At 54.5% G+C, this 45813-nt stretch carries 37 protein-coding genes and 2 pseudogenes (1 of these 39 only partly in view); 17 read left to right on the top strand and 22 right to left on the bottom strand.

The features are described from left to right. Positions 1-16 precede the first annotated feature (16 nt). Positions 17-256, bottom strand: coding sequence for a hypothetical protein (locus tag AC2TDJ_RS13865; protein ID WP_480843022.1), 240 nt, complete (start codon positions 254-256; stop codon positions 17-19). 157 nt (positions 257-413) lie between these two features. Between AC2TDJ_RS13865 and AC2TDJ_RS13860 the strand changes: the two genes are divergently transcribed. Both AC2TDJ_RS13860 and AC2TDJ_RS13855 read left to right on the top strand, forming a co-directional pair. Then, positions 414-593 (top strand): hypothetical protein, encoded by a 180-nt coding sequence (locus AC2TDJ_RS13860; RefSeq protein ID WP_171168733.1) that lies wholly within the window; start codon positions 414-416, stop codon positions 591-593. 15 nt (positions 594-608) lie between these two features. Then, complete coding sequence (locus tag AC2TDJ_RS13855) at positions 609-2243, top strand: sulfatase-like hydrolase/transferase (protein WP_480843021.1); 1635 nt, start codon at positions 609-611, stop codon at positions 2241-2243. Positions 2244-2642: 399 nt separating this feature from the next. Here AC2TDJ_RS13855 and AC2TDJ_RS13850 read toward each other — a convergent pair whose 3' ends face one another. Continuing rightward, the gene (locus AC2TDJ_RS13850) at positions 2643-2915 is read right to left on the bottom strand and encodes a DUF3303 domain-containing protein (RefSeq protein WP_480843020.1); all 273 of its coding nucleotides are present in this window, start codon (positions 2913-2915) and stop codon (positions 2643-2645) included. Between the two features lie 380 nt (positions 2916-3295). Between AC2TDJ_RS13850 and AC2TDJ_RS13845 the strand changes: the two genes are divergently transcribed. After that, entirely contained in the window at positions 3296-3799 is a 504-nt protein-coding gene (locus AC2TDJ_RS13845; RefSeq protein WP_480843019.1) for a nuclear transport factor 2 family protein, read from the top strand. A 461-nt stretch (positions 3800-4260) separates the two neighbouring features. Here AC2TDJ_RS13845 and AC2TDJ_RS13840 read toward each other — a convergent pair whose 3' ends face one another. From AC2TDJ_RS13840 to AC2TDJ_RS13820, 5 genes and pseudogenes are all read right to left on the bottom strand, one after another. Continuing rightward, the gene (locus tag AC2TDJ_RS13840) at positions 4261-4947 is read right to left on the bottom strand and encodes a c-type cytochrome (RefSeq protein ID WP_480843018.1); all 687 of its coding nucleotides are present in this window, start codon (positions 4945-4947) and stop codon (positions 4261-4263) included. Then, positions 4934-6265, bottom strand: a complete 1332-nt coding sequence (gene soxC / locus AC2TDJ_RS13835) for a sulfite dehydrogenase (protein WP_480843017.1) — start codon at positions 6263-6265, stop codon at positions 4934-4936. The genes AC2TDJ_RS13840 and soxC overlap by 14 nt, the downstream gene beginning before the upstream one ends. 37 nt (positions 6266-6302) lie before the next feature. Further along, entirely contained in the window at positions 6303-7565 is a 1263-nt protein-coding gene (locus tag AC2TDJ_RS13830; protein WP_480843016.1) for a cytochrome c, read from the bottom strand. 467 nt (positions 7566-8032) lie between these two features. Then, positions 8033-8500, bottom strand: a pseudogene (locus tag AC2TDJ_RS13825) (IS6 family transposase); the annotation flags it as partial. A gap of 34 nt (positions 8501-8534) precedes the next feature. Further along, complete coding sequence (locus tag AC2TDJ_RS13820) at positions 8535-8639, bottom strand: helix-turn-helix domain-containing protein (protein WP_480843015.1); 105 nt, start codon at positions 8637-8639, stop codon at positions 8535-8537. Between the two features lie 24 nt (positions 8640-8663). On the opposite strand from AC2TDJ_RS13820, the pseudogene AC2TDJ_RS13815 reads away from it, so the two are divergent. The 4 genes and pseudogenes from AC2TDJ_RS13815 to AC2TDJ_RS13800 all read left to right on the top strand — a co-directional run bounded on the left by AC2TDJ_RS13815 (position 8664) and on the right by AC2TDJ_RS13800 (position 14607). Continuing rightward, positions 8664-11546, top strand: a pseudogene (locus tag AC2TDJ_RS13815) (Tn3 family transposase). Between the two features lie 88 nt (positions 11547-11634). Next, positions 11635-11853, top strand: coding sequence for a replication initiation protein RepC (gene repC / locus AC2TDJ_RS13810; RefSeq protein ID WP_480843014.1), 219 nt, complete (start codon positions 11635-11637; stop codon positions 11851-11853). Between the two features lie 154 nt (positions 11854-12007). Further along, a complete protein-coding gene (locus AC2TDJ_RS13805; protein WP_480843013.1) occupies positions 12008-13117 on the top strand; it encodes a DUF4172 domain-containing protein in 1110 nt (369 codons plus the stop codon). 104 nt (positions 13118-13221) lie between these two features. Then, positions 13222-14607, top strand: coding sequence for a transposase (locus AC2TDJ_RS13800; RefSeq protein ID WP_480843012.1), 1386 nt, complete (start codon positions 13222-13224; stop codon positions 14605-14607). A gap of 188 nt (positions 14608-14795) precedes the next feature. Here AC2TDJ_RS13800 and AC2TDJ_RS13795 read toward each other — a convergent pair whose 3' ends face one another. Continuing rightward, complete coding sequence (locus AC2TDJ_RS13795; RefSeq protein ID WP_480843011.1) at positions 14796-16592, bottom strand: tetratricopeptide repeat protein; 1797 nt, start codon at positions 16590-16592, stop codon at positions 14796-14798. A 218-nt stretch (positions 16593-16810) separates the two neighbouring features. Between AC2TDJ_RS13795 and AC2TDJ_RS13790 the strand changes: the two genes are divergently transcribed. The 6 genes from AC2TDJ_RS13790 (at position 16811) to AC2TDJ_RS13765 (ending at position 23073) form a co-directional block, all read left to right on the top strand. Continuing rightward, positions 16811-17089 (top strand): hypothetical protein, encoded by a 279-nt coding sequence (locus AC2TDJ_RS13790; RefSeq protein ID WP_480843010.1) that lies wholly within the window; start codon positions 16811-16813, stop codon positions 17087-17089. Positions 17090-17164: 75 nt separating this feature from the next. Further along, on the top strand, positions 17165-17758 hold the full coding sequence (locus tag AC2TDJ_RS13785) for a hypothetical protein (protein ID WP_480843009.1): 594 nt from the start codon (positions 17165-17167) through the stop codon (positions 17756-17758). Positions 17759-17843: 85 nt separating this feature from the next. After that, positions 17844-18992, top strand: coding sequence for a guanitoxin biosynthesis MBL fold metallo-hydrolase GntH (gntH, locus tag AC2TDJ_RS13780; protein ID WP_480843008.1), 1149 nt, complete (start codon positions 17844-17846; stop codon positions 18990-18992). A gap of 173 nt (positions 18993-19165) precedes the next feature. After that, on the top strand, positions 19166-19978 hold the full coding sequence (locus AC2TDJ_RS13775; protein WP_480843040.1) for a transporter family protein: 813 nt from the start codon (positions 19166-19168) through the stop codon (positions 19976-19978). Positions 19979-20009: 31 nt separating this feature from the next. Further along, on the top strand, positions 20010-21797 hold the full coding sequence (locus tag AC2TDJ_RS13770) for a hypothetical protein (protein ID WP_480843007.1): 1788 nt from the start codon (positions 20010-20012) through the stop codon (positions 21795-21797). Then, positions 21790-23073, top strand: coding sequence for a HupE/UreJ family protein (locus AC2TDJ_RS13765; RefSeq protein WP_480843006.1), 1284 nt, complete (start codon positions 21790-21792; stop codon positions 23071-23073). The genes AC2TDJ_RS13770 and AC2TDJ_RS13765 overlap by 8 nt, the downstream gene beginning before the upstream one ends. A 346-nt stretch (positions 23074-23419) precedes the next feature. Here the strand turns inward: AC2TDJ_RS13765 and AC2TDJ_RS13760 are convergent, their stop codons facing one another. The 7 genes from AC2TDJ_RS13760 to aptA all read right to left on the bottom strand — a co-directional run bounded on the left by AC2TDJ_RS13760 (position 23420) and on the right by aptA (position 31028). Then, positions 23420-23830, bottom strand: a complete 411-nt coding sequence (locus AC2TDJ_RS13760; protein ID WP_480843005.1) for a universal stress protein — start codon at positions 23828-23830, stop codon at positions 23420-23422. Positions 23831-23966: 136 nt separating this feature from the next. After that, a complete protein-coding gene (locus AC2TDJ_RS13755; RefSeq protein ID WP_480843004.1) occupies positions 23967-25259 on the bottom strand; it encodes a TRAP transporter large permease in 1293 nt (430 codons plus the stop codon). Beyond that, entirely contained in the window at positions 25256-25870 is a 615-nt protein-coding gene (locus tag AC2TDJ_RS13750) for a TRAP transporter small permease (protein WP_480843003.1), read from the bottom strand. The genes AC2TDJ_RS13755 and AC2TDJ_RS13750 overlap by 4 nt, the downstream gene beginning before the upstream one ends. Positions 25871-25942: 72 nt before the next feature. Further along, on the bottom strand, positions 25943-26953 hold the full coding sequence (gene dctP / locus AC2TDJ_RS13745) for a TRAP transporter substrate-binding protein DctP (protein WP_480843002.1): 1011 nt from the start codon (positions 26951-26953) through the stop codon (positions 25943-25945). Between the two features lie 71 nt (positions 26954-27024). Next, on the bottom strand, positions 27025-28134 hold the full coding sequence (gene ald, locus AC2TDJ_RS13740; RefSeq protein WP_480843001.1) for an alanine dehydrogenase: 1110 nt from the start codon (positions 28132-28134) through the stop codon (positions 27025-27027). A gap of 25 nt (positions 28135-28159) precedes the next feature. After that, the gene (locus AC2TDJ_RS13735; RefSeq protein WP_480843000.1) at positions 28160-29671 is read right to left on the bottom strand and encodes a CoA-acylating methylmalonate-semialdehyde dehydrogenase; all 1512 of its coding nucleotides are present in this window, start codon (positions 29669-29671) and stop codon (positions 28160-28162) included. 34 nt (positions 29672-29705) lie between these two features. Beyond that, the gene (gene aptA, locus AC2TDJ_RS13730; RefSeq protein WP_480842999.1) at positions 29706-31028 is read right to left on the bottom strand and encodes an omega-aminotransferase AptA; all 1323 of its coding nucleotides are present in this window, start codon (positions 31026-31028) and stop codon (positions 29706-29708) included. A gap of 155 nt (positions 31029-31183) precedes the next feature. On the opposite strand from aptA, the gene AC2TDJ_RS13725 reads away from it, so the two are divergent. Continuing rightward, on the top strand, positions 31184-31738 hold the full coding sequence (locus tag AC2TDJ_RS13725; RefSeq protein WP_480842998.1) for a cupin domain-containing protein: 555 nt from the start codon (positions 31184-31186) through the stop codon (positions 31736-31738). A gap of 329 nt (positions 31739-32067) precedes the next feature. On the opposite strand, the gene AC2TDJ_RS13720 is transcribed toward AC2TDJ_RS13725, so the two are convergent. The 6 genes from AC2TDJ_RS13720 to AC2TDJ_RS13695 form a co-directional block, all read right to left on the bottom strand. Continuing rightward, positions 32068-33966 carry an adenylate/guanylate cyclase domain-containing protein gene (locus AC2TDJ_RS13720; protein WP_480842997.1) on the bottom strand — a complete coding sequence of 633 codons (1899 nt, stop codon included), beginning with the start codon at positions 33964-33966 and terminating at the stop codon, positions 32068-32070. Between the two features lie 559 nt (positions 33967-34525). Continuing rightward, positions 34526-37051 carry a cation:proton antiporter gene (locus AC2TDJ_RS13715; RefSeq protein ID WP_480842996.1) on the bottom strand — a complete coding sequence of 842 codons (2526 nt, stop codon included), beginning with the start codon at positions 37049-37051 and terminating at the stop codon, positions 34526-34528. A gap of 198 nt (positions 37052-37249) precedes the next feature. Next, positions 37250-37882: a tyrosine-type recombinase/integrase gene (locus AC2TDJ_RS13710; protein WP_480842995.1), complete on the bottom strand. Its 633-nt coding sequence runs from the start codon at positions 37880-37882 to the stop codon at positions 37250-37252. 580 nt (positions 37883-38462) lie between these two features. Beyond that, on the bottom strand, positions 38463-38651 hold the full coding sequence (locus AC2TDJ_RS13705) for a hypothetical protein (protein WP_480842994.1): 189 nt from the start codon (positions 38649-38651) through the stop codon (positions 38463-38465). 244 nt (positions 38652-38895) lie between these two features. After that, positions 38896-39483 (bottom strand): hypothetical protein, encoded by a 588-nt coding sequence (locus AC2TDJ_RS13700; RefSeq protein ID WP_480842993.1) that lies wholly within the window; start codon positions 39481-39483, stop codon positions 38896-38898. Continuing rightward, positions 39473-41170, bottom strand: a complete 1698-nt coding sequence (locus AC2TDJ_RS13695) for an amidohydrolase (protein WP_480842992.1) — start codon at positions 41168-41170, stop codon at positions 39473-39475. Before AC2TDJ_RS13695 ends, AC2TDJ_RS13700 begins: the two co-directional genes overlap by 11 nt. Positions 41171-41642: 472 nt before the next feature. Here AC2TDJ_RS13695 and AC2TDJ_RS13690 point away from each other — a divergent pair, with 472 nt between their 5' ends. The 3 genes from AC2TDJ_RS13690 to AC2TDJ_RS13680 all read left to right on the top strand — a co-directional run bounded on the left by AC2TDJ_RS13690 (position 41643) and on the right by AC2TDJ_RS13680 (position 44969). Then, positions 41643-42041: a hypothetical protein gene (locus AC2TDJ_RS13690; RefSeq protein ID WP_480842991.1), complete on the top strand. Its 399-nt coding sequence runs from the start codon at positions 41643-41645 to the stop codon at positions 42039-42041. A gap of 13 nt (positions 42042-42054) precedes the next feature. Continuing rightward, positions 42055-43875 (top strand): mechanosensitive ion channel family protein, encoded by a 1821-nt coding sequence (locus AC2TDJ_RS13685; protein ID WP_480842990.1) that lies wholly within the window; start codon positions 42055-42057, stop codon positions 43873-43875. Positions 43876-44285: 410 nt separating this feature from the next. Continuing rightward, positions 44286-44969 carry an IS6 family transposase gene (locus AC2TDJ_RS13680; protein ID WP_480843039.1) on the top strand — a complete coding sequence of 228 codons (684 nt, stop codon included), beginning with the start codon at positions 44286-44288 and terminating at the stop codon, positions 44967-44969. Between the two features lie 435 nt (positions 44970-45404). Here AC2TDJ_RS13680 and AC2TDJ_RS13675 read toward each other — a convergent pair whose 3' ends face one another. Further along, positions 45405-45813 carry the end of a LacI family DNA-binding transcriptional regulator gene (locus AC2TDJ_RS13675; RefSeq protein WP_480842989.1) on the bottom strand. 794 nt of this gene lie beyond the right edge of the window, so 409 of the gene's 1203 nt are visible here — the last part of the coding sequence; its start codon lies beyond the right edge, outside the window; the stop codon is at positions 45405-45407.

The raw sequence follows: 45813 nt of genomic DNA, 5'->3' as shown, positions 1-45813 counted from the left end.
CAGACCCTCTCTTAGCTCACGCCGCTATCTGTCCCAAAATCCCTGACGACGGACACCCTATGGACTTGGCGCTGAGGTCCGCCCCCTCCTCGGACAGAGATTTCTCCGTCACGTAAATCAGGAATTCCTTGAGACGCGGCGAGTTCGCGAATATCCGACTTTCCACCACCGAAGCCACAGCAGCACGTTTTTCTTCGACACTGAGGTCGTTTCCGCTCTTGTCGCGGCAGGTGCTGTTTCCTTCGGTTTCGGTCATATTTTCAAACAGATAGTGCGTGAGCTTACTGGCGATTTTAGGGTAAGTTACTTCCCTGACGGATATTTTACCCGCAAGTCTGAGCGTGTCCAACCAGACGATTTGGAGGCACGTGACCTTTCTTGAACGATATAACCCAGGACTTTTTGTAAAGTATGTGAAGAGCCGTCAGTTCGACAGTCGCATTGGTGAAGTCTTCGACGATTTGGAAGAGATTGCCGGATCGTACGGGTTTGACGAAGTTTCAAAAGACGAACCCGCCACCTCCATCGTTTCGGAATTGATCGAAGAACTCCAGCGGCGAATAGAGGCCGTTGAAATACGAGACAACGATTGAAGGAGAGATTGCACGATGTGGATCATACGAAACAGAACCCAGACTGCTTTGGGCTTGTCGATAGCGATAAGTGGCGCGGCCTTTGCAGCGATGGCGGCAGATCAAATCGTCCATGACGCAGAGTTTGTCCGGATGGAGCAGGAATTCGGTCTCGCCTGGGCTGACGATGACGCCACTGTGCGCGAAAAGCTGGTGGCTCTCGAAGCGCGGTTCGGAAAGAAACCCAACATTGTCTACATCATGGCCGACGACGTCGGGTACACAGAACTTGGCGTGTATGGCGGCGGCAAAATTCGTGGAGCGCCAACAGCTAGCCTGGACCGTATGGCGGAAGAGGGCATGAAGTTTCTGTCCTTCTATTCGGAGGTCGAATGCTCGCCGTCGCGTGGCGCGGTTCTGACCGGGCGTCATCCCATCCGAAACGGCGTCTATAACATCACGCTACCGGGCGAGAGCGGAACTGGTTTGCATAGTGATGAGGTGACAATCGCCGAGTTGCTGTCGGACGCGGGTTACTACACTGGTTTTTTCGGTAAGTGGCATCTGGGCGACGACGACGGCAACCATCCGACAGAACAGGGTTTCGACGAGGCGGAATGGTCGGAAGGAAATCCTCCTTGGTGGGTTAACAACAAGAACGCTTCCAAAGATGACGATATTGGCGGATTCACACAGCGCGCTTTGATGCACTCGCCCGGCCCTGAGGGATTTCCCTATGACACCGGCGGCGTCATGCGGGCAAAGAAAGGCGAGGAGCCGGAACCTGTCTATGAATACTCAATGGAAAGGTACAATACTTACGACACGGAGGTCGCGGATAACGTCATCGAGTTCATCACGCGCCGCGCCAACACGGATCAGCCGTTCTTTGTGAACTTCTGGGGCAAGGGTAATCATTTCTGGGGCGCTCACCCGGATTTTCGCGACACACCTGCTGAAACCAATACCGCAGCTCAAATGGTGGAACATGACTACAATGTCGGGCGCGTTCTGAAAACGCTGGTCGATCTTGGGATCGCAGAGAACACCTTGGTGGTTTGGAGTTCGGACAATGGACCCATGTACACGGTGCACCCGCACGGCGGTTACTCCTTACTCCAAGGAGGCAAGGGGGAAACGCGGGAAGGCGGCATCCGCGTGCCGGCGATCGCGTGGTGGCCCGGCATGATCGAGCCGGGGCAAGACCCGCTCGACATCGTCCAGATCACGGACTTCTTTACCACATGGGCAAGCATCGGTGGCGTGCTCTCGGAGGTGCCCGGCGACCGGGTGATCGACGGTGTCGACCAATCTGGTTTGTTCCTGCTTGGAGAGGGCAACGGGCGTCGCGACTATGTCTTCCACTACAATCGCCAAAACTTGGAGGCGGTGCGCAAGGATCAGGTCAAACTGAACCTGAAGCCGAGGAATCCCGACTTTCATTTCTACGAGGTTTTCAATTTGTATCATGATCCCGCCGAGCGGTTCCCAAATGAGGCGCAAAACGGAATTTGGGCGGGCCCGGGCATCACCAAGATGATTCAGGAACACATGCTGCTGATCGAAGATTATCCGCATCGGTCAGTGAGCAGTTTCTACCGTGATTTTGACACGTCCTTCGATCCCGAACCGACGCCGCAGTATACGCCACAAAAGACAGTGGACTGGTAAGTTTCGTTTAAGAGAAGCTTGGAGCCATTGCAAATGGCTCCATCAACAAAATGTCTGCTTGGTTTGCACTTGAGACCTTGGTCACTATCGAATTCGAGCAGTCGCGGCGAATGGCAGCAATGCGGGTGCGAGTGCAGCATTGTCCGCCCGTGATTAATGTCGGCTCTGGGCCGTCCTCGAAAACTTCGGCACGACCAAAATCGCCAATGCTGCAAGTGTTCCGGCTGCAGTAGTGAGCCCCAAGACGGTCGTTCGATGCGCTGACATTGCTGCATCCATAATCAGAGTTCGGGCAAAACGCCGCGAAAGCGGGCGCAGAGCCCAGAGAAGGCATTTTCAGCAGTTTTTTGTGCCTACCGTTGAGGCCGAAAAGAATGTGAGGCCGAGCCAACGGAAGAGTTAGTTGCCTTCGAACTCTTCTGTAAACTCATCAAGAGATAGAACAGGAATCACAGTGTTAACGTTCAAGTCGGTCCAATCGTGCAAGAGTTTTCCCAGTGCTGCCGCATTTTCAGCTTCAACTATCGTCCAGCCTTCCAGTTGGTTAACTGCAAACCACATACCAAGAATCTTAGTCCCGGGCACATCAACCGCCCCTTCCTTTTCTTTCAAACGCTTGTAGTTAGCATCTCGGTTCTCTGGGCTAATTTTCACATGAACCATGAACTGCATTTAGGTCTCCTCAAAAACTAAGTTTGCTTTTCAATCCTACTCATACGTTAGGTGACACGGTGGGTTTGACAAAACTCTAAAATCAGCGGTCACGCTTCGCGCAGCAAGGCAGCTTTGTCAGCAAAAACACCGTTGGTCGTATCGGGACGGGCCGCAATCCCGACAGAATTCGACGGACGACCGCTCTTGAGCCATTGTTGCTTAAACGCGGTTAGGTCGTGCAACCAACTCCCTTATTGCTCGCCAACGCAGATAGACATCATCCAAATAGACCAAACACCGTCGATGAGTTAAAAAACACATGGACTACTTTTTTAGTGTCACACTCAGCAAATAAAGGATTTCCCTTAAGCAACTTGAAGGAAACAAGGAGCCGAGAAATGACCAGCGCTGATATTGAAACGTTACATCACAAACTAAGTATAAATGACCTAAACTCGCGATACGCTTTTTCTTTTGACAACGGGGATGCCGCTACTTTCGCCGATTGTTTTTCTCCGGAAGGTGTCCTGTGCTACCGGGGAGATGAGATTTCGGGCCGTGATAAGCTAATGCAACATGCGAATGCGCATAAGGTTTTACCAACACGTCACTGTTTGACTTGGCCTCTGTATGAGTTTTCTACAGACGGAATGTCCTGTTCAGGAAAGACTGCAGTTTTCGTTACGCTTGCCACGCACAAAGGTTATCGAATCTTCTTTTCAGGTCACTTTGAAGACGAGTTGGCCAACATTTCGGGCCGCTGGTATTTTACGCGTCGAGAAGCCGTGGATTTGGCCTTGCCGGGGTCGCCAGATGTTAAAGTTGGCGCTGCCGATCCACTTGTTTCGTCAGAATTGGACCTAATCTATCGCTCTTTTGAAGGGCTGGGTAACTCGAAATGAGATTATAAGAAGAGTTGTCAGAAAACGGAGACTTGTCACTATCCAGCTTTGGCATCTACCGATTGGGACGTCAGCTTTGTCCCCATATTGCCAGTTCGCATAGGCCACAATCTTGCAAGCGCAGCGAATGACCGCAAAGTGGGCGCGACCGCAGAATCTAAAGGAGATGGTAAAGGACCGGTTCGGGCCGCCCTGGTACGTTCATCAGCAAGAAAGAACTGTTCATACAGTTATTACTGGGTCGTGGTTGGATAAGGTCTTCGAATCCAAAGATTGAGACCTGTTAAGTTAATATCATTTTTTGAGCTTGGGTTTCTCGGGGGCTCAAAATTGACACCAGTGAATACGCGGGTCTACACGCTCAAATTTGAGTGCACCGAGCTTTAATGACCACAAATGTAACGCCATCCGGACGAAATTCTTCGTGTACTGCGCGCTTGAGAAAACACCACCAGCAGTCACTATCGAACCATGCAATCCGTTATCGGAACTGGTTTGCCATAGTTCTCTCCCGATCCGATCAAAATACCAGCGTCACCGGGTATCGAACAATTCGACATACAGCGGGGGGTGAACACGTCTGGACGGGCATCGCAAATGAAACCATCGACGTTAGGCATTGTCACCTGCATCAGACTGTCTTGGTCCAGGTCGGCTCCTGCAGGTAGGATATCGTTCAACACCAGGATATGCGCTGTGACGGCATAGACTTCGTCATTGCTTAGTGAATGGGCCGTCGCAAAAGGCATGGCACGGCGGACGTAATCAAAGAAGGTCGTGGCATATGGCCAATAGCTGCCCACAGTTTGCGCAGGCTGTTGTTCTGTGTCGGTCAAAGGCGGCGTCGAACCGACAAGGGTGGGAAACGCACCGCGATCCAGCAGAACCTTCACCCCAACGCCTTTTTCGCCATGGCAGGCCGAGCATTTGTCCCTATAAATTTTATTACCCTCTTCAGCATTGCCCATTCCTTCGGGAAGCCCGGTTCCATCGGGGAAGACGTTGAGAGACCAAACCGTCAGATCTACCTCAGTGATTGTCTGGCCAAGACACAACGGGCGATCACTGCAGTCGGCAGTCTGTGCTACGGCTGGCCCAGAGGCTTTTAACAGCAGGACGGCACAGAAAATCTGATTAACCCTGCGCATTATACACCTCGCCATTGCTTTCGACTCGCCACGTCTGAATGCCGTTGTTGTGGTAGGATGAGAACTTGCCGCGTGCTTCGACGAGTTGCTGAACGAAAGGCTGCGTATAGCCGGTTTCGTCAGTGGCACGGCTCATTATAAGCGTCTCACTGCCGTCCCATCTCCAAGGCAAGGTGAATTCGGTCAGGCATTTTGACATTACCGGCTCCGTGAGTTGCGCCGGGGTCCAATTGCGCCCGCCATCCAGTGACACATCCACATTTGAAATCTTGCCGCGCCCAGACCAAGCAATGCCTCGGATTTGGTAGAACCCTTTTTCCGGCAGGGACTGACCGCCTGATGGGAAGGTGATGATCGATTTGGCCTCCATCACCAGCGAAGATATCCGCGCCTTGCCGGATTTCAGCAGATCGGTGTACTGACCGGTTTCAAATGTCGCAAACAGGGGTTGGTCAGTCACTTCTATCCGCTGCACCCATTTGATGTTAAGGTTGCCTTCGCAACCCGGAACTAGCAACCGAACCGGATACCCCTGTTCGGGGCGCAGCATTTCGCCATTTTGTGCAAAAGCCAGGATGCAATCGTCCAGTGCCCGAGCCATCGGCAAACTGCGCGCTAACGCTCCGGAATCTGCGCCTTCGACGATCAGCCATTTGGCCCTTGCTGTATCGGCTCCTGCCTCACGCAAAAGATCGGATAGTCGAACGCCGGTCCATTCCGCGCAACTGAGGAGGCCGTGAATATCTTGCGCGGTCAAATATGGTGACGTTTCCTGCCCGCCATAGGTTGCTTTGCCCCAGATCAGATCGCTGTTGCCGGAGCATTCAAGAAATCTGAACGTGGTGACAGTGGGAAAGCGGCGCAGATCCTCCATGCTGAGTTCAAGAATGCGGTCGACAAGCCCGTGAATGACCACCTTGTGCTTGGCCGGATCCATATCTGCATAACCGCCGTGGGATCGTTCATAGAACAACCCGTTGGGGGTGATGATCCCGCGCAAATCCTGTAGAGGCGTCCCAGTCCAAGAGGACTCATTCATGGGCGGAACGTAACCCTTTGGTGCATACTCGGTTGGTGTGGGGCGACGGATCACCGTCCTTTCGAAGGAGGACGGGTGGCCATAGGGATTTGTACCAACCGGATCGCCCAGTTCGGTTGCCCATGGGCGTTGCAGAGGACCGGCCGCTGCTCCCTCGGCTCCAAGACCGGCGACCAAAGTTGCCGCCGTGCCAGTGGCCACACCGACACCGCCCGTCAGCACGCTGCGCCGTGTCACGTCGGTATCGCTTTTTGGCTGTTTGTCATGATCATCACACATGTCAAATTCCACTTTTTCCGTTCTGGCTCGGCGCCACCTATTTCAGAATTGCCTCAATGTCGGTCTCGGTAAACTTGGGCAGGTCTGGAGTTTCAGACGCAAAAGCGTGCCGTAGAAAATTGGCCAACTCCGCGATCTGCGTCGGTGTCATACGATCCTTGAAGGCAGGCATCGGGCTGGAATTGGGTACGGACCTAGGATCAGGAAAACCGTTAACGATTGCGTAAAGCATGTTGCGGCCCCCAACCTGCGCGAGCGTAGAATTGCCTGCCAATGGCGGCGCCCCATCTTTCACTCCCTTGCCGCGCGGGCCATGGCACATCGAACAATTGTTCAAATACAATGCTCGCCCCTCGGGAAATGATGCTGGAGGCTCGCCAGCCACGGCGGCCAAAACGACGTTGTCATTAACCCTTGGGGCGGATGGCAGATCCAGAAGATAGGTTGCTATGGCGATCCGGTCTTCATCGGTCAACTGCGACAGAGAATTTTCTACTACGAGATACATTTCTTTGAATGCAGTTCCTTTGGGTCCTTTACCTGTTTGGAAGAACTCGGTCAGATATTCAGAAGTCCAGCCGCGCTGTTTCAGTGCCTCAGGCCGAATATCGGGTGCTTCATAGTCTGCAAGCGGTGCCCCGGCCAGCGCCCGGTCATGCTCAGCGGCGCCAAAGGCGTTGTGTGGCGTGTGGCAGGCACCGCAATGGCCCAGCCCTTCAACAAGATAGGCGCCCCGGTTCCAAACCGCGTCTCGGGACGTGTCCGGTTCGTAGGTTCCCCGCTCCGCAAAGAGCACATTCCAAAAAAGCACAAGCTGCCGAATGTTGAAGGGAAAGCGCAATTCGTTTTTTGGAACGCTTTTGTCGACCGGCGTCTGGGTCATCAGATACGCAAGCATCGCATCGGAATCTTGGCGCGTCACCAAGTGGTATGATGGATAGGGCATCGCTGGATAGAGAGGCTGAAAGGTCTTGTAAGAGCCATAGGCGAGGACCTGGTAGAACTCGGCCGAGCTCATGCCTTTGATGCCTTCTTCAGACGGGGTAATATTGGCGGAGTATATTCCACCGAAAGGGGTATCAAGTTTAAGTCCGCCTGCAAACGCAGCTCCACCCTCGGTGGTGTGGCAAGACGTACAATCGCCGGCAGCGGTCAAATATTCCCCTCGCGCGATGGTTTCAGCATCGGTTGCAATCGGGTGGTTCTCGACACTGGGTACGGCCCACAGCCAGAAGAAAAGAATGATTATTGCCACTGCGCAGATGACAATTCCAAGAATAACTTTGAACAAATGCGCCATAGTTGCTTCCCGACCAATCAATTCGATCTCGAGGGTATTAGGACGATGCTAAAGCATTACCACATCTACACATATCTGTCTCGGTACGTGGCTATTTTGACCTTCGGCCGGTTGTTCAGATTTGGATTGGAACGTGTCTGAGCCCTGATTTCCAAGTCATTCGTGACTAAATTTTCGGGCGACGGTGGGTGCATTTTGAAGGTCGGGAATGGTCGGGTTTGGTTCGATTCATCTCAGATAAAGGGCCTCAAAAAAAATACTACGGCATATAGATGAGTAGCGAAACCGCTGCGAAGGATGTGTGTAGGGTAAAAAGTGGCGCGCGCTACCTTGTCGCGCGGGGCGCAGCGAAAGGCGGCTATGCGGGTTGCGACCGCAGAATCACAGAACCACCATGAAGGTCGTGTGTGGGTGGGGATCTGTTGCGAAGTTTTGACTGGCGACAGCGATAGCATTGTACCGGCGGGCTAAGCGGCCAGCTCTGCAAATTGCCGAATCGGACAGACTCCGGGCGTGATTTGACCTTTGCGGATCATGTGTGCCACTTCGATTCCGTCGAGGGTTGCCGCCGCTGAAGCGAACGCCTTGAACCCTAGGATTTGCCGGATGCGTCTTTTGATGAAACGGTGGTCCTGTTCCACGATGTTGTTCAGGTATTTCCGCCTCACCATCTCAATCGGGATCGGGCAGCCAAAGCCTTTCAGCATTTTGTTGATCGCCTTGATACCAGCTGTGTTGGCGCCACTTTTGTCGATGACGATCTTTCGCGGAATCCCGTTGACCTCCAGCATCCTGGCGAAGAACTTTGTCGCAGTCGGTTTGTTTCGGCGCGGGGAAAGCATGAAATCAAGCGTTTTGCCGTGTTTGTCGACCGCTCGATAGAGATAAACCCACGAACCCTTCACCTTTAAATAGGTTTCATCCATTCGCCAGGATGGGGTCTGATGCCGGAGGGGGCAGGATCCTACGTTAAGGGCTGATTTGACGCTCTATTCGCTGCAACGATTTATGGACGGCTGGCTTTGAGACTGAGAAGGTTTTGGCAAGATCGTTAATCGATCTCTTTTCGGACATCTCTCTTTCCAAGGAAGTAACAATATGCCCCGTCGGAAAATCCTGACTGGCCGCCAACGCGCGGCCCTTTTTGATCTGCCAACCGACGAAGCTCTTTTGCTACATCACTACACCCTGGCGGATGACGATCTGGAGATCATTCGGTCCCGCCGACGCCCTCACAATCGTTTCGGCTTCGCGCTGCAACTTTGCGCCCTACGATATCCGGGTCGATTGCTCGCGCCAGGCGAAGTTATCCCGCTGGAAATCACGCGCTTCCTGGCGGCCCAACTTGGACTGCGGCCCGAGGATCTGGCCAAATATGCGAGCCGTGAAGAAACCCGGCACGAACACCTGGCAATCCTGCGCGAGATCTATGGTTACAAGATGTTCGCGGGACGGAGATCACGCGACTTGAAGGTTTGGCTAGAGAAGAAAGCCGAGACGGCGCGGTCGAACGAAGAGTTGGCGCGGCGGTTTGTTGATCAGTGCCGTACGACCCAAACCGTCCTGCCCGGAATCACAGTGATCGAGCGTCTTTGTGCAGACGCCCTTGTCGCCGCTGAGCGACGTATTGATGTGCGGATTGTCGATCAACTCGAAGACGGAATGCGCGACCGCCTTGATGCCTTGCTGACCGAGAGTGCAGAAGGCAGCATCACCCGCTTTGTCTGGTTGCGGCAGTTTGAGGTAGGGCGGAACTCGGCCGACATGAACCGTCTGCTCGACCGACTGGAAGCACTGCAGGATATCGTACTCGACAGTTCTCTGCTGTCCGATATTCCGCCGCATCGCGTTGCTGGCCTTCGCCGTCAGGGCGAGCGCTACTTTGCCGGGGACATGAGGGATTTCTCGGTTAATCGGCGCCTCGCAATTCTCGCAGTCTGCGTTTTGGAATGGCGAAGTGCCGTTGCTGATGCAGTGGTCGAAACTCACGATCGGATCGTAGGCAAAACCTGGCGTGAGGCCAAATCACGAAGCGACGCCTGCGTGGCTGAAGCCAAATCGACTCTCAAGGACACCCTGAAAGCCTTCTCGTCTCTCGGGTCGGCATTGCTCGAAGCGCACGAAGACAAAGCCCCACTGGAAGAGGCCGTTCAAAATTCCGGGGGTTGGTCCACGCTCAGGGACCTTGTTGCAACCGCAGCCCAACTCACCGAGACATTAGCGACCGATCCGCTGGCACATGTCGTCCATGGTTATCATCGTTTCCGGCGCTACGGTCCGCGCATGTTGCGGGCACTCAACATCAAAGCAGCTCCGGTTGCCGAACCGTTGCTGACCGCTGCGGAAATCATCGCAATTGGCGAAACAACGGCCGTCCGGTCGCGAAGTTTTCTGCGCCGCACCTCAAAATGGCATCGTCACCTGAGGGACGATAACGGGCACCGGCTATGGGAGGTGGCCGTCATGTGCCACCTGCGCGAGGGTTTTCGATCCGGCGACGTCTGGCTTGCCCATTCCCGACGTTATGGCGATCTCAAGGAAGCGCTTGTCCCCGCCGAGATCGCCCGGTCCACACCGAGACTGACCATGCCGTTTGAACCGGAAGCCTGGCTGGTAGATCGGAAGGCCCGTTTAGCCAATGGTTTGCAGAGACTTGCCCGTGCCGCCAGAGCTGGCGCGATTCCGGGAGGACTTATCGAAAACGGTAATCTCAAACTCGACCGGCTGACCGCTGCCGTCCCAGAAGAGGCCGACGCCATGGTACTCGACCTTTATCGACGACTACCGGAAACTAGGATCACCGATCTCCTGCTCGAGGTGGATGACGAGGTTGGCTTTACTGAGGCATTCACTCATCTGCGCACCGGCGTACCCTGCAAGGACAGGATAGGTATGTTGAATGTGTTGCTTGCTGAAGGGTTGAATATTGGTCTCAGCAAAATGGCAGGTGCCACGAACACCCACGATTATTTCTAGCTCTCCCGCTTGTCACGGTGGCACATTGAAAGCGAGGCAATGGCCCGCGCCCTGGCCGTGGTGATTGAGGGGCAATCTTCGTTGCCGATGGCTCAGTTCTGGGGCGCCGGGCAGGCCGCATCGAGCGACGGCCAGTTCTTCCCTACTTCACGTCAAGGCGAGGCAATGAATCTCGTTAATGCCAAATACGGCCACGAACCTGGGCTGAAGGCCTACACTCATGTCTTCGATCAGTTCGGTCCCTTCGCCACCCAAACCATCCCGGCCACGGTGAACGAAGCACCCTACATTCTGGATGGTTTGTTGATGACTGGTGCGGGTCAAAAAGTCCGGGAACAGTACGCTGATACAGGTGGCTTCACCGACCATGTCTTCGCGGTCACCGCTCTGCTGGGCTTCCAGTTCATTCCCTGCATCCGAGACCTGCCGTCCAAGCGCCTTTATCTCTTCGACCCCACATCCTGTCCGAAGGAACTGAAAGGCTTGATTGGGGGTAAGATCAGGGAGCCTGTCATCGCCGCGAACTGGCCGGATATCCTGCGCAGCGCCGCAACCATGGTGGCAGGGGCCATGCCTCCAAGCCAATTGTTGCGGAAATTTTCTGCCTATCCCCGCCAGCATGAGCTTGCGGTGGCGTTGAGAGAAATCGGACGAGTCGAACGGACACTATTCATCATCGACTGGTTGCTTGACGCCGACATGCAGCGCCGGGCGCAGATCGGCCTCAACAAAGGGGAGGCACACCACGCTTTGAAGAACGCGCTCCGCATCGGGCGGCAGGGCGAAATCCGTGACCGAACTTCAGAAGGACAGCACTATCGCATGGCTGGCCTGAACCTGCTCGCCGCGATTGTCATCTACTGGAACACCAAACACCTTGGAAACGCTGTCGCCGAGCGCCGCAGCGAAGGATTGGACTGCTCGCCCAACCTGCTGGCGCATATCTCGCCACTTGGATGGGCCCACATACTCCTGACAGGTGAATACAGGTGGCCCAAAAGGTGATCAGACGGTCTTAACGTAGGATCCTGCCCTCTCCGGCATCAGACCCCAACTACGCTTTGCTAAGGATCAGCACCACTGTGATCGGCTTATGGATGATATCGCCGAGTACCTGCGGCTTGGCCAAACCTGGTATGCAATGAAATCGGCGTTTGGCCCAGCTATTCGCTTCATTGTTCTCGGATACATTTTTCAACGTGCTGAGAACATACAGTCTCCAGGGGCTTACCTGATTTCATTACTGGCTAAAATCGAAAAGGGGGAACTATCTCCAAAGGCAATGCTGTCAAGTACCTCCAATGCTACGTAAATTTGGGGAAACTGGATGAGATTTACCGTTTTCAGATTACACGTCCAATCGATGATCGGACCGAAGAGTTTGAAAAAAGTGAGCAATAGGATTAACCTCTATAAATCATGTAACGATAAATAGTGAGTTATAGAAAGGAGGCTTATACCTCACGATGTGGAACTGGCAGAACCCTGATTGGCCGACTTTTCGTTACGATGCCACAAGACTCGAACCATACGAGCAACAGTTCCTGTTGTCTTCAGGGGAAGTTCTTGGAGCGGTTCATCATGTGAACACATCGGATCGAGATCAATTGCGTATCGACCTGCTAAGCGAAGAAGCGATGAAGACCAGCGCGATCGAAGGTGAGATGCTGGATCGTCTCAGCGTGCAATCTTCCTTGCGTCGGCATCTTGGACTGACTCCCGACAGCTATCCATCCAAACCGCGCGAGCAGGGCGTTTCTGAAATGATGGTGGATGTTTATTCCAATTATTCGGAACCACTGTCACACGACACCCTGTTTCGGTGGCATGACATGCTTCTGTCCCATGACAGGCGTCTGGAAACGATTGGATCATACCGGAGCCATGAGGATGCGATGCAAATCGTCTCAGGTAGGCTAGACCGTCCAACGGTTCATTTCGAAGCGCCACCTTCACGTCAGGTTCCGGCTGAAATGGACCAGTTCGTGACCTGGTTCAACCGGACCGCACCGGATGGTCCCGAACCATTGCGCGCACTGATCCGAGCGGGATTGAGCCATCTGTATTTCGAGAGCATTCACCCCTTTGAAGACGGCAATGGCCGGTTGGGCAGGGCGCTGGCTGAAAAGTCCCTGGCACAAAACATTGGTCAGCCCAGCCTGATTGCTCTTGCTTTCACGATCGAGCGAGAGCGGAAGACATATTATGATCAGCTCGAACGTCATCAAAAGACGCTAGACGTCACAGCTTGGCTCGTTTGGTTTGCCGAGACCGTCCTTACAGCGCAGCAGGTGACGCTTGAGCGCGTCGGCTTCTTCATATCAAAGGCGCATTTCTATGACCGGCATCGCGATCAGTTCAACGCCCGCCAAGGCAAGGTAATCGCCCGGCTATTCAAGGCTGGGCCGGTTGGGTTCAAAGGCGGATTGAGCGCCGAGAACTATATCTCGATCACCGGAACGTCCCGCGCCACAGCGACGCGGGATCTCCAGGATCTGGTCGAGAAGGGCGCTCTGACCCGAACGGGTGAACTTCGATACACGCGATATTGGTTAAAGCTGGATCGGAACGGGTAGGGGGCTGAAATACGGCACGAACGGCCTATTTCGTTGAAAAACTCTTGCTTGATCGTGAGGTAAGTCGCTGATTCAATTCTCCCCGAGGATGGGAGGACTGAGCGATGACGGGGCCGAAGCAGGAAGCGCAGGCGGCGTTGTTCTACGAATTCTCTCTTGAGGATCATGTTCCCCAAGACCACTTGCTGCGCTCGATTGATCGCTTTGTTGATCTGAGCAGCATTCGAGCGCACCTTGCGGATTTTTACAGTCACACGGGTCGTCCATCGGTCGATCCCGAACTGCTGATCCGGATGCTGCTGGTCGGCTATTGCTTCAGCATCCGCTCCGAGCGCCGGCTGTGCGAAGAGGTGCATCTGAACCTGGCATATCGATGGTTCTGCCGCCTCGATCTGAATGAGCGTATCCCGGATCATTCGACCTTCTCCAAGAACCGGCATGGACGCTTCCGCGAGAGTGAGCTGCTGCGTCATCTGTTCGAGATGACGGTTGCGCGGTGCATCAAAGAGGGTCTGGTCAGCGGCCAGCGCATGGCAATCGACGCCAGTCTGATCGAAGCCGATGCAAACAAACAAAACTCAACGCCAAAGGAAGAATGGGGTGCATCAACCATCGATCCAGAAGATGCGCCTCGTGCGATCCGCGAGTATCTCGACACTCTGGATAAGGCGGCTTTCGGAGCTGCGAGCGAGGTCCAGCCCAAGTTCACCTCGCATTCTGACCCTGCGAGTCAATGGACGGCAGCGCGTAAAGGGCCAGCTTTCTTCAGCTATTCTGACAATTATCTGATCGACACTGACCATGGCGTCATCGTTGATGTCGAGGCCACACGGTCCATCCGACAAGCTGAGGTTGGATCAACCAAGACCATGCTGGACCGGGTAGAGGACAAGTTCGATCTGCATCCCGAACGCCTGATCGCGGACACCGCCTACGGAACCGGGCCGCTCCTGGGGTGGCTTGTAGATCGCAACATCGCCCCGCACATTCCTGTCTTCGACAAGTCCGGGCGCAACGATGGCACCTGGACGCGGGCGGATTTCGAGTGGGATGCAGAGAACGATCAGTACATTTGTCCTGAGGGTCAGGAACTCAAGCAGTTCCGCCGCAACTATTCTGACCCAAACCGAGGCCCAACCGGTAAGGGTACGGCCCGCTACCGCGCCCTGAAAGACGTTTGCCAGGCCTGTCCATCAAAAGCCAAATGCTGCCCTAATGCCGATGCGCGCAAAATCACCCGCGAAGAGCACGAAGACGCTCGCCAGGTCGCCCGCGAGATCGCCAAAACCCGCCAATACGACATCTCGATGAAACTCAGAAAGAAGGTCGAGATGCTCTTTGCCCACCTCAAACGCATCCTCGGTCTGGGACGGCTCCGACTACGCGGACCATGCGGCGCAAATGACGAATTCCTTCTCGCCGCCACAGCCCAAAACCTCCGCAAATTGGCCAAGATCATTCCTGCACCGCAGCAAACGCGAAAAGCCTGACCAAAAAGGCGTTCGCGCCGTGCTCAAATCATCCCATTCTGCGCCAGCAACACGTTGTTTTTCAACAGAATCGGCGGGAAGCTGCCATTCGCGGCATATGCAAAATAGATTGACAATTGCCCTTGAACCGGACACAAGATCACGAATGCAGAGGTCGCCAAAACACACCCACGCAATACTGCTGGCCGTTACCGAGTGTCTGCCAGCGCTTTGGCCTTTTCGTACTCGTCCAGCAAAGGCTGCATCATTTTAGGATCATAAATTACCTTCTCCAACCACCGTCTGAGCGGAAAGGTCTCGCCTTCGGCGATTATAGCCGCGAGGCTTTCGAGAATTTCCGTTTCTTGGTCGATTTTCCCGATCGCAGCATTTCCGGCGGCTTGGTAGACCATCATATGGGGACCGAACGGCCCTTCGAGATCCAGGTTTTCCTGCAGTGTGGCCAGACTCTCTCGATAGTTTCCAGCGTGGAATTGAGAAACGCCCAGAATGTTCCTATAGGGTATTCGAATACTGAGGGGATCAAGGCTTAGCGCTCGCTGCAACGGTGTTATTGCCTGCTCTGGCTTGCCAGCGTACAGGAGGAACATTCCCAAATAACCATGAGCCAAACTTGAGCTCGGCTCTTGCTCGACTGCTCGTTCACCGAAATCAATTGCGGGTTGCGGATTGCCCATCAAGATTTCGAGAATACCCAAGGTCAAAAGTGCGCGAACATTTGCCTGATCCTTTTCCAACGCGCTTTCAGCATATTGTTTGATCAGACCCCGTGTTTCATCCGTGTTTGCAGCAAGTCCAAACCAAGTTCTGTGCGCTTCCGCAAAGGCCAGACCGGCATAACCGTGCGGGGCGTTCGGTTCCAACCGCACTACACGCTGCAACAAGGTGTGTGCGGCGTCAAAACGCGATGGGTCGCTTGGCGGGTGAATGATGTCCAACGCCTGCTGGTACAGGATCCGGGCATCCCGGCGTGTCCATCGCGCATCCTCCATACTCGAAGTCAGTTCGGGGAACAATTCGATAGAAAAGGTCGAACTGATCTCGCGCGAAATCTCGGTCTGAGTTTCGAACCGATCTGTCGTTTTATAGTCGAACCGTTTAGCCCAAATTTCGCCCCGGCTGTCTACGTCAACGAGGCCGATGTTTAGCCGATAGCCATCTGACATGGTCTGCAGGCTGCCCCTCAAAACATGGGTCGCACCCAGATTGCGTCCTTCGTCGATCAGGTCGACGGCTCCGTCGGACAGTTCGGCTGTCGATGCGTACGAGATCACGCGCAAGCCCTGCACCCGCGCCAGATCTGTTGTAATATCCTCGGCGATGCCACGGGCAGCTACGGATGTAACAGCGCTGTTTCCCAATGGATTGAACGGCATCACGGCAACGACAGGTAAATCCCCCCAAAGGTCATTGTCCGTGGTCGTCTGATCGGTAGACAGGCTTTCAGTTTCGAAACTTTGGAACAGCATGAAAGCTGTCACGGCCATCAACAGCGTCAACAAAAGCAATACGACCCAGTTCGGAGCCCGCCAGCCGCTTCTGCCGCGCTGGCCTGTCCGATCTGGCTTGTCGGAAGGCGCCGAAGTTACATCCCGAAATTCGAACGACGGCACATAGGACCCTTTGGGAATGGTAATCACCAAGGGATCATTGCTTCCATCTGTCAGGTAATAGTGTTCCAGCTCGCGCCGCAAGCGTCGCGCTTCAAGGCGTACAACCGGATCTGAGGTCGCGTCGAAATCCTCGGATCGGCCCAGAACGGAAACGCCAATCGAATAGCCCTTCAGCCGGTCAGCATGTCCGGCCAGTGTTTCATCGATGATGTATTTGAGGAACGCGCGTCGGCGATCATTTGCACCAAACTGAGAACTCTCAAACATACGGTCGAGCTGTTCGTCTATGGCCGCCTGTTCCAGAGGCGGCGCTGACTTCCGCTCGGATAACTGACTTTCCATCGAAGTATCTGTCGGCTGTGTTCGTTCCATCCAAACTAACCTAACGATACCCGGGTTAAACGGGCCGCGTCCAGTATTACATTCAAACACAAGAATTTTTAAGGTCCAAAACACGTTCAGAACATGTTCGTTACCCCAGTCCGCAGCCCCCGGATGTTAATCTGGTGTCTCCAGGGAGTACCTGGGCAGACAGACCGTGGAAACAGATTCTCACTGACGGCCAATGGCCTTTGACGGGAGGGGAGCAAGTGGAAAACTTTCTTGCTGCCGGATGTTCCGAATTGGTTAAAAAATCGCCCAACGATGAATTCACAATCGTGTCTTTGTCGCGGAGCGATCCAAAGTTTCAGGCGATTTGCCGTGACTTCGGCGAGGCAGTGACCGCCTTTCACAGCTTTCAAGCTGAAGGAGAAAACGGGCGAGCCCGAGCGACCGAATACAATCAGATCTGCGAAGATCTGAGGCTCGAACTGATGGAATACGTGAGCTTGGCCAAGGTCAGACCCAAGGCACAAGATCACCACTGAAGCGGCACGACGGTCGCCCGAACAGGCAGCTTGTCCGACGCCGTGACCTGAATTCCAACAAGCAAGGAGACGGGAATGATTAAACGAACCTGCCAGACGCTATTCTTCGTATTTCCCATGGTTCTCGGCTTCATGTCCATCGCACAGGCGCAAGACGATGATGGCCAGGAGTGCAAGGCATTGTTCGTGCACAATGCCGGTTCAGTGTCGATGACCGCTGACACGATAACGATGACAGATGTCAGCCCGATCGTCACATTCTTCTGTGACAGGCCGGTTCGGTATGCGGGCGTGCAAAGCATACAGGGCTTTCTGGACATGGTGTCCCAAGGCGACGACAGCTTTGCCGTGGACCCGCCCAACGCCTTACTGACCATCGTTGCGGATGGTGAACCGCCTGTTGATGTGGTCGTGGAGTTGTCGCAACGGCCACTGAACGATCAGGGAACGATGACCTATCCCGGCGTCAAGGTCATCAAGGGTGACATACCACAAGCAACAGGCCCGGGCACGTTGTTCATCGACCATTTCGGTCGACCAATGTCGCCGGGATCGGTGGCAGGCGTGCATCGCCGGCACGACCGCCGCGAGGTTCGTCACTGCGCGGCCGACAACCCCGATAACCCGAACGATCTTTGCAACTGCGGGCCCGGCCTCGTTTGCAATTGAGACCAGAGAAATGATGGAGGAGAATATGTTTTATTGCATTGGTAGAAGATTTCACAAATTGGCATTTGTCTGCACAACCTTGGCAATGTCTTTTGGCGCCGCCGCAGCTCATGCCGAAAACCTGCCGACCGGTCGGACCGCCACGCAGATCAGCGACGAAGAGTATCCGGCAAGCTATTTCCCGAATACCGAGATTCTGGGAACCGAAGAAATGCGGATCACCGCACTGGGGACCGGAATGCCGAACCAAACCAAGGCTGCAGTATCCATTTCGTTTCTCGTTGAACTTGGCAATGGCGACGTATTCCTGTTCGACATCGGAATGGGCTCGATGGGCAATCTATTTTCCCTTCGGCCAGACTTTTCGAAAATTGACAAAGTTTTCGTCAGCCACCTGCATGTCGATCATGTCGGCGACTTCATGGGGCTGCACATCGGCAGTTGGCTGTCGGGTCGATACACTCCTTTACGGATTTATGGTCCCACCGGATCGACTCCGGAAATGGGCATCAAGGCCTTCGTTGAAAACAGTAAGGCCGCCTACGCCTGGGATCTGGACGGGCGCACTGGCGCATTGCCGGATGATGGAGCCAAGATTGAAGTCACCGAATTCGACTACATGCAAGAAAACGAGGTTGTCTACGAGGAAAATGGCGTGACGATCCGGTCCTGGCCGGCAATTCATAGTTTGGATGGATCGGTAAGCTATTCGCTGGAATGGAACGGGCTGAAGTACGTGTTCGGTGGCGATACATATCCAAACAAATGGTACGTGAAATACGCTAAAGGTGCCGATCTCGCCACTCATGAGGCATTCCTGCCGCCTAAAGCACTGGCGCCTTATTTCGGCTGGAGCCTCGGACAAGCCACATATGTTTCAACGCGCGTTCATACCGAACCGGCAGCTTTTGGGAAAGTCATGGCCGAGGTCAAACCGCGCCACGCCATGGGGTACCACTCCGTATTGTCGCCGGAAAACTATCAGGCGATCTTAGAGGGCATCCGTTCAACGTATGACGGTGAGTTGACACTGGCCCGAGACCTGACGGTCATCAACGTGACCAAAGACAAGATCGTGGTACGAGAAGCATCGGTGGACGAATACGCGCTGCCCCCTTCCGTATCGCAAGCCTATATCGACGCGCCACGGTCCAAGGAAAAGGAACCATCCGACAAAGTTTTGGCCGGGAAATGGAAGGGTTACACTCCGCCGAAGATGCCGGATGACAAATAGTCCGGTTGCCAAGGGCGCACCCACCGGCCGGGCGCGCCCTTCTTAATCACCTCTTAGTGTTTGCTACGCCCCAAATTTCGCAACGAAGACACCCAGCTGAACCCAAGAACCAAAGGTCGATACGCCTCTGACCGAATTCATGAGGGTAGTCGTACCAAGGAAAGAATTGATTGATGATCGCCCCCGCCAAATGTCTGATAACCAAACCGATTTCGGTAGGAGTATGTTTGCCCGTCGTCTTTACCGCCCTGGCTATCAGTCCGGCCGCTGCAGCAGACGACTCCGAACTGGCTAAACAATTGTCGAACCCGCTGGCGTCACTGATCTCGGTTCCGTTCCAGTTCAATTACGACACCGGTTACGGCAGCGAAGATGGCAATCAGACAACTTTGAACATTCAACCTGTCATACCTTTTTCCCTGACAGATAATCTGAACCTAATCACCCGGACAATCATTCCATACAAATGGCAAAACGATGTTGTCGGCACGTCCGGAAGCAACCAGGGTATCGGCGATACGACGGTCAGCCTTTGGTTCAGCCCAACCAAATCGTCGTTTACATGGGGTGTCGGTCCCATCTTCTATTTGCCGACATCCAGTAACCGTGAACTGGGCGTGGGCGAATGGGGCGGCGGGATCACTGGTGTCATACTGGTTCAGGAGGGGCCCTGGACCATCGGTGGGCTGGGTAACCATATCTGGTCATTCGAAAGCGACGACATCAATTCAACCTATCTTCAACCCTTCCTGGCGCACACCACCAAGGACGCTTGGACTTACACGGTGAATTCCGAATCCACCTATGACTGGACCACGGACGAGTGGACCGCGCCGGTGAACCTCATGGTTTCTAAGCTTGTCAAGTTTGGGGAACAGCGCGTGTCGCTGCAGGCAGGCGCGCGTTACTACCTGGCTTCTCTAGACTCCGGCCCCGATGGTTGGGGGGTTCGGCTGTCTGCGACACTTGTGTATCCGCGGAAATAAAAGAGGAGACGTTGTACCGTTTCTTTGAACAATGGAGAGATTATTAATTTATATCAGTCGTTTGCTGGTGGCACTCACGGTTTCCATCCTTGCGACCGCCGTCAAGGGTGATGTGATCCCGTACAGCGGGGCAGAAGTCGCCAAAAATATCGCTGTGTTCCGAATTGAAGACGAGGGCATTCGTCTGGAACTGGAAATCTACCCCGAGGATTTGGAGGTTTTCGAACACGCCTTTCAGTTGAAGCTCGTAACGGCATCCGTTGCCACACCAGCCAAGTTTCATCAGTCACTCGGTGAGAATCCGGAAAGCCCTGTGATCGCGAGTGCTGACGGGAAACCGTTGCCGTTTGACGTGATACGTATGGAACACCGTCAGAGAATAGACCGGGCCTCGCCTTTTGCCGGAAAGACCGACCCCCTTACCGGAAAGCCAATCCCCGGCCCACCTGAAAACCTGGACGTTATGTATCTTGAGGTGTTCTACAGTTTCGAGGGCGCGCGGCCCGAAACTCTGAGCATTCGCCCTCCATTTGCCATTGATGGTTCGCCTGCAGCTACAATAGGGTTCATGGTTTTCGATCGCCACGTCCCAGTGACTCGGTTCAGTTTTCTGAAGAAAGACATGCAACTGGCGATCAGTTGGCCCGACCCGTGGATTACGGCGTTCGCGAACCCCAATCTCAATCGTCCGTCACAAAGTGGGACAACTTCATTTCTGTATGTGACGTCGCGAGAGGTTCGGCACGAAATCCTCATCCGGGTTCGGGAACTCGCACCGTGGATTGACCAAGAGTTTGCAACGGGTATCAGGCTGGAACCCGCGCTTCAGTCGCAGGTTCTAACCGCCGCGTTAGAGGCGTTCAAAACTCGTAATTCGCTGAGTATCTCGGGAAATGCCGTCTCACCTAATTCGGCTCGTGGAACATTTCTGACGTTAGGAGAGCGAGGGTTTCAAGTCGTTGAAGGCCATCCAATGCTCATAGCCGATTCAACGTTTGTCGGCGTGATACTGACCTATCCGATCTCGGAGTTGCCGACTACTGCATCGATCAACTGGGAGATGTTTGATGATGCGATTCAGAAAGTCCCGATAACGCTGACAGACATTGCCGGCCCGTTCTTCGCCTGGGCATCACCGGACGAGCCTGTTGTCACATGGACCAACCATCTGAAACGATACAACAACCCCGAAGTCACGCCTGTTCAAGCTGCGGGCATCTTGGTTATTCCGTCGTGGACAGTGTTGGCCGTTGCCCTGTTCGTGGGCGCAGTCGTGATCGCGTTCCGATCATCCAGGACATTGACATGGATAGGCGTTGTGGCGCTATCAACAATATCTCTTATTGCGGGCATCGCTTTTTCAGGGAAACACGCAATTCCGGTCCTAAACCCGATCTCTGGCCAATCTGAAACACAGATTGTGACGAGTGCATTATCCCGTCTTCTGACCAACACATATGTAGCCGCTCTCGAAGTATCTTCCGAAGAGAGGAAACTGGCGCTTGCACCGATCGTCATGGGCGCATCGCTCTCTGATGTGGCTGCTGAGCTGGAAACCAGTTTGACGATCCGGGTGCCCGGCGGCGGGCGTGCGCAAATCGTCGACGTCACGAATGTCGTCATTGTCGACGGCGACATAACCCGCAGAGGAAAGTTCGAAGGCGTCGTGCAGTGGCGCGTCGACGCGCAGGCCGGCCATTGGGGTCATGATCACCGTCGGCGCGTGGAGTATCGCGCCCGGGTAGAGTTCCAGCCCGACCGAGGAAACTGGGCCCTGTCCGCCATCACAGTGTTGGAGGCACGTTCGCCAGATGTCTGATCGTTTGCGAAATATCCTGCTGGTTAGTGTAACCGCCTGTCTGATCGTCTCTGCGGTCGCAAGCCAGGCGCATTTTCTTCTGAACCTAAATGTGCGGATCTTCCATGTTGAGCACACAAATGACGGGCTCCGCATCTTTATGCGCGTGCCGATGCCATATCTTGTCGCGGACAAGACTGGCGAACCAATCGAGGGCGGTCTTCCCTCAGCTGCACCATTTACGACCAATGCTTTTGAGTATGGCCGCGTGGTTCACTTTGTTGATCCCGCCAAAATCGCCGCAGACCCGCTTGGGCTCGGCCAAATCGCTGAATCCGGTACAGTCTTAAAGACCCGGGAAACGCATGTTCCTGGTAATGTTGAATCTGTTGCGCTTCATCGTGTGGGCGAAGAACCTGGCTTTGCAACGTTGAATGAAGCCAAACACGCTGTATCTCAAGGCTCAACCCTGCAGGACAATCCGCTTGCCTATGTCGGCGACGTGGTTGTTGATACTGTAATACACTACAATTTCGGGCAGGCACCTTCGGCCTACACCCTATCCAGCCTTCTTAATCCCGGTTTGCCAGACCAGGATATCACCGCGAACCTTATCCTGGATTACGGTGTTAGCGATCCATTGATTTTTCGAACACGGGGACTGATGAAGGACCCGATCGAGGTCTCCAGATCCAGAATGGCGGGGATCATTACCTTTGTCTGGGAGGGGGTGCGCCACATTCTGGAGGGCATCGACCATGTCCTGTTTGTTATTTGCCTGGTCATCGGAGCGCACGGATTACATGCGCTTTTATGGCGGGTCACCGGCTTTACAGTTGGTCACAGCGTTACCTTGTCGCTTGGCTTCTTCGGCTACGTGCCATCGGGCGCATGGTTTGTCCCATTCGTGGAAACGGGTATCGCTTTGTCCATAATCTATGCGGCTTTTCTGGCAGTGTTGGAGGGCGGCTCAGATATCGACACCAACAGAAAGGTTTTTGTTATAACCGTCCTGATGGGCCTCCTTCACGGTCTCGGCTTCAGTTTCGTTTTGCACGAAATTCTGCAGGTAACGTCTCCGAATATCTGGCAGAGCCTATTGGCTTTCAACCTCGGCGTTGAAGTTGGTCAACTGGCAATTGTCCTGGTGACTTGGCCGCTTTTGTCCCTTTTTGCAAGGTTCGGCCCAACCCCGGAGATGTCGCTAAGGGTGTCGATTGCGATTGGTTGCGGAACGATTGCAAGCTGGTGGACTTTTGTGCGCGGAATAGACTTTCTGGAGATGCTACTAAGCTAAATTTAAGATACTGACGCCAAGCAAGAGCCTTTTAACGGCCGTTTCTGACCGACGATGCGCCCCTTGTTCCAAGCTGGGCGAAGCGCGCGAATGGCAGGTAAGTTTGGTGTTTCCATAACTGATCCTCCGATCCGCCATGCCCGCCCACAACGACAACCCGACGTTGACGAAAGAGGATATCACAAGATGCCGCGTTGCCGCCGAGGTTTGCGGTGAGCCCTACCTCTCAAATACCGCAAAGCGAAATTCTGGTAGGTGCGCCATTGCAGACCTTGGTCGCAGTGAGACGTGCTTATCACCGCAGATTTCACAGGGCAAAGTTACTGATATGTTGCAGGCGCCAGCGTCACAGACGGAGTACATGCACCGAACACTGAGCGTGTCGAACGACGAGAGCGGCTGTTGAACCCAAAAAGAACTCTTTCATCCCAGGTTTGTGCGAAGCAAGGACGATACAATCTATGCCATGTTTGTTTGCATACTCGGTGATCGCCCGCCCAGCCGATTGACTCTCGATCAAGACAGAAGAAACCTCAGTTTCGTTTTTTAAGCGCTCGGCTAAACGCACCTTTGCTTTTTGGAAAGATTTTTCTGCGATCCCTTCATCCATATAGTACATTATCTGTCTGTTTGGGGGCTCATGGATGTGCGCGGCAGTGATTTTTCCACCTTCCGACACAAGGGCGTGTGCCGCTGAAAGTGCGTGATCACTGATGCCGTGTTCGAGAGACAGCGCGACTAGGATGTTTTTGTACATTTCGAACCTCTGTTTTTAGATTCCGGTTTTCTGCTGTGAACCAGTCTCTCCAACGTCTTCTTTGGGAGACCAGGCACCCCAACCGTAAAAATGGGGTGCGTGCTGTTCCGTCTTGGGCTTTTGTGCTTTCCGTCCATTATCTGCTGAGCAGGAGGTCGGGTAGGAAGAGGGCCAACTCTGGTACAAAAGTCGTCAGCATCAGCGTCGGAAGCCAGGCAAAGGCTATGAAGATCAAAGTCGGCCAAAGCATGCGCGAAACCGGCTCATCACAGACCTGAGCTCCAAGGTAGAGTAGTGGCGCAGTTGGAGGGGTGATGTTCGCCATTCCCAGATTCACGCCAATCACGGCCGCAAAATGGATCGGATCCATGCCGGTGCTCTGCGCGATGGGCAGTAGGATCGGTGTCGCCAGAAGTAAGCCCGAGATATCATCCATCAACATCCCGATCAGGATCATCACCACGTTGATCATCAGAAGGATGACAATCGGGTTGTCAGACACGGAGTAGACCAGATCTTTGGCCAACTGAGGGGCACCCTGCGAGATCAGGTTGTCCGACACGATCAGAACCATGAAGATCATGACCATGACCACACCAATCGTAACACCGGAATTCTGGATGGTCTGAGCCAGTGTTTTCCAGGTCAGGCCACGATAGAAATAGATCGCAATTGGGATCGAGTAGACCACTGCGATACCGGCGGCTTCAGTCGGTGTCATGATACCACCATAGATTCCGCCCAGAATGATCAGTGGCATCATAAGCGCAGGCCCGGCCAGGCGCGCCTGTACTCCGAATGTCGGCAGAAATGGTTTAGGACGTTCCGTCAGGTTTATGTCGTCATACTTCCGAAGCATGAACTGATTTACGACGATCAAAAGGGTGATCAGGATGATCGCCGGAATGACCGTGGACAAGAAGCACTTCAGTACGTGCTGCTGTGCAACCCAGCCATAAAGGATGTGAGACGAACTCGGTGGAATCAACAGACCCAAGGGGCTGGCCGCCACGATCAGAGCCGCCGATTGCCCACCCGGATAGTTGGCCTTTTTCAGGTGGGGCATCATGATGCCGCCGATACAGGTCAGCGTTGCATTGGCACTACCGGAAATGGAGCCAAACACACCGCAGGCCAACACCCCAGCCGCGCTCAGTCCTCCTTTGATATGGCCAATGAACATTTCAGCCAGAGAGACAAGAGGGGCCGCGATTTTACCTTTCTCCATGATGCCTCCGGCGATCATGAAGAGTGGGATCGCCAGAAGTACAAGTGAGCGGATACCTGTAGAACCGGTGGGCAAGTAGCCGGTGATGGATTGATCTCCGACAAGGGCGATGAAAATCAAAACCGATCCGAATGCCACATAAACGCTGACGCCCAACAGCAGCATAAAGCAGACGATTAGGAGACTTCCTCCGATGATCATTGGGTCTCTCCTTTTTGCATTTCTGATCTCAGTGGAAGCCCGAGCCCCTTGCGGATATGCACGTACAGATATGCCGCCGTGAACGTCGCCATGAGGCCAAAGGCAATCATGATCGCAATCCGCCAGGTCACAAACGGAATGCGCAGCACTGGGGTTGCGCGCAGCCGCGGGAATGAGAAGTCATCAAGCAACGAGACGTAACAGGCGTACATGAGGAATAGGATCACCAGGATCTCGACGGTCAGGACGACAAAGCCGCGCCACCAGATCAACCGAGGGTTTTGGATCACAATGCCAAGAATGTCTGCGTTGATATGCAGGTTGCGGGCAGAGGCCAACACTGCGCCTGCAAAAAAGCCGATGATACTGATGCCCAGAAGCCATTCTTCATAGGCAAAGAGATCGCCACCAAATCCGTACCGGATGACAACAACGGCCCCAAACGTGAAAGCCATCAGGAAACCGGCAAACATGACGATCTGCCTCATGACAAAGGCTACTGCCTTCAACGGATACCCAATAGCAACCGGCAGCTCATCGGTGATTTTTTGAGAGCTCTTTTGTTCTGCGCTTTCGACGACCAATGGACGCTCAGTTTCTGAACTAGACATCTTTCTCCCTCCCTTTGTTGAGCTAGAGACGAAAAAAGGGCCAACTGATTTGCTGGCCCTTTTCTTCGTTGCTTATTGCTGTTCTTTAGCTGCCAGCAGGCGGTCAATGATGTCCTGACCGACATTTTGTGCCATCGCGGGCCAGACCGTTTCTTGAACATGAGTGGCCATTGCAGCCTGTTCTTCATCGCTCAGGCGCAGGATGGTGTAGCCTTTGTCGAGCAATTTCTGACCGAATACTTCGTCGTTCTCGCGGTTGTAGGCAAAGAAGTCTTCGGACGCCTTGGTCATTGCGGCCTGCAGTGCGGCACGCTGTTCGTCGTTCAACTTGTCGAGTGTCCGCTGCGACGCATAGAACGTTGTCAGTTCCGAGATCGAGTTGTACTCGACAAAGTGAGTGCCAACATCCGACTTTGCGAAGATCGAGTAGGTCGCGGTCTTGGTGCAGCAGATGGCCCCATCGACAATACCGGCCTGCAGTGCGGGGAAGATGTCGCCCCATGCCATGGTTGTCGCCTGGTAACCCAGTTCTTCAACCATCGATTTCACGACGCTGGACGACCAGACACGAATGTTCATGCCCTTGTCGTCAAAGGTGTTCCAGTTCTCGGGCTCTTGCGACGCAACGATGCCGATGAACCCTTCGGGGTTCTGCGCCATGACGCGGACACCGTATTCGTCGGTGATCTCTTGCAGGATGGTGTTGAACTCGGAATCCATGTTGAGCAGGGTGCTTTCCATGTCATCCCAACCGCCCAGCAGGAACGGCATGGACAGGAACTCAAGACGCGGATCGGTGTCGGCATAGATAAATGCCGAGGCCAAGTCGATATTGCCACGTGCAACATCTTCGAACAGCGCCTCACCTGAGCCCAGCTGGTTTGCAGGGAAGACCTCGACCTTCAGGCCGACATCCGCGGCTGCAACATCCGCTGCGACCTGCTCCATCATCTTCGTACCCTGATGATCGATCGGGAACACGCCGGCAAAACGCAGAGTCATGTCTTCCGCGAATGCTGCTGTCGACATCAGGGCACCCAGCGCGCCTGCCATCATACCTGTGGTAAACTTATTGAAACTCATCGAGATCTCCTCCTGTTTGACGAGTAACGCCCGCCCAGCGGCGTGCTGGAGCGGGCGTCGATTTGCTGGTGTCAGCAAAGTTCCGGGGCGATGAACTCGTACCCGAGATCATCGGCCACAGCCTTGTACGTCACCTTACCGTGGGCCACGTTCAGGCCGTTCATCAGGTGACGATTGTCTGCAAGCGCCTGCTTCCAGCCGTTGTTGGCAATGGCCAGAGCGTGCGGCAGGGTGACGTTGTTAAGCGCGTAAGTCGACGTTCGGGCGACTGCGCCCGGCATGTTGGCGACGCAGTAATGAACAACATCGTCGACAACGTAGGTGGGCTCTGCGTGCGTGGTGGCTTTGGACGTTTCAAAGCAGCCACCCTGATCGATCGCCACGTCCACGACGACCGCACCGGGTTTCATTTTCGAGATCAGCTCGCGCGAGACCAGCTTGGGCGCAGCAGCGCCCGGGATCAGAACCGCGCCAACAACCAGATCTGCATTGGTGACTTCTTCCTCCAGTGCAGCTTTGGTTGAATAGACAACCTTGGCCGAGGCCTCGAAGTGGTTTTCCAGCTTCTCCAGAACTGCAGGGTTACGGTCCAGAATGGTCACGTCCGCGTGCAGGCCGACGGCCATCTGGGCCGCGTTGAAACCAACAACGCCACCGCCGATGACCACAACTTTGCCCGGCTTCACACCAGGCACGCCGCCCAGCAATACGCCCAGACCGCCCTTGGCCTTTTCCAACGCGCTGGCCCCGGCCTGGATCGACATGCGACCGGCAACCTGGCTCATCGGTTTCAGCAGGGGCAGACCGCCATTGTCGTCGGTGACGGTCTCATAGGCGATACAGACCGCGCCCGAGTTGACTAGATCTTTGGTCTGCTCTGGATCGGGGGCCAGATGCAAATAGGTATAAAGGATCTGACCTTCACGCAGCATGGCGCGTTCCACGGCCTGAGGTTCCTTCACCTTCACGATCATCTCTGCATTGGCAAAGATATCGGCTGCAGTTGCAGCAATCTCGGCTCCGGCAGCCCGATAGGCGTCGTCATCTGCGCCAATGCCAGTCCCGGCATTGGTCTCTACGATGACGTTGTGACCATGCGAGACCAGTTCCGCGACGCTTTCGGGGGTCAGGCCAACCCGATATTCATGGTTCTTGATTTCCTTGGGAACACCGATGAACATGTTCTTCACTCCTTGGATCGGATGATCATTTTGCCGTCGGCATGACGAACTCGGCACCTTCCGAGATGCTCTCGGGCCAGCGCTGCATGATGGATTTCTGCTTGGTGTAGAAACGCACACCCTCTTCGCCGTAGGCGTGCATGTCTCCGAACAGGCTCTTCTTCCAGCCGCCAAAGCCGTGCCAGGCCATCGGAACCGGGATCGGAACATTGACGCCGACCATGCCGACCTGAACCTGCTTGCCGAACTCACGCGCTACATTGCCGTCGCGGGTGAACAGCGACACGCCGTTGCCGAACTCGTGGTCGTTGATCAGTTGCAGACCTTCCGCGAAACTCGAGACGCGGACGCAGGACAGAACCGGGCCGAAGATCTCTTCCTTGTAGATCTTCATGTCGGGGGTGACGTTGTCGAACAGGGTGCCGCCAAGGAAATAGCCTTCCTCGTGGCCTTCGACGGTATAGTCGCGGCCATCGACCAGAAGGTCCGCACCTTCTTCGACGCCAGAGTCGATGTACCCTTTGATCCGGTCCCGCGCGGCTGCGGTGACAATCGGACCCATCTCGGCGTCCAGCTCAAGACCGTTTTTGACCTTCAAGGTTTCGGCGCGTTCTTTCAGGACCGGCATCAGCTTGTCGGCGGCATCGCCAACCAGCAGGGCAACCGAGATCGCCATGCAGCGCTCTCCGGCCGAGCCATAGGCCGCGCCGATCAGTGCGTCGGCTGCCTTGTTCATATCGGCATCGGGCATCACCAGCATGTGGTTCTTTGCGCCACCCAGCGCCTGAACGCGCTTGCCGTGCCGCGCACCGCCTTCGTAGATATAGTTGGCGATCGGTGTCGAACCGACGAAGGACACGGCCTTGACGTCGTCATTTTCCAGCAACGCATCCACGGCGACCTTGTCACCCTGAACGACGTTGAACACACCGTCGGGGAAACCGGCCTTCTGCATCAGATCCGCATACAGCAGCGAGGCTGACGGGTCGGTCGGCGACGGCTTCAGGATAAAGGTATTGCCTGCGGCGATGGCGATCGGGAACATCCACATCGGCACCATGACCGGGAAGTTGAAGGGAGTGATCCCGGCGACAACACCCAACGCCTGACGCGTGGTCCAGTTGTCCATGCCAGTGGAGACTTGTTCCGTGTAATCGCCCTTGAGGAGTTGCGGAATGCCGCAGGCAAACTCGATGATATCAATGCCGCGCTCAACTTCGCCTTGGGCGTCGGTGAACACCTTGCCGTGCTCAACCGTGATGGCACGGGCCAACTCGTCCTTATGCTCGCGCACCAGGGCCAGGAAGTTGTTCATCAGGCGGGCACGGCGGATCGGAGGCGTGTTCGACCACTTGGGGAACGCAGCTTTGGCAGCGGTCACCGCGTCGTTCACTGTCTGTACAGTCGCCAGTGACACTTCGCCGGTTTGCGCACCGGTTGCGGGATTGAAAACAGGCTGAGTATTCTCACCGGAAGGAGCAGTGATTTGGCCATTAATGTAGTGGCCGATCAAAGCGATCGGGGATGCATCTTTCATGATGTCAGTCCTTTTTGGGGTTAGAAGTCAGGGGTTATGGCAGGTCAGCCAATACCTCTCCAAGTGTTTGACAGAGTGTCGTTATTTCGGGTTCCGAGATGATCAGTGGTGGCGACAAGGCGATGATGTCTCCGGTGACACGGATCATTATTCCGGCGTCCCAGGCCCGTTTCATCGCATCATAGCCTCTTGCACCTGGCGCACCCTCTCGTGGTGCCAGCTCAACCGCGCCCACCAATCCCAGATTGCGGATATCGATGACGTTCGGCAGACCTTTGAGGCTGTGAAGTTGATCTTCCCAGGGCTGCGACAGCAATGCAGCGCGGCGGAATAGATCATTCTGCTTGTAACTCTCTAGCGTAGCCAGCGCAGCGGCGCAGGACACAGGGTTGGCGGAATAGGTATAGCCGTGGAACAGCTCGATCGGCGCATCAGCGTTTTCCATAGCCGAGGCATAGATCTTGTCGGATACAATGACCGCACCCATCGGAATAACGCCGTTGGTCAGGCCTTTTGCGGTCGTGATGATGTCGGGCTTCACATCGAAATACTCCGATGCAGTCGCGGTCCCCAAACGACCAAAGGCGGTGATGACCTCGTCGAAGATCAGCAGAATGCCATGGCGGTCGCAGATTTCCCGTAGCCGCTTCAGATACCCTTTGGGCGGAAGGAGAACACCGGTAGACCCGGCCATCGGCTCAACGATCACGGCCGCAATGGTCGAGGCGTCATGCAAGGCAACCAGACGTTCCAGATCATCCGCCAGTTCCGCACCGTATTCCGGGCAACTGCGTGAGAAGGCGTTTTTCTCCAGATCATGCGTGTGACGCAGGTGATCAACGCCGGTCAGAAGCGTGCCGAAATGCATGCGGTTCTTGACGATACCGCCAACCGAAATACCACCAAAGCCGGTCCCATGATAACCACGCTCGCGCCCGATCAGACGTGTACGGGCCCCATCGCCACGCATCCGGTGGTAATGCAAGGCAATCTTGAGCGCCGTATCAACGGACTCGGATCCCGAGTTGGTAAAGAAGGCATGGTTCATCCCGTCCGGCATCATTGCGGTCAGTTTCCCTGACAGTTCGAACGCCTGAGGGTGGGAGAACTGGAAGTTCGGCGCATAATCCAACTCGTGCACCTGTTTCTGCACCGCTTCAACGATCAGCGGGTCACGGTGACCTGCATTGACGCACCACAGCCCGGCAGTGCCGTCCATGACCTTGCGGCCATCGGAACTGGTGTAATACATCCCCTCGGCCGACTGGATCATCCGGGGCTCGCGAAGGAAATCACGATTGGCTGAAAACGGCATCCAAAACGATGACATTGTGTTGGGTTGATCGAGCACGTTCATTCCTCGTGAAGCAGATTTGCATTTGATGACAAATCCTTGCAGAGTTCAGACCTTCCGCACACCCGGCTTTGTCTTAATCTGTAAGTTATTGAAAAAAATCGTTGGACCCCTAGAATGCTTTCGATCCAAAGCAAGAAAGCACTAGAGTAACGGTTTTGTCATCAGATCTCGAAACAGCCCGTCGTCTAAAGTTGATTCGGACGACCAAAGGCCTCAGTCAACGTGAAATGGCCAAACGCGCGGGAGTGGGTAGCGGGACGATTTCTCAAATCGAAAGTGGATCAACTCAACCTTCCGTGGCACTTCTCAAAAAGATCCTTGCCGCAGTAGACGTCAACTTGGGTTTTTTCTTCAGTTTTGAATTGCAAAACGAGGAGTCGTTTTATTACCCGCACGAAAGAATGCGCGATCTTGGATCACCCGGAGTTTCCTATTTACTTGTTGCAGGTGAGCGCCGTGACAGAAAACTTCAGATGCTCATAGAAGAGTACGATGTCGGTGCTGACTCGGGCCGATCAGAACTGTCGCACGAAGGAGAGGAATGCGCGGTTGTGATAGAGGGTCGTCTTGAAGTCACAGTAGATGGGCAGTCCAGGGTTCTGAGCCCCGGGGACGCGTACTACTTCTCAAGCATTTTGCCACACAGGTTTCGGAATGCCGGTGATACGCCGTGCAAAGTGATCAGCGCATGCACACCTTCATCGTTCTGACTGAGTCACAAGAGCTCTTTTGTGAGCGTTTTCAATATTTTGCGGGATGGTGAAACTCGACGACCAACTTAGAATGTAGAAATGAAATCGACATTCACAACCAGGGGCCATTTGTCGAATTTCTTACGCGATCCCGGACGGCGAACTCTCTTCAGATTTCGCGCTTGCAGCGAATGACCGGTTCGGGGCCGCTGCACTGCGGCACCGTCCAGCAAGATGAATGACCGGTTTGGGCCGTCCATGAGGATAGCGTGGCTTGTTGTTCGGCCGATGCTGCGCTGTCTCCAAGTTCTGGAACGAGCCCGTTGCAGCCGCTGTACTGCCCGTAACTATTCAGTTGTCCCTTCAGGCAACCCGGCTTTCCGCAATCCGTCAAGATAGCGCTCCAAATCGCCTGTGTTCTTAAAATAGGGCAGGTTCTCTCGAAGTTGAGCGATTGTTAAATGAGGCAGCAATTCCAGAAGCTTTCCGAGTGCGGCTTCTGCTTCTGCAAACTGTCCCAAATTTCCTGCACTCGCGGCCAGCGTACGATACCCGCCCGGAAACTGAGGGTTTGCCTCAACGGCTTTTCTCGCCCACCCGACAGCTTCCTCATCCAAGCCAGCCACAAAAGCGGCAATTGACAAGTAGCCATACCAGGTCGCGATATGAACGTCGCGTGGGCTTAGACGAAATGCGGCTTCATACTGTTCGAGCGCCGCATCATATTTGCCCGCAACCCCGAGAGCGGCCCCCAACAGAGCAAGGTTTTCAGCTTCTTTCGGGTTGGCGGCGACGGCTCGTTCGTAGTAGCGGAGCGCGGCATCGTGGTTGTTTGAAAAGAAGTGGACGAGCCCAATCGACCTGAGCGCTTGGGAATCCTGGCTATCCAACGCGAGGCCACGTTCGGCGCTCAGGAGGGCCTCCTGAAACGAGTCTTCCCGCGACTCGCTCCAGCCAAAAAAGCCGTCCATCAGATACGTCACAGCCAACGTGCTATGGGAGTTCGCTTGGTTCGGTTCTAAGTCGATGGCTTGACTCAGAAAACGTTGGGCTTTGGCATTGTCGTCTTTGGTAAAGCGCAGTAGGTGCCAATAGCCGCGCATGAAGGCGTCCCAGGCATCGAGATTGCGCGTTTCCATTCGATGAGCGCGCTTAAGTTCTGCGGAAAGAAATTCGGGGGCAACCGATGTGACGATACGCTGGGTGATCTCGTCCTGAACTTGAAAGATGTCCTTTAGCTCCCGGTTATATCGCTCTGCCCAAATATGTTTGTCTTCGAGCGCATCGACAAGCCGGGCCGTGATCCGGAGGCTTTCACCGGATCTTCGGACGCTGCCCTCCAGAATGTACTGAACCCCAAGTTCGCGTGCGACATCCTCAATATCCACAGACACGTCTTTGTACGCAAAGCTCGAGTTTCGGCTGATGACGAAAAAATACCCGAAGTCGGAAAGATCCGAGATGATGTCCTCGGTCATCCCGTCCGCAAAGTACTCCTGCTCCACGTCACCACTCATATTTGCGAAGGGTAGCACCGCAATTGAGGGTTTATCAGGCAGGGCCAGCGCTGAACTAGCAACTGGCACCTGTTCTTGATTGGACGCCCACGGTTTTTGCCACGCAATACCGAACACCCCTCCCAAAAGTGCCAGGATGGCGACAGCGAATGCCGCCGGGAGCCAGCGCGCCAGCGTCGGCCTTGCCACGCCGATAACCTTTCCTGCATCCTCCGGCCCCAAGAGCACACGGTATGCGCGAACTGGCTCTGCAATGTTCTTGACTTTTAGCGCGCCAAGCGACTCGAAACCGGCCCCAAATTTCGTTTTGACTTGGTCGAACGCCGTTCCCGATATGCAGATGCCGCCTGGATCAGCCATGGCCTCGAGGCGCGCGGCAATATTGACGCCGTCGCCGTAGATGTCGTCGTCTTCGACGACTACGTCGCCTAGATTGATCCCTATGCGAAATTCGATGCGGTCGTCCTCGGAGAGTTCGGCATTGTAGCCGGCTACATTGTGCTGGACAGTCACGGCGCAACTGATGGCCTCGACGACGCTTGCAAATTCGACGAGCGCGCCGTCGCCCATGAGCTTAACAACGCGACCGCGATGTTCGGCGATCTCCGGATGGATGATTTCGCTGCGCAATTTTTTGAGGCGGGTTACAGTTTCTTCCTCGTTGGCCTCAGTCAGGCGGCTGAAGCCAACAACGTCGGCTGCGAGTATGGCGGCTAGGCGGCGCTCCATCGACCACCCTCCCTAGCTACAGATTCTAGCGTATCAGCCTCGAAGAATCCATTGCCGGAGAGAAAATGCAGTCATCGTTCGGTGATATATGGTAGCTACATGACCAACTTCTGGACTCCGAAATTCCCATAGCAATTGTTTTTAGCCTCGATAGAAGCCGTGACGAGGAAGCTCCATCTGGCTTCTGGATTTCCAAGGCCCCTTTTGTTGTGCACAGTCGGCTTTGGGAAACGCTTAGATCTCGCACGTGCAGCGAATGGCAGCTTCGGTGAAAGCTGCACTGCGGCACCACCTGGCAAGATGAATGACTGGTTTGGGCCGATCTGTCACAGATCGCGTACCCATCCTTCTCATACAGTCGCACTTCGCGGCTGACGCTATTAAATTTGGAGTTAGGAAACTGGGGCGATTGTCCGGGATATTGAGAGTAGAGACGGATTTTCGAGTGAACAAGCCTCTGATAGGAGTAGACCTTCGACAAAACAGAACCCGACTGGCGCCCATGAGACAACACCGTTGTTTCCGCGGCTCCTTTCCAATTGATGATCTTTCAAGACAATTAACATTGTTCAGAAGACCCTGCACGCTGATCCAAGTCCAGTACCGCAGGGTCGATCATGCGGTTTTTTGCGCTCATCCTGACGGAATTCCGCATGGCTTCACTTTGGCGAAGCAATCGCCGGAAACGCGACTCGTCGAGCATAAGTAGTGTAGAGGGAGCCAACGCCCGCACGTTAACGCGACGGGGCCGTTTCAACAACATGGCCAATTGCCCGAACATTTCGCCACGACCTAACCGCGTAGTGTGTCTGCCGAACTCCACTTCGACTGCGCCAGAAGCGATGAAGTACACACTCCGGGCGAGTTCATCTTTGGAGATGATGGTGTCACCGGCATTGGCATAACGGGTAAGCAGTGCTCTGCTGAGTTTTCTCAGTGATGCTTTGTCGAGATCAGAGAATAGCGGGAACTGCCGGACCAGATCCCGTCTTTTGAGGGCGATGTCCAGTACCGGACGCCCTTCAGTTAAAGCACGTCGTGCCGCCACTTCTTGCATCAACACCGAATAGAGTTCTTCGCCTACCAGGCCGTCCTCGCGCATGACGGCGTATTCACGCTCTTCCAGTCGCAGTGCCGTCCTTCGGATGAACCGCCGCTCCAGCTTTTCGGCATAGCCCGGATATTGCAGCCGCAATCCGTCAAGTGCGGCTTCAACTGCCTCGGATCGGCGCGCCAACAAGTCATCAAGCAATTCCGCAACCCTGCGACCGTGGATCCGGCGTATTCGGCCACGGACAAATCCATCGAGATCCCGAAGGATCAGGCGTTGCATGAGCAATCTTTCAAACCGATCCGTCGTAATACGCGTGAGTGGAAACGAGATTCGAAGCCGGTTGTGAAGAAACACGGCGATCCGAAAAGACCTGCCGTAGACGACGGACCGATTTGACGCACGCTGATAGCCGATCCGGCCTCCGGTCCGAGCGCCTTCAATGAGTCTATCCGCGTCGGACAGAATTTTTTCACTCAGAACCGACGACATGGTGCGCTCTCGCATTCGGGCTAACACGGAATCTCGCTCCGCACCGGCCAGTGCAATCAGGCCAAGCGTGATCCGGTCACGGTCAAGGATCTGAGCGCTGTCTTCGGCGGCCTTTACAGCCTCGTCGAGGCGTTCGCTGAACTGTTTGGCTTCGGTTCTGACGATATCGTGGGTCAGGTTGTAGTTTTCTGCGGTGCGGGACACGTCCTCGCGCACTGATTGCAAGGCGACCGCGACCACCTGGCGTGATAGGGCCGTATCAAGCGGAGAGAGCTTGTCGAGCCCCAGCTTTGTGATCACCGAGCGCAAGGTTGTGCCCTGAACAATCAGCGTAAACAGCGTAAAGCCTGTGGCCAGGATGCCAACAAGACGCTTGGTCTCGAGCGGAATATGCGTGCTTTCGGTGACTGCCAGCGCCAGCGCCAGAGTCACGGCACCCCGCAGCCCACCCCACAGCATCGCGGTGCGATAGGGGCGGTCCACTGCTGGCGAAAGACCGATTGTCGTGAGCAATGGCAACAACCCGAACAGAACCGCCGCCCGCGCCAGTATTGCAGCAAGAACCACCACAGCCAACAGGCCAAAGTCAGACGGTCGCACGCCTTCCAACAATCTCGGTATCAGCAATGCTGCAAGAATAAAGATCAGAGCCCCGGCCCAATGCGCCAGAAGGTCCCATACTTCTTGCAGATTTGCCCAAGCGACCGGTGACAATCGACCGGGGCCGGTCAGATTGAGAGTAAGGCCTGCCGCCACAACAGCGATGACACCCGAAGCACCGATGCTTTGTTCAGCAACGATATAAGAGAGATACGGCAGCGCAACGGAAACTGAAATCTGCGCCATTTCCCAGCGGTCTACGAAAGCCATCAGCCAAACCGCCATGCGCGCCATGAGCCAACCGGTGAGTACTCCGCCTAAGATCAACAGAGGAAATTGCCCCAAGGCTTCACTTAGTAAGGGATCGGGTCTTCCGAGCATGACAAAGCTCATGAATAGCCCAAAAAGAGCAATCGCTGCGGCATCGTTGAGAAGGCTTTCGCCCTCGATAATTCGTGACAGCCTGCGTGGTGCGGAGATGGATCGAAAAATGCTGACAACCGCTGAGGGATCAGTTGTCGACACAATAGCACCGATCAACAGGCAGGCGGCCAGCGGCAATGTACTTACCCAACTGAGCGCGTAGCCAATAGAAAGTGTAGCCACAATCACTGCAACAACGGCCATCATCAGGATGGGCATCCAGTCGTCCAGCATCCTGCGAAGGTTCATGCCGAGTGTGGCCTGAAAGAGCAACGTTGGCAGGAAAACATAAAGGAATACGTTAGACCGGATCGGCAGATCAATGATCGCTTGCGCCCCAGGGTTCAGGGCATCCGTCAGGTCAGTGTTGAGAAAAAAGGTCGCGCCAAGCCCGATCACCACCCCCAGGACGGCGAGAATAACGCTGAAAGGCAAGCGCAACCGAGCAGCCAGTGGCTCCGCCACGCCGATTACAACAAAAAACGAAGTGATGATGGTCGTAATGACGACTATATCCATCAATACCTATTACCTGAGAACTCGAACTAAGGGAATCCAACCTTCAAACCGGATCGACCCTGTGGGATCAAAATGTGAACTTACACACGTCCAGAATGTGTAGTTGCAGCGAATGTCAGGAATGACGGGCCGCAGTGCGACACCAGCACGGTGAGTGAACGGCAGGTTTGGGCCGCCTGTGAAAGCGACCCAACTGCACTAGATTTCAATGGCTTCGGCGATAGCTAGAGCGTCTTCAAGTTCGACGCCCAGATATCTAACTGTGCTGTCCATCTTGGTATGTCCAAGAAGCAACTGCACGGCGCGCAGGTTGCCAGTCTTCTTGTAGATCTGGGTTACTTTGGTACGCCGCATTGAATGCGTTCCGTATGCGCTTGCCTCAAGGCCGATGGATGTGACCCAATCACGGACGATCCGCGCATACTGGCGTGTTGAAATGTGCAAGCGCTCATGGAAGCGGCCAGGCCAAAGATACTCCGAGCCAACCATGAGATCATCCTCCATCCACTTTTCGACTGAAGCACGTGTGCCCTCGGAAATCTCGAAGCGGACTGGTTTCTGAGTTTTGCTTTGCAGGACGGAGGCGCGCTCTTTGATTTGTCCCGATGCCATCACGTCGACGACTTTCATCCTCACAAGATCACAGCCGCGAAGTTTGCTGTCGATTGCCATATTGAACAGCGCGAGGTCACGATGGTTCTCGGCCAGTTCAAGTCGAACTCGGATCGCCCAGACGTGCTTTGGCTTCAGCGGTCTTTTCTGGCCAACGATACGTCCTTTGTTCCAGGCTGGGCGAAGCGCGCGAATGGCCGGTAAGTTTGGTGTTTCCATGTCTGATCCTCCGATCCGCCATGCCCTCCCAAAGCGACAACCCGACGTTGACGAGGCACCATATCAGAGGATTGCTGCGCTGCCTCCGAGGTCTGCAGTGAGCCCACTGTGACCGATGCTGCATCTGCATCCCGCATTGCTGACACTAACCGCGTTTGTGAAATCTGGAACTCGCTGAATTCAAACTAAAGGGACAAGCAGGTCATTCGAGCGGAGAACTTTACCGTTCCTATCGGCCCCGAATATCCGTTAAAACTCTTTTCCACTTCTCTGCGTCGCGGCTCGCAATTCGGATCATTCGTCGCTGGTGCGGACCGACGCCGTTGTAAGATGACGTAGCCTAGAGCAAAGACGTCGTCTGACAACTTAGGCAATCTATGGACCGTCGGTCATACAAACCAGCCGCACTCGTCAAGCCAACCGCGCATCCGCTGGCTCAACCCTGGGTCTTGTGTTCCGTTCATCCCTCGGATCATCACCCGGACGCGGTTGTAATCTGCTTGCACGAACGTTGCGCGCTAGCCGCTGCGCCCACGAATTTCTCCGCCACCGATAATGGGATACTCAATCATTGTTCCAATTACGCCTGGATTTTTTCCTCTCCGTCATAAACGCATTTCAGAACTTTCTTTGCGTCGCCCTGCATGAAAAACTCGCCTGGTCCCCCGTTTTCCACAAACGTTCCTCGCAGGATCGTGGCATTTTCCTCATCGCAGGCGGCAAGAGTCAGAAGAGCGGCGAGCGCAGCGCACGCAAACAAAGGTTTCATAGCGTTCCGTCCTTATCGGGGAGACAGATCGTCACCGCATTGCAAGGCAGCGGAATGAACAAACATGTGACTTCTTTCGCCACTGAGTCTGGTCCAACCGAGATTCCGTTACGAACTTTGGCAATTGGGACGCAATTGAGCAGCTGGTCGCGATAAGCGGCAGTACTTCGGATGACAGAGGTTGATCTTTGCATATTTGGTAGATCAGCAGAGAAATAGTGCAAAGGGCTGGGTTTCTTGTCGCTTAAGGTTTCGCCATTGCTAAGGTGAGTGCGGCGTAAGGGTCACCAGAGCAGTCGCGACCACAATTCGACGTGACAAGGCCCAGTTCAATCGCTCCCTCTAGGGATAGTTCGCCAGCTAGAATCGTGTCTAAGACTCGACGCGTCGTGTAGACAAAAGGAGCATCTTCAAACCTACCGGCGGACATTTTTGCGGCGGTTCGAGGCGGGGTTCGTGATATTGTCAAACCATTGGTACCTTGGACAATATCCAGCCAAGCGAACTCTCTCATCAGGAAGACATGCGCGCTACTGACGCCCGCGGATGGTAGCGATACGGTATTCAGCCGATCTTGCAGCGCATTGATCGTGAGGCCAGTTTTGTGCGCGCGCCACGCGTGCAGTGAAAGGCCCTCGGCTTTACTCCATTGTTGGTCCAGAAGGATACCGTTTTCATCGGCGTCCAGTATGGCCGTGTTTGCTGCCTTTGCTGCAGGGTTCTTGTGCAGAAAAAACGCGAACATAAACTCGCTGGCGCAGGCGTGCACGGCGCTGCTGCTTGCAAGCAACACACATAATCCAACGACGGAACCTATCAGTTTATCCTTCATACACCCTGTTCCCATCCATCCATGTCTCGCTCACTTTGATGTCGGAAATGGCAGTCGCATCTACGGCGCGGGGATCTTCTTCGAGGATCACCATATCCGCAAGCTTGCCTTCTTCGAGACTGCCGATCACATCCTCTGACTGACACTGCCACGCAGCGTTTATCGTGACAGAGCGGATTGCGGATTCCACGGATACACGCTCCTGCGGAGCGAGGATTGTCTGGGGTTCCTTCCAAAGGTCACGTGCAACGGCGACACGAATCTTGTGAAGGGTTCCAAACGGGGAAACTGGCGCGTCGCTATGGATCGAATAGATCAACCCCGCGACTTCAGCTGCTGCACACCGATCCAGGAGTTCGACCTTGCGGGGGCCGAACACATTATCGCGCATCGCATGGCCCCAGTAATGCACATGGTTGATCAGGAAACTGGGATGCACGCCTAACTCAACCATGCGCGCAATCTGATCGTCATGGAGGATTGACGCATGCTCGATGCGCGTTCGCCTGTCTGACATATCCAATCCGCTGCGGGTTGCGAACTCGACCGCATTCAATATCGAGTCGATTGCTGCATCTCCGTTACCGTGAATGGCAAGCTGCCATCCGGCTTGTGCGACTTCATTGACACGCAGGATCAAATCCTCGGGTTCCACATAGTTCAGCCCTACCGAGAGATCAGAGAAGTAAGGGGCGCGCTGGCGGCCCGTCAGGCCTTGGTTAGAGCCATCTGCAACGATCTTCCAACCGGGCACTCGGACAAAATCGTTGCCCCAATTGGGTTCGATGTCGCCAAGTTTGATTGCGCCAAGATCATAAATGAAAGACCGAACGCGCGCTTTCATCGATCCATCCGTATACTGATCGCGAATGGCTTCCAGTTCGGTTAGACCGGTCACGACACCTGCTGCCATATCCGTCAGCGTGGAAATGCCGTGCGGAACAGACATATCGCTGACGCGTGACACAGCGGGCCCGAAACCCGATCCGAGGATTTCCGTCACCTCTTCATTCATGAACAGGATCGGCAGGAAGGCAGCTTGTCCCAGCAGAACACCATTTAGCGATCCGTCTTCGTACCGACCAAACTCCGTTCCAGTTGGCGCTTCCGAGGCATTTGTATAACCGACAAGACCCAAGGCGACAGAATTCACGTAGGCAATATGTCCTGACGCGTTCAGAACAAAGGCTGGTCTGTCCGGTGCAATCTCGTCCAGCTCCTGTGTTGTCAGATCGCGACTGGGTTCAAGAAGGCTGGGATCAAATTGTCTCCCAACAAGCCACGCGCCCGGACCGGGAAGATTTGCCGCCGCCTGCCGCAAGCCGTTGACGGACTCCTCAAACGTTTCAAAAACAAACGGTCCGATGTCGACCGCGTCCGACAATGCGGCAAGCAGTGTCAGGTGCATATGGGGTTCGATAAAGCCCGGCAGCACCGTGCGGCCATCCAAATCGACCATTTCTGCGCCACTTCCTGCCAGCGCAGCCATATCTTCGTCGGAACCAACACCCAAAATCCGGTTGCCACGAACGGCCAGCGCGCTGTGCTGCGAAAAAGCTGCGTCTACAGGCAAGACGGTACCACCGCGGAAAATTACCGTGCGCTGCGCCTGCGCCCGCACAATCGCGGGGGTAGATAGCGAGAGCGAAGCGGCAAGGGTCGATTGCAAGAAGTCGCGGCGTTTCATCAATTCTTCCTCAACTATGGCACCTGATCGCCAGTGACCATTGGATCGCTATGGCCGAGTAGACGGCGCGGCCGTTGGTTAACTCGGCCACATTGAAGTGCAAAAATCCTTGCAGCGGGCCACAATGCGTTAAGGGTACACGCTTTCGATATACGGGCAAAAAGAAATGCGAAAAACGGCTGTGGCCCTTTTCCGCGTCAAAGCTGAATCATCGCCATCGTTTTCTCTGGCAGGGACTGCATTCAGTGTTGGGGATTTTATCTACACTGGCAGCCTGAAATATCAGCAGAGTGGCGTATTTTTTCATTCTGCAGCGGAATACAGTTAATCATAGACCTGAGGTGATCTGCCATGTGACACCCACCACTGCAGTTGCACGGCGACCGAGACAACAAAGCCTGGTTGCGACAACCACGAAATTTGGGGCAACCAATGTGGCCGACCTAAGACAGGGCTCAGACAGGAGTTACAGATGAGATCACTTATAATCGCGACTGTCTTGTCGATTGGTGCCAGTATCTCCCTTGCTGGCGAAGAGATGCTCTTCGTCCTTTGCTCCGGGGATATGCTACGCGTTGAACTCGTCGAGGACGAGCCGAGGCGGAGCTTCGTTCGTGTGTCGATGGCAGCAAGCATTGCCGATAGCGAAAGCAAAAGCGGCAATCTGTATGTCGAACAATCAGACGCGAGTGTAGAAGCCTATGAATTTGAGCCCGAGTTCAAGCCAAGCACCAAACTCAGGGCTCAACCATCTTGGTCAGGATCGGCACCGGGCGTTCATATCGCGATCATGCGGGCGGGTCAGTCTAGTAACGCGTTTATTCAGCTTGACGACGTAAGCCTAGCGGGAAATCTGCTCTGCACATGGTGATGTTGTGGGTTGGTTGGGAAGCCGTTTTGACATCGGTCTATCCAAAATCGAAACTAAGATTGGTTTTGACAGATTTGCACCGCTGCTCTCAGAATTGCTAGTCCGCTATTGGAGCAATATGATCATACAGATGAAAAACTTGGGTCACTTCCTAATAGTATGTTTGTTGATTGCCAGCGCGGTACCGTCCATCGCTCAGGTACTCGAACACCCCCTGCGCCCACCAAAAACAGGAAACCCACAAGCTACGCTCCAATCGTTCGTTGATGCCATGGACGAGGTTTATGCGATCGCCACCGCGCCGGATGCGCGCGGTGCAGATACTGTCTTGCCGCTTTGGCGCGCCGCAGCGACCATCGATATGTCATCCTTTCCGCCCGAGATTCGCCGAAGTCAAGCGGTCGAAGTCGCGCTTTTGCTGGACGAAGTCATAGATCGGGTCGGATTACCGAATATGGAAGACGTACCGGCGCAAGAACTCGATCCACCGGGGAAGTGGCGTATCCCAAATACGCCGATCACCATCGTTTATGTCGAAAATGGCCCCCGCGCCGGCGAATACCTATTTTCGGCACAAACTGCCTTGAACATACGGGACTACTACGAAGCAGTCCGCGATTTGCCGTACATTAACGAGGCAACGCCCGGCTTATACACCGCCTATCTCACCACCCCGGGTTCTGGTATCGCGCTGAGGTGGAGCGAAGGCCTGCCCGATTGGAGCAAGCGCATCGCGTTTGAGCAAACGTACTGGCAATGGTTGGCGCTCGCGTTTGCGATCCTCGTTCTGGCGCTGGCCTTCATTCCGGCCCTCCGCCTGGCGCGCGCAACTGCGGTTGCGGACAAAGCCGAAGAACACCGAAAACGCCGTTCGCTTTTCCTAGCAGTTGCCGTGCTGCTCGCGTTTTCCATTGCAGTCAGTTGGTTTGTAAACGACCTCGTCAATCTAACCGGGGACATGCAAATCACGGTCGTCTACGCGCTTGCAGTTTTGCGCTACATCCTGATTGGATGGATTGGCATTGTCGCGATCAACGTTCTGGTGGATGTGTTTAGCCAGTGGAAAGGGTTGGAACCGAACTCAGCAGGTGCGCTTTTGCTGCGCGTCGCCAGTTGGATTCTCGTAGGACTGTATTTGTTTATCCTGGTCATTGCAGCTGCGCAACAATTTGGCTTTCCAGCCTACTCAGTTGTTACCGGATTGGGCGTAGGAGGTATTGCCATTGGGCTTGGAGCGCAGGCGCTGGTGCGCGATGTCTTGTCAGGGGTCTTTTTCCTTGTCGACGACGCTTTCCGCGAAGGAGAATATGTTGAGGTCGGCAAAGCCAAAGGAACCGTTGAGAAAATCTCGATCCGGTCCATGCAGCTACGCCACCATCTCGGCGCCGTGCACACGATCCCCTACGGAGAGATCAAACAGCTAACCAATTTCAGCCGTGATTGGGTCGTCGTACGCTTGCAGTTCACGGTGCCTTATGAGGTGGACCCAAAAGCAATCAAACGGATTTTCAAACAGATCGGTTCTGAAATGATGGAAGATCCAAATTACAGCGGAAAATTCATAGAACCCTTCAAGAGCCAGGGTGTCTTTGAAATCGATGATGTCGGTATGGTCGTCCGTGGCAAGTTCATGTCCAAGCCCGGCGAGCAACACGCCATTCGCGCTGAAATATACAACCGGGTCAAAACGGCATTCGAAAGGGAAGGTATCGATTTTGCAAGACGCGAAGTGCGCGTTGCCATTCTAGACCGAGACGAAGATGAAGAGCAGAGTGACGATGGCCTCAGAGCACCGACGGCAGCGGCAGGGATTACTTCTACCACCGCGAGCTAATCTCAAACATGTCTAATGTCCTCACCGAGATCGCATTGTTTCCAAGCTGCAAAAAGGTTCTTGGATAGCCTTTTCAAGGACCATGGGCTTTGGACGTCAAACCGCTCATTCAACTTACCGAAACTATCTTGGCCACAACACTTCTGCAGCAAAAGGCAGACTCCTTCCCAATCGACGGGTACAGCGCGCAACACTTTAGTGCCTATGGGCCTGAAACCGACTTGCGGCGCTACGGCAGTCCGGTAGAGCAAAACTCTGAACAACGGCTTTGTCCGCTGACTGTAAGTTCGCCTGAACCCCGTGATCGCAGTCTCGCGGCGAATGTCCGGGGTTCTGTCGCAAACTTTGTTCCCACCTGTCAGGTCAAGCTTAGTTTTGGTAGCGCATGCTCCAAATTACAGGAGCAGACCGTGACAATCTCATTCAAGGGTGCACACTTTCCGAAAGAAGTGATCTTGTATGCTGTTTTCTTCTATCTCCGATACGGCGTGTCTTACCGGGATCTGGAAGAAATCATGGCTGAACGTGGCGTTGAACTGGATCACGCGACGCTGAACCGTTGGGTGAGTCGATATGCCGGTCTTGTAGCTGATGCTTCACGGTACAAAAAGCGCCCTGCCGACCGTTCATGGCGCATGGATGAGACCTATGTGAAGGTGAAGGGTGAGTGGGTTTATCTCTATCGCGCCATCGACAAACACGGAAAGACCCTTGATTTCATGCTATCCAAGCGCCGGAACAAAGCGACTGCGACTAAGTTCTTCGCTCGTGCGCTTGAGGCGAACGGATTGCCACGGAAAATTGTCATCGACAAAAGCGGTGCGAACACAGCTGGCATCAAAGCAATAAACAAGATGCTGAAAGGCTTAGGTTGTCCGGTACCGATTGAGATGGTCAGACGGAAATACCTCAACAACATCATTGAACAAGACCATCGCTTCATCAAGCGTCGGATCAGGCCAATGCTGGGTTTCAAGTCTTTCGATTCAGCTGCATCTGCCCTAGCCGGTATCGAACTGGTTAACATGATCCGCAAAGGTCAATTCACGCCCGGAGTCCGTCCGTTTCAACAATTTGTTCAACTGGCAGGATAATCAACCCACCTGCGCCATCTCCCCAGCCTTCAATGAAAATTGCGACAGAACCACCTCAACCTGTTCACCCAACGCGGCCTGGTCCGCGAAATCACCGGACAGGGCAGATACCGCTTCTGGGCCGCAGCAGTGTGAGGGGGGAAGCCAACTGACTTTCGGCATGGTTGGTTCGAGTCTTAGATCTGCGCTCTGAACTGACAAGCCTACTGGTGTGGGTCACCCAGCCGGAACCCTGGGAAACAGCTGGTTGTTGCATCAACTCTGACCCGGTTCTGATTATTGTGCTACTGGGGTATCCAAACATCCGAGGCACATTCAATTCGGAGAGAGGGCAAAAAGTTGCTAAACAAAGCAAATTTGTCCCTGGTTCCACACAGGCAACGATTTGAGATTTGTTGCGACAAGAAACTGGGGCAATTTCTGCGCCGGAACGTTTTAGTGATGGCGCGCGCCTCCTGATGTTTCGCGAACTTTCAACGTCGCGGAGTACTCAAGATGCCGGACCGGGAGATTTGGTGTTCGCATTCGGTCCAGCAGGATCTCGGCCAATCGCGTGCCCAGCATTTTGGGATTGAGCGCCATCGTGGTCAGGCCAGGGGTTGAGATACCGGCCTCCTCAATGTCATCGAAACCCACGACGGAAAAATCATGTCCCGGCGTTAACCCGGATCGGATCAATCCAAGGCAGGCTCCAAGCGCGACAACATCGCCATTGCACACGATGCTAGTCACCTCAGGATGCTGCTTGCGGAGTGCTGCTATAGAGTCAAAGCCAGCACGCTTGTTCTCGTCACAGGGCCAAATAACTGGCTGCGCGCCATCCAACTGCTTAAGAGCGTCTAGA

Source organism: Ruegeria sp. HKCCD6647-2 (assembly GCF_057221075.1).
This window is presented reverse-complemented; position numbering and strand designations above follow the sequence as displayed.

Bases quoted from the DNA above. Each gene is read 5' to 3' on its own strand.
- AC2TDJ_RS13865 (WP_480843022.1), bottom strand. From the start codon at position 256: ATGACCGAAACCGAAGGAAACAGCACCTGCCGCGACAAGAGCGGAAAC.
- AC2TDJ_RS13855 (WP_480843021.1), top strand. From the start codon at position 609: ATGTGGATCATACGAAACAGAACCCAGACTGCTTTGGGCTTGTCGATA.
- AC2TDJ_RS13850 (WP_480843020.1), bottom strand. From the start codon at position 2,915: ATGCAGTTCATGGTTCATGTGAAAATTAGCCCAGAGAACCGAGATGCT.
- AC2TDJ_RS13845 (WP_480843019.1), top strand. From the start codon at position 3,296: ATGACCAGCGCTGATATTGAAACGTTACATCACAAACTAAGTATAAAT.
- AC2TDJ_RS13840 (WP_480843018.1), bottom strand. From the start codon at position 4,947: ATGCGCAGGGTTAATCAGATTTTCTGTGCCGTCCTGCTGTTAAAAGCC.
- soxC (WP_480843017.1), bottom strand. From the start codon at position 6,265: ATGTGTGATGATCATGACAAACAGCCAAAAAGCGATACCGACGTGACA.
- AC2TDJ_RS13830 (WP_480843016.1), bottom strand. From the start codon at position 7,565: ATGGCGCATTTGTTCAAAGTTATTCTTGGAATTGTCATCTGCGCAGTG.
- AC2TDJ_RS13820 (WP_480843015.1), bottom strand. From the start codon at position 8,639: ATGTCCGAAAAGAGATCGATTAACGATCTTGCCAAAACCTTCTCAGTC.
- repC (WP_480843014.1), top strand. From the start codon at position 11,635: ATGGATGATATCGCCGAGTACCTGCGGCTTGGCCAAACCTGGTATGCA.
- AC2TDJ_RS13805 (WP_480843013.1), top strand. From the start codon at position 12,008: ATGTGGAACTGGCAGAACCCTGATTGGCCGACTTTTCGTTACGATGCC.
- AC2TDJ_RS13800 (WP_480843012.1), top strand. From the start codon at position 13,222: ATGACGGGGCCGAAGCAGGAAGCGCAGGCGGCGTTGTTCTACGAATTC.
- AC2TDJ_RS13795 (WP_480843011.1), bottom strand. From the start codon at position 16,592: ATGGAACGAACACAGCCGACAGATACTTCGATGGAAAGTCAGTTATCC.
- AC2TDJ_RS13785 (WP_480843009.1), top strand. From the start codon at position 17,165: ATGATTAAACGAACCTGCCAGACGCTATTCTTCGTATTTCCCATGGTT.
- gntH (WP_480843008.1), top strand. From the start codon at position 17,844: ATGTCTTTTGGCGCCGCCGCAGCTCATGCCGAAAACCTGCCGACCGGT.
- AC2TDJ_RS13775 (WP_480843040.1), top strand. From the start codon at position 19,166: ATGATCGCCCCCGCCAAATGTCTGATAACCAAACCGATTTCGGTAGGA.
- AC2TDJ_RS13770 (WP_480843007.1), top strand. From the start codon at position 20,010: ATGGAGAGATTATTAATTTATATCAGTCGTTTGCTGGTGGCACTCACG.
- AC2TDJ_RS13765 (WP_480843006.1), top strand. From the start codon at position 21,790: ATGTCTGATCGTTTGCGAAATATCCTGCTGGTTAGTGTAACCGCCTGT.
- AC2TDJ_RS13760 (WP_480843005.1), bottom strand. From the start codon at position 23,830: ATGTACAAAAACATCCTAGTCGCGCTGTCTCTCGAACACGGCATCAGT.
- AC2TDJ_RS13755 (WP_480843004.1), bottom strand. From the start codon at position 25,259: ATGATCATCGGAGGAAGTCTCCTAATCGTCTGCTTTATGCTGCTGTTG.
- AC2TDJ_RS13750 (WP_480843003.1), bottom strand. From the start codon at position 25,870: ATGTCTAGTTCAGAAACTGAGCGTCCATTGGTCGTCGAAAGCGCAGAA.
- dctP (WP_480843002.1), bottom strand. From the start codon at position 26,953: ATGAGTTTCAATAAGTTTACCACAGGTATGATGGCAGGCGCGCTGGGT.
- ald (WP_480843001.1), bottom strand. From the start codon at position 28,134: ATGTTCATCGGTGTTCCCAAGGAAATCAAGAACCATGAATATCGGGTT.
- AC2TDJ_RS13735 (WP_480843000.1), bottom strand. From the start codon at position 29,671: ATGAAAGATGCATCCCCGATCGCTTTGATCGGCCACTACATTAATGGC.
- aptA (WP_480842999.1), bottom strand. From the start codon at position 31,028: ATGAACGTGCTCGATCAACCCAACACAATGTCATCGTTTTGGATGCCG.
- AC2TDJ_RS13720 (WP_480842997.1), bottom strand. From the start codon at position 33,966: ATGGAGCGCCGCCTAGCCGCCATACTCGCAGCCGACGTTGTTGGCTTC.
- AC2TDJ_RS13715 (WP_480842996.1), bottom strand. From the start codon at position 37,051: ATGGATATAGTCGTCATTACGACCATCATCACTTCGTTTTTTGTTGTA.
- AC2TDJ_RS13710 (WP_480842995.1), bottom strand. From the start codon at position 37,882: ATGGAAACACCAAACTTACCGGCCATTCGCGCGCTTCGCCCAGCCTGG.
- AC2TDJ_RS13705 (WP_480842994.1), bottom strand. From the start codon at position 38,651: ATGAAACCTTTGTTTGCGTGCGCTGCGCTCGCCGCTCTTCTGACTCTT.
- AC2TDJ_RS13700 (WP_480842993.1), bottom strand. From the start codon at position 39,483: ATGAAGGATAAACTGATAGGTTCCGTCGTTGGATTATGTGTGTTGCTT.
- AC2TDJ_RS13695 (WP_480842992.1), bottom strand. From the start codon at position 41,170: ATGAAACGCCGCGACTTCTTGCAATCGACCCTTGCCGCTTCGCTCTCG.
- AC2TDJ_RS13690 (WP_480842991.1), top strand. From the start codon at position 41,643: ATGAGATCACTTATAATCGCGACTGTCTTGTCGATTGGTGCCAGTATC.